At 64.6% G+C, this 57,671-nt stretch carries 43 protein-coding genes and 2 pseudogenes (1 of these 45 running past the window's edge); 23 read left to right on the plus strand and 22 right to left on the minus strand.

Annotated features, from left to right (window positions below; genetic code table 11):
- The first annotated feature begins 422 nt into the window (after positions 1-422).
- A complete protein-coding gene (locus ACLBWH_RS17985; RefSeq protein ID WP_447800229.1) occupies positions 423-767 on the plus strand; it encodes a hypothetical protein in 345 nt (114 codons plus the stop codon).
- 581 nt (positions 768-1,348) lie between these two features.
- Here the strand turns inward: ACLBWH_RS17985 and ACLBWH_RS17990 are convergent.
- A pseudogene (locus tag ACLBWH_RS17990) lies at positions 1,349-1,666 on the minus strand (integrase core domain-containing protein); the annotation flags it as partial.
- A gap of 154 nt (positions 1,667-1,820) precedes the next feature.
- Here ACLBWH_RS17990 and ACLBWH_RS17995 point away from each other — a divergent pair.
- From ACLBWH_RS17995 to ACLBWH_RS18035, 9 genes and pseudogenes are all read left to right on the plus strand, one after another.
- Positions 1,821-3,117, plus strand: a pseudogene (locus ACLBWH_RS17995) (IS110 family transposase).
- Positions 3,118-3,284: 167 nt separating this feature from the next.
- Positions 3,285-4,379, plus strand: coding sequence for an SMP-30/gluconolactonase/LRE family protein (locus ACLBWH_RS18000; RefSeq protein ID WP_447800230.1), 1,095 nt, complete (start codon positions 3,285-3,287; stop codon positions 4,377-4,379).
- Positions 4,380-4,791: 412 nt separating this feature from the next.
- A complete protein-coding gene (locus ACLBWH_RS18005; protein WP_447800231.1) occupies positions 4,792-5,586 on the plus strand; it encodes a class I SAM-dependent methyltransferase in 795 nt (264 codons plus the stop codon).
- Between the two features lie 269 nt (positions 5,587-5,855).
- Positions 5,856-6,269, plus strand: a complete 414-nt coding sequence (locus ACLBWH_RS18010) for a hypothetical protein (protein WP_447800233.1) — start codon at positions 5,856-5,858, stop codon at positions 6,267-6,269.
- 10 nt (positions 6,270-6,279) lie between these two features.
- On the plus strand, positions 6,280-6,750 hold the full coding sequence (locus ACLBWH_RS18015; protein ID WP_447800234.1) for a VOC family protein: 471 nt from the start codon (positions 6,280-6,282) through the stop codon (positions 6,748-6,750).
- 275 nt (positions 6,751-7,025) lie between these two features.
- Positions 7,026-8,045 carry a glycoside hydrolase family 43 protein gene (locus ACLBWH_RS18020; protein ID WP_447800235.1) on the plus strand — a complete coding sequence of 340 codons (1,020 nt, stop codon included), beginning with the start codon at positions 7,026-7,028 and terminating at the stop codon, positions 8,043-8,045.
- A gap of 331 nt (positions 8,046-8,376) precedes the next feature.
- The gene (locus tag ACLBWH_RS18025; RefSeq protein WP_447800236.1) at positions 8,377-9,471 is read left to right on the plus strand and encodes an SGNH/GDSL hydrolase family protein; all 1,095 of its coding nucleotides are present in this window, start codon (positions 8,377-8,379) and stop codon (positions 9,469-9,471) included.
- Between the two features lie 341 nt (positions 9,472-9,812).
- The gene (locus ACLBWH_RS18030; protein ID WP_447800238.1) at positions 9,813-10,193 is read left to right on the plus strand and encodes a VOC family protein; all 381 of its coding nucleotides are present in this window, start codon (positions 9,813-9,815) and stop codon (positions 10,191-10,193) included.
- Positions 10,194-10,460: 267 nt separating this feature from the next.
- Positions 10,461-11,078, plus strand: a complete 618-nt coding sequence (locus tag ACLBWH_RS18035) for a tyrosine-type recombinase/integrase (RefSeq protein ID WP_447800240.1) — start codon at positions 10,461-10,463, stop codon at positions 11,076-11,078.
- A 348-nt stretch (positions 11,079-11,426) separates the two neighbouring features.
- Here ACLBWH_RS18035 and ACLBWH_RS18040 read toward each other — a convergent pair whose 3' ends face one another.
- The 6 genes from ACLBWH_RS18040 to ACLBWH_RS18065 all read right to left on the minus strand — a co-directional run bounded on the left by ACLBWH_RS18040 (position 11,427) and on the right by ACLBWH_RS18065 (position 20,405).
- The gene (locus ACLBWH_RS18040; RefSeq protein ID WP_447800242.1) at positions 11,427-14,225 is read right to left on the minus strand and encodes a TonB-dependent receptor domain-containing protein; all 2,799 of its coding nucleotides are present in this window, start codon (positions 14,223-14,225) and stop codon (positions 11,427-11,429) included.
- Positions 14,226-14,442: 217 nt separating this feature from the next.
- Positions 14,443-16,437 carry an alpha/beta hydrolase domain-containing protein gene (locus ACLBWH_RS18045; protein WP_447800243.1) on the minus strand — a complete coding sequence of 665 codons (1,995 nt, stop codon included), beginning with the start codon at positions 16,435-16,437 and terminating at the stop codon, positions 14,443-14,445.
- An 11-nt stretch (positions 16,438-16,448) separates the two neighbouring features.
- On the minus strand, positions 16,449-16,757 hold the full coding sequence (locus ACLBWH_RS18050; protein ID WP_447800245.1) for an AtuA-related protein: 309 nt from the start codon (positions 16,755-16,757) through the stop codon (positions 16,449-16,451).
- Between the two features lies 1 nt (position 16,758).
- The gene (locus tag ACLBWH_RS18055; protein WP_447800246.1) at positions 16,759-18,102 is read right to left on the minus strand and encodes an acyclic terpene utilization AtuA family protein; all 1,344 of its coding nucleotides are present in this window, start codon (positions 18,100-18,102) and stop codon (positions 16,759-16,761) included.
- On the minus strand, positions 18,099-19,406 hold the full coding sequence (locus ACLBWH_RS18060) for a CitMHS family transporter (protein WP_447800248.1): 1,308 nt from the start codon (positions 19,404-19,406) through the stop codon (positions 18,099-18,101). Before ACLBWH_RS18060 ends, ACLBWH_RS18055 begins: the two co-directional genes overlap by 4 nt.
- An 87-nt stretch (positions 19,407-19,493) precedes the next feature.
- A complete protein-coding gene (locus ACLBWH_RS18065; protein WP_447800249.1) occupies positions 19,494-20,405 on the minus strand; it encodes a LysR family transcriptional regulator in 912 nt (303 codons plus the stop codon).
- 110 nt (positions 20,406-20,515) lie between these two features.
- On the opposite strand from ACLBWH_RS18065, the gene ACLBWH_RS18070 reads away from it, so the two are divergent.
- From ACLBWH_RS18070 to ACLBWH_RS18100, 7 genes are all read left to right on the plus strand, one after another.
- Positions 20,516-22,699, plus strand: coding sequence for a glycoside hydrolase family 3 C-terminal domain-containing protein (locus tag ACLBWH_RS18070; protein ID WP_447800250.1), 2,184 nt, complete (start codon positions 20,516-20,518; stop codon positions 22,697-22,699).
- Positions 22,700-23,197: 498 nt separating this feature from the next.
- A complete protein-coding gene (locus ACLBWH_RS18075; RefSeq protein ID WP_447800252.1) occupies positions 23,198-24,223 on the plus strand; it encodes a glycoside hydrolase family 25 protein in 1,026 nt (341 codons plus the stop codon).
- The gene (locus tag ACLBWH_RS18080; protein ID WP_447800253.1) at positions 24,220-26,220 is read left to right on the plus strand and encodes a GH25 family lysozyme; all 2,001 of its coding nucleotides are present in this window, start codon (positions 24,220-24,222) and stop codon (positions 26,218-26,220) included. The genes ACLBWH_RS18075 and ACLBWH_RS18080 overlap by 4 nt, the downstream gene beginning before the upstream one ends.
- Positions 26,221-27,304: 1,084 nt before the next feature.
- Entirely contained in the window at positions 27,305-28,174 is an 870-nt protein-coding gene (locus tag ACLBWH_RS18085; RefSeq protein WP_447800255.1) for an alpha/beta hydrolase family esterase, read from the plus strand.
- A gap of 257 nt (positions 28,175-28,431) precedes the next feature.
- Positions 28,432-29,379, plus strand: coding sequence for a DMT family transporter (locus tag ACLBWH_RS18090; RefSeq protein ID WP_447800256.1), 948 nt, complete (start codon positions 28,432-28,434; stop codon positions 29,377-29,379).
- A gap of 143 nt (positions 29,380-29,522) precedes the next feature.
- A complete protein-coding gene (locus ACLBWH_RS18095; RefSeq protein WP_447800258.1) occupies positions 29,523-29,945 on the plus strand; it encodes a nuclear transport factor 2 family protein in 423 nt (140 codons plus the stop codon).
- A 143-nt stretch (positions 29,946-30,088) separates the two neighbouring features.
- On the plus strand, positions 30,089-33,010 hold the full coding sequence (locus ACLBWH_RS18100) for a TIM-barrel domain-containing protein (protein WP_447800260.1): 2,922 nt from the start codon (positions 30,089-30,091) through the stop codon (positions 33,008-33,010).
- 109 nt (positions 33,011-33,119) lie between these two features.
- Here ACLBWH_RS18100 and ACLBWH_RS18105 read toward each other — a convergent pair whose 3' ends face one another.
- The 7 genes from ACLBWH_RS18105 to ACLBWH_RS18135 all read right to left on the minus strand — a co-directional run bounded on the left by ACLBWH_RS18105 (position 33,120) and on the right by ACLBWH_RS18135 (position 42,221).
- A complete protein-coding gene (locus tag ACLBWH_RS18105; protein ID WP_447800262.1) occupies positions 33,120-33,302 on the minus strand; it encodes a hypothetical protein in 183 nt (60 codons plus the stop codon).
- An 899-nt stretch (positions 33,303-34,201) separates the two neighbouring features.
- Positions 34,202-34,891: a glycosyltransferase gene (locus ACLBWH_RS18110; protein WP_447800263.1), complete on the minus strand. Its 690-nt coding sequence runs from the start codon at positions 34,889-34,891 to the stop codon at positions 34,202-34,204.
- Complete coding sequence (locus tag ACLBWH_RS18115) at positions 34,888-35,547, minus strand: phosphatase PAP2 family protein (protein ID WP_447800265.1); 660 nt, start codon at positions 35,545-35,547, stop codon at positions 34,888-34,890. Before ACLBWH_RS18115 ends, ACLBWH_RS18110 begins: the two co-directional genes overlap by 4 nt.
- A gap of 47 nt (positions 35,548-35,594) precedes the next feature.
- The gene (locus ACLBWH_RS18120; protein ID WP_322849721.1) at positions 35,595-36,611 is read right to left on the minus strand and encodes a YncE family protein; all 1,017 of its coding nucleotides are present in this window, start codon (positions 36,609-36,611) and stop codon (positions 35,595-35,597) included.
- Entirely contained in the window at positions 36,608-39,682 is a 3,075-nt protein-coding gene (locus tag ACLBWH_RS18125; RefSeq protein WP_447800267.1) for an efflux RND transporter permease subunit, read from the minus strand. The genes ACLBWH_RS18120 and ACLBWH_RS18125 overlap by 4 nt, the downstream gene beginning before the upstream one ends.
- Complete coding sequence (locus tag ACLBWH_RS18130; protein ID WP_447800269.1) at positions 39,682-40,692, minus strand: efflux RND transporter periplasmic adaptor subunit; 1,011 nt, start codon at positions 40,690-40,692, stop codon at positions 39,682-39,684. Before ACLBWH_RS18130 ends, ACLBWH_RS18125 begins: the two co-directional genes overlap by 1 nt.
- Positions 40,693-40,721: 29 nt before the next feature.
- A complete protein-coding gene (locus ACLBWH_RS18135) occupies positions 40,722-42,221 on the minus strand; it encodes a TolC family protein (protein WP_447800271.1) in 1,500 nt (499 codons plus the stop codon).
- A 25-nt stretch (positions 42,222-42,246) separates the two neighbouring features.
- On the opposite strand from ACLBWH_RS18135, the gene ACLBWH_RS18140 reads away from it, so the two are divergent.
- Both ACLBWH_RS18140 and ACLBWH_RS18145 read left to right on the plus strand, forming a co-directional pair.
- Positions 42,247-42,921, plus strand: a complete 675-nt coding sequence (locus ACLBWH_RS18140) for a response regulator transcription factor (RefSeq protein ID WP_322849787.1) — start codon at positions 42,247-42,249, stop codon at positions 42,919-42,921.
- Positions 42,918-44,246 carry an ATP-binding protein gene (locus ACLBWH_RS18145; protein ID WP_447800273.1) on the plus strand — a complete coding sequence of 443 codons (1,329 nt, stop codon included), beginning with the start codon at positions 42,918-42,920 and terminating at the stop codon, positions 44,244-44,246. The genes ACLBWH_RS18140 and ACLBWH_RS18145 overlap by 4 nt, the downstream gene beginning before the upstream one ends.
- Positions 44,247-44,339: 93 nt before the next feature.
- On the opposite strand, the gene ACLBWH_RS18150 is transcribed toward ACLBWH_RS18145, so the two are convergent.
- Positions 44,340-46,649: a TonB-dependent receptor gene (locus ACLBWH_RS18150; protein WP_447800274.1), complete on the minus strand. Its 2,310-nt coding sequence runs from the start codon at positions 46,647-46,649 to the stop codon at positions 44,340-44,342.
- Positions 46,650-46,769: 120 nt separating this feature from the next.
- Positions 46,770-47,132 (minus strand): low affinity iron permease family protein, encoded by a 363-nt coding sequence (locus ACLBWH_RS18155; RefSeq protein ID WP_447800275.1) that lies wholly within the window; start codon positions 47,130-47,132, stop codon positions 46,770-46,772.
- 560 nt (positions 47,133-47,692) lie between these two features.
- On the opposite strand from ACLBWH_RS18155, the gene ACLBWH_RS18160 reads away from it, so the two are divergent.
- Positions 47,693-47,881, plus strand: a complete 189-nt coding sequence (locus ACLBWH_RS18160) for a hypothetical protein (RefSeq protein ID WP_447800276.1) — start codon at positions 47,693-47,695, stop codon at positions 47,879-47,881.
- Between the two features lie 78 nt (positions 47,882-47,959).
- Here the strand turns inward: ACLBWH_RS18160 and ACLBWH_RS18165 are convergent, their stop codons facing one another.
- Positions 47,960-48,643 (minus strand): Crp/Fnr family transcriptional regulator, encoded by a 684-nt coding sequence (locus ACLBWH_RS18165; RefSeq protein ID WP_447800278.1) that lies wholly within the window; start codon positions 48,641-48,643, stop codon positions 47,960-47,962.
- A gap of 82 nt (positions 48,644-48,725) precedes the next feature.
- Between ACLBWH_RS18165 and ACLBWH_RS18170 the strand changes: the two genes are divergently transcribed.
- Entirely contained in the window at positions 48,726-49,214 is a 489-nt protein-coding gene (locus ACLBWH_RS18170; RefSeq protein WP_447800279.1) for an Mpo1 family 2-hydroxy fatty acid dioxygenase, read from the plus strand.
- Here the strand turns inward: ACLBWH_RS18170 and ACLBWH_RS18175 are convergent.
- The 5 genes from ACLBWH_RS18175 to ACLBWH_RS18195 form a co-directional block, all read right to left on the minus strand.
- Positions 49,211-49,813 (minus strand): TetR/AcrR family transcriptional regulator, encoded by a 603-nt coding sequence (locus tag ACLBWH_RS18175; RefSeq protein ID WP_322849729.1) that lies wholly within the window; start codon positions 49,811-49,813, stop codon positions 49,211-49,213. The genes ACLBWH_RS18170 and ACLBWH_RS18175 overlap by 4 nt on opposite strands.
- A gap of 86 nt (positions 49,814-49,899) precedes the next feature.
- Entirely contained in the window at positions 49,900-51,171 is a 1,272-nt protein-coding gene (locus ACLBWH_RS18180) for a D-arabinono-1,4-lactone oxidase (protein WP_447800280.1), read from the minus strand.
- Positions 51,168-52,331: an MFS transporter gene (locus ACLBWH_RS18185; protein WP_447800282.1), complete on the minus strand. Its 1,164-nt coding sequence runs from the start codon at positions 52,329-52,331 to the stop codon at positions 51,168-51,170. The genes ACLBWH_RS18180 and ACLBWH_RS18185 overlap by 4 nt, the downstream gene beginning before the upstream one ends.
- Entirely contained in the window at positions 52,331-54,577 is a 2,247-nt protein-coding gene (locus tag ACLBWH_RS18190; RefSeq protein WP_447800284.1) for a TonB-dependent receptor, read from the minus strand. The genes ACLBWH_RS18185 and ACLBWH_RS18190 overlap by 1 nt, the downstream gene beginning before the upstream one ends.
- Before the next feature lie 42 nt (positions 54,578-54,619).
- Entirely contained in the window at positions 54,620-55,855 is a 1,236-nt protein-coding gene (locus ACLBWH_RS18195; RefSeq protein ID WP_447800286.1) for an alanine racemase, read from the minus strand.
- Between the two features lie 168 nt (positions 55,856-56,023).
- On the opposite strand from ACLBWH_RS18195, the gene ACLBWH_RS18200 reads away from it, so the two are divergent.
- Both ACLBWH_RS18200 and ACLBWH_RS18205 read left to right on the plus strand, forming a co-directional pair.
- Complete coding sequence (locus ACLBWH_RS18200) at positions 56,024-57,448, plus strand: coniferyl aldehyde dehydrogenase (protein ID WP_322849734.1); 1,425 nt, start codon at positions 56,024-56,026, stop codon at positions 57,446-57,448.
- Positions 57,445-57,671 carry the 5' end (the start) of an SDR family NAD(P)-dependent oxidoreductase gene (locus ACLBWH_RS18205; protein WP_322849735.1) on the plus strand. 547 nt of this gene lie beyond the right edge of the window, so the window shows 227 of its 774 coding nt (coding positions 1-227); its start codon is at positions 57,445-57,447; its stop codon lies off the right edge, out of view. The genes ACLBWH_RS18200 and ACLBWH_RS18205 overlap by 4 nt, the downstream gene beginning before the upstream one ends.

Genomic DNA, 57,671 nt, shown 5'->3' on the forward strand with positions numbered 1-57,671 from the left:
CCACCCCCATTCAGGGCTCAAAATGCGTTCGCCGCGCGAGCATCGCGCACTGGTTTCTGCAACCGCTTAAATCCATCCGGTAAAACGGGGGGCAGATCAGGAACGCACGTGGTTGTTATGAATATGACCGATGCAAATCTACTGCGAGACGCGTTTGGTTCTATGGTACTTACCCATGACGTGCTACGTAATCGCTGGGCATCCCATGCCACCTAAGCATAGTCCGCGCCTTATAAGCGACGTTACAACTTTAGTTTGTGATTAGTAGGTCGCCATTTTGAGCTCATGACCCTAAGCGGCATTGAACCGATTCAAGCGCTTAGGTATTTTACTAATGAAAACCATACTATTGCTTTTTGTAAAGCTACACAGAAACACTTTTGGAATTTTTTTCGAACGTGAATGCTGTCCAAGTAAGTGGTATGGAACGCACCGCATTGAACGCCTTGAGCTTAATGCGGCTGAGAGACAGTTGCTCCCGCGCCGAGGAGACGCACGCTATGGACCTCAATTACATGCTAAAGCGCGAGCAGTACGAGTTGCATTTGGCAACGACGTCTCAATCAATGTCTGCTCGAACGGCCCATCGCGCTTTTGCAAAGGCATACGGCCTGGCGATCGCGGCGAGCGGATTTCCCCACTCGATCAACAAGCCCGGCGGTGCGTATCATTTCGTGAACGAGGCCCGCATTGTTGAACATAGGCCACTTCAGGATTGGGAAAACGAAGGCGGCAGCTTAAGCAATCCCAAGCATAAGCCGAATTGATGCTTGGCATCTACAACAAGTGGCTAAGGATAAGACTATGACTGGAATACCCCTGATGGGGAGGGCACATCTCGACAAAGCGTACGAAGAGGGACGGCTTGCGGGGAGCGAAATGATTGTGGAGGAGCAAGACTGCCCCTTTCGCGGTCACACTGGTCCGACGTTGAGACACGCTTGGCTGCGGGTTTTTCAAGCGACGCGGGCTCCTATAGCGGCGTAAGTAGTCGCCAGATGTCCGGTAGCTTATCGCTGCTGCATCACGTTTAGCTGTTCGACATCTCGTACGCGTTTGACGTTTTAACCGAGCATGTTTCGGTACCCGATGCCAACTATATCGAAGCCTGACACAACCGAGACCAATAGTAAAAAGTGTCGACCCGTTTGCGACAGCCGGACGGTCCTTGAATCTCTGTTAGGCCAGACTTTAGTCCATATCTGCCCATCCCATCACGCCGGATATCGGACAGCGGCCATCCAGCTAGGTACTGTTGTTGGGATTAGGAGTACGGACAATGAGTAGGGAACGGATCACCAGATCGCTCCTCTGGCTGGTCGTGACGTGCTCCCCAAAGCTCTGCCGGTCATAACTGGAGTCCGGGGTTGGAATGGTGCCCCTCGGGGCGGTGTTGCACAACCCGCCTGGCAGCATCGGCGAGCGTCAGCCCGCCAACACCGCTATGCGGTCGCACGTGGTTGTTGTCGTCGCGCCAGAGCCGCAGCACCGAGCGGGCGTGACCGAGCGACACGAACAGCGTCTCGTTGAGGCACTCGTCACGCAGGCGCCCGTTGAAGCTCTCAATGTAGCCGTTCTGCTGCGGTTTGCCGGGTGCGATGTAGTGCCACTCGACAGGCCGCTCCTGCGTCCATCTGAGGATCGCCAGACTAATCAGCTCGGTTCCGTAGCACACTGGGAAGTGCTGGTTCGGGAGCCGCTATGGCCGCGATGAGGACAAGGCCGCGAAGCGGCCGCAGGCTTCATCACGGCCAGCCATGGCCGGTCAGCAGGTATCTAAAGTGAGGTTGTCGAGACAACACTTTGGAGGCCGACCGACCATGACCAAGCTCACCCCTACGCCCGCCGGCGCCGTGCTGGTAGCCATCGACATGTCCAAGAACCGGCAGGAGGTCCTTATCGAGCGACCGTAACGCGGCCGGCGCCGGCGGATGACGGTCATGGCGACGAAGGAGGACTATGACGGCTTTGCCGAGCAACTCGCGGCCATCGGCCGCCCCATCGTCGTCGGGTTCGAGGCGACGGGCAATTACCATCGCACGTTGGCACATCGGCTGCTGACGGCGGGGTTCGAGCTGCGCCTCATATCGTCGGTCGCGCTCGCCCGAACGCGCGAGGCGCTGCACAACGGCTGGGACAAGAACGACCCCAAGGACGCGCAGGTCATCCTGCACATGCTGCGGATCGGCGCGACGCAGCGCTACGTCGACCCGCTCGCCGCGGGCATCAATGACCTGCAGGAACTCTCGAAGACCCACGAGACGATCTCCAGAATGAAGACGCAGACCTGGCACCGGATCCTGACCCACTACCTGCCGATGTACTTCCCCGAGATCGCCCGCTTCGCAGGCAACAGCCGTTCCGACTGGTTCCTCGCGCTCATCGAGCGTTTTCCGACACCTGCCAGTATCACGGCGCTGGACCGCGAGGCGTTCTCGGCCGCGGCCTGGCCGCTCATTGGCCGCAAGGTCTCCAAGGCACGCCTCATCAACGACATCTACGAGACGGCGTCCGCCTCGACGGCACTGCCGGTGCCAGAGGACTCAGCCGCCATCACCATGTTCCGCATGGTCATCGCGCAGGGCCGCAGCCTCATCCACCAGCGCGACGAGATCGAGCGGCTGGCCCATGCGCGGCTCGCCGATGACGTCGACTACCAGCTGCTGCGCAACATTCCGGGCATCGGTCCGATCAACGCGCTGACCATCCTGGCCGAGGCCGGCGATCTGCGTCGCTTCAACCATCATCGCCAGTTCCTGAAGTTCTGCGGTCTCGATCTCGCAACGTGTCAGTCAGGCACGTTCCGTGGCCGCACCAAGCTGTCCAAGTACGGCAACGCGCGCCTGCGCCGCACCTTCTGGATGGCTGCCCAGGTCGCCGCGCGTCAGCGCGACAACAGCTTCCGCGACAAGCTCGGACGGTACACCGCCGGGCACGCGGACGATGCCGACCGTCGCCGCAAGGCGATGACGGCGCTCACCGCCAAGATGGCGCGCGTGGCTCACGCCGTCGTCAAGACGGGGACAGAGTACCGGCCGTTCCTCGAACGGTCGGATGCCAGGTGGAAGGACCCCTCTCTGCAAGTGCCGTGAGGGCGCTCGTCGAGCGACCCTGTAGATAATGTTCGGGCCTTCCACCTGGGTGCGTATCTCGTTTTAAGGATGGTAAGGACCACGGCCGCCCCGGCGCCGCTGGATCCTGTGTTTGCTATGGCAGGGAGCGATCCCATTGACGGTGGAAGCCATCTGGCTCAGATTGCATGCCGCGCCGATGGTTGTCGGCGCATGGATATCTGCTGGCTGAAACCCGCCGCTGCTTCCCGACATAGGACGTTGTCGCTGACAATCATCAGCGGCAGCACGGCCCCTTGCGGCACGTTCTCGCGCGCCAGCAAATATCCATTCGAGAATGCGATCAAGGATTACACGCGCCGGCAGGAGGTGCGCGAGCGCGAGTTCGCCAAGCTGGACGTGCCCGCCACAGCGACAGTCGCGGCCACCGGAACGGGAGTCGCGGTGACGGCGGGCATCCGGAAACTGGCGGACGGCTTCTATTCGATCGCGGGCGGCGCGGTCGATGCCAGCGGCAAGCTCTACTTCATCGACCGCTTTCACCACCGCATCCATGGCTGGTCGCAGGAGGAGGGATTGTCGCTGCTGACGGATACGCCGCTCGACCCGGTGAATCTGGCGGTCGGCCGCTCCGGCAACGTGATGGTGCTCTCGTCGGCAGGGACGGACGCCAGCGTGTACAGCATCGATCCCGCGCATCCCGAGCAGATCCGCACGATCACCGCCACCCCGGCGCGCAGACACAGCGACGCGGCGACGCTGCTGCCGGTCAACATCTATGCCAATGGCGAGTTCGCTGATCGGCTCGATCCCAAGACCTATGCCTTCCCGCCCCTGTCCGCATTCTTCGTGGACAAGATGGCCGACGCCAAGTCGCAGGAATATGTCTCGCCCGACGGGTCGCTGGTGCTGCCGGCGTTTCGCGTCTGGAACCAGAGCACGGCGGACAATCTCGCCTGGCGCTGGCCGGACTCGCTCGACGCTTATGGATTGGTGGCCGCGAGACAGGGTGAGCGGGTGGTCCTGACGAATTCATCGGAAAACCGGACGTACAGCGGACTGGTCGGCATCGGCGGACAATTGACCGACCTGAAAGTGGTAGCCGACCGTGGCGGCGAGAGCGTCGCGCGGGATAACGCCGGGAACCTCTACGTCGCAAACGGGCAGGTGTTCGTATACGGCGCAGACGGAGAGCAGGAGCGCCGGATCGACACCCCCGAACGGCCGTTGCAGTTGTTGATCGGGGGCAAGGGCAAGCGCACGCTGTTCATTCTTACACATCACGCGCTCTATGCCATGTCGCTTTGATCATAACGGCCTGATCAACTGATGCGTTCAGGTTGGAGATCATTGATGTAAATATCGTGATTCGTTTGAGCCTCCAAAATGAGATGGTGGATGAGCGACCTCGACTAGCCGACGGGTGATAGACACTGCGCAGTCTCGACTTCAACGGCCGAAAAAGCGTAGATCGCGGTCCCGCAGCTTACGGCGGCGTGGATCCAGAGTCGGCCGTTCGCGGCACCTTTTGAACTTCTCAAACCCTGCCATTCATCTATGACAATCGGGGGCGTCCCAATACCGCTGCGCCATGACGACCATCACGTCGCCCGACCGAATGCGAAATATCTCAAGGGCGACCAGAAGGTGACCCAGATAGCAGACTTCTGTTCCGAGCCGTGACCGAGTAGCACTACCCCTTCTTCGCGAAAGGCACTTCATGCGTCCTAACTCCGCCCTGCTCGCTTTGGTGCTCGTCGCCGGCTCTGTTGCTGCCGCTCAACCGGCATTGACGCCAGTCCTGAAAGCAGCAGTGAAGGCGTCGACGCGCTCTCCTGCCAACATCGCTCGTGATCGCTATCGCCACCCCGTCGAAACGTTGAGCTTCTTCGGCGTTAAGCCAACGGACACTGTAGTCGAGATCTGGCCGAGCGGCGGGTGGTACACCGAAATCCTCGCTCCCTATCTGTCCGCGCACGGGACGCTATATGCGGCCGGGCCGGACGACAAAGGGCTTGCTGCCGTAAAGAGTAAGCAGTCTGCCTTGCCGGCTGCGTACCGCTCCGTAAGGTTTGCGACCTTTCCAGCCGGGCCGGGCGCGACTGAGGTACCAGCCGGCACCGCCGACGTCGTCCTGACCTTTCGCAATGTACATAACTGGCGCTTCGGTGCGACCGACCAGACGCAGACCGCATTCGACCAGATGTTCGCCATGCTCAAACCCGGCGGCACCCTGGGCGTTGTCGAGCACCATCTGCCCGAGGTGTCCGGGACAATCGAGGAAGCGCGCAGCGGTTATATGAAGCGGTCGTCAGTGATTGGCTACGCAACCAAAGCCGGCTTCAAGCTTGCCAGCGAGAGCCCGATCAACGCTAATGCCAGGGACACGCACGATTACCCCAAGGGGGTTTGGACACTGCCACCGGGCTTTGCGGACGGTGATCACGATCGGACGCGTTACGCGGCCATTGGCGAGAGCGACAGGATGACCCTGAAGTTCATAAAGCCGAAGTGATCACTCAATCGGTCGCTTAGCGTTCCGGCGGAGAGAACCCAACTCCCGTCATTTGGCGAGGTTTACCGCCGCCCCTACTCCGGACGCTTGTTCAGGATCTGCTTCCACCTCGGGCCGGCCATCGTCAGGCGCGAAGCCGAGCGGATGGCGCTGCTCCGCGCAGGCGTGGTCCCGGTTATTTCAGGAGATCCAAGGATCGTGGCGGGCCAAGGCTTCACCACGGGTCGTATCCCGTTCGTCTCGGCCGAGCGGCCGCGGGCCCCAACGGCATGTTGCCCGGCCAGGGTTGCGACCGCACGCTGCTCGATCCGGCCAAGCGAGGAGCGAGTTTCTTCATCGACGATGCTGTTCACGAGCTTGGCACGGCATATCATGTCGCTGGCCGAGGTCTTGTCGTGATCGGCTCGTGCAGCCATCGCGGGATCATCAACACTGTACGGCAGGCGCAGACAGCCTCCGGCGTGGACCGTGTGCACGCGATCGTTGGCGGTTTCCACCTCGTGGCGCCGCAGACGGCCGCGCAGGCGCAAGAGACCGTTGCGCTGATGCAAGCGCTCGACCCCGATATCCTCATTCCCGGTCACTGCTCCGGCGAAACCTTCATCGCGGCAGCGCAAGCGGCGATGCCGGGGAAGGTGATCCGCTCGATTGTCGGCACCCGCTACCTGTTCGGCCGAACATGAGGAAAGATCGATGCGAGACGTCTTTGCCGCTGCCCTACTGCTTGCAACGCCTGGAGCACCCGTCCGCGCTCAGCCCGTGGCGCCGGCGCCGGCGCCGGCTCTATTGCTCGATCATGTTGGCATCCAGGTGGCGGACATCGAACGATCCGTGGCCTTTTACGCGCGGGTCCTTGGCCTACGCGAGGTTCCGGCACCGTTTCCGCGTGATGCAGCCCGCTGGTTCGCGCTCGGCGGCGGCCGGATGCTGCATATCGTCGCCCACGGCACGCCGGGCGCTCCACACAACCGTTGGGATCATTACGCACTGGCCTGTGCAGATCTCGACGCGATGGTCATGCGACTAGACGAACTCCACGTCGCGTGGAAGGACATGGACGGCCACCATACGATCCAGACCCGACCGGATCGCATACGCCAGATTTTTGTGCGTGATCCCGACGGCTACGTCATCGAGATCAACGACGCGCATCCCACCGTGTAAGATTGACCCACATCCCGACATTCACCGCGCCATTGCCGCTTCCACAAACCGGACGCTTGTTCAGTTGTGGACCCGCTTGACATTCGACGAGCCAATTGACCGGATCAGGCAAGAGGTGCCTCAGACTTGTCCCTCACCGCTTCTCTAACGGGAACTTCGTGAGCGCGCGGAGTCTGAGGATCCTCGATCAGGCAATACGATCTGCCGCTTCTGCCCGGGAGGATTGACGACGCTGGTTGCGGGAGTACTCCTGCTACCAAAATAGGGGGATGGAGGTGAAACAGTGGTTCGGTATGGTAGCGCTCACGCTTGGTTGTGCGTTGGCTGCGATCCCCGCCGTGGCGACCGACACCCCCGGCTCCAATCCGATCATCCGCGATACATTTATCGCCGATCCGGCACCCCTCGTTGTGGGCAACACGCTTTACCTCTACGTCGATCACGACGAGGCCAAGGACGGCGAGATGTTCAATATGAGCGAGTGGCTAGTCTACTCGACGACGGACATGAAGCATTGGACTCCTTACCCTTCGATCCTGAAGATCATTGATCTTAAGTGGGCAAAGAAGGATGCGTGGGCACCGCAGGCTATCGCCAAGAATGGGAAATTCTATCTGTACGTGCCCGCCGAGCATGACGACACCCACCCAGGCAAGGCGATCGGCGTTGCGGTATCAGAAAGGCCGACAGGCCCCTTCAAGGACGCGCGCGGATCAGCGCTGATCACCAACGAGATGACGCCCAAGGGCAAGCATAGCTGGGAAGACATCGATCCCACCGTGCTGACCGACACTGACGGCACAACTTGGATCGCTTGGGGCAACCGCGAATGCTACATCGCCAAACTGAAGCCGAACATGATCGAGCTCGATGGACCAATCCGGGAGATTACCCCGCCTTTCTACGTAGAAGGCCCGTGGTTGCACCGGCGTGGTAACCTCTATTACCTTACCTATGCCTCTATGGACCCAGCAGCGAAGCCGGGGGCCAAACCCGGGGACGAACACGTGTCCTACGCAACGGCGCCGGCAATCACCGGCCCGTGGACGTTCCGTGGCGAGCTGACCGGACCGGCGAAGAATAGCTTCACCATCCATCCCGGCATCGCCGAGTTCAAAGGCAACTGGTATCTGTTCCTGCACAATGCTGCGCTGACGATCGGCGCTCAGAAGGGCGCACTCGGACGTCGCGCGGTCACCGTAGAACATCTCTACTACAATCCTGATGGCACGATGAAACCGGTTGTCCAGACCGAAGCCGGGGTGTCTACCCCGCAGCTCAAGCGTCAGCGGTGAGATGTTGCGCCTCTTGCTCGCTGCACGTCGACCGTCCCGGGTTAGGTATGCAAATGGAAAGTCTAAGATGCCGCGATCTGGTTTGACCTTGCTTTGCGCCCTGGCCGCGATGTCGGTACCGGCCGCAGGCGCGCCACCGCGCCCTACGGCCGCGCGGGCCGCCTCGGATCGCACGTGGGTCGCGGCGTGGGGGTATGTCGTCTCGCCACCACCGCCCGGTCAGCAGCCCGCCCCTTTCACGCCTTCCACTGGAACGGTCGTTCCGCTTGGTCCTGCTTCGGCACCGGCCAGGCCGCCCACCCCGCCTCGGCTGATCGACAACCCGGGCCAAATGGCGGTCGACACCGGCACTGGCGATCTCGTTAACGCGACCATCCGGCAGGTGGTCCGCGTCTCCGCAGCAGGAAGCGCCGTTCGTCTACGGTTGTCGAACGAAGGCGGCGTAGACGCCCTTGCAATTGGAGCGATGCACGTCGGGCTTGCGGGGCCGGACGGATCGGTTCTGCCCGGGACCGATCACATCGTCACCTTCGCCGGTCTGCCTAGCACCAATATCCCGGCCGGGGCGCCATTGCTAAGCGATCCTATCACGCTCCCCGTAAAGGCACTCGATAAGCTCGCCGTCTCGCTCTACGCCCCGGGTCGGCTGCCGGTCCGTAACGTGCGAGCGCTGTGGCAGTATGTCGGGGGCCCGAGCGGCGACAGCGGCGCAATGCCGGTGCTGCCTCAGGTCCGCCTGGTGAACGCACCGGTCATCCTCACGCAAGTCGAGGTCGCACCGATTCAGCCGACGAGTGTAGTCGTCGCACTCGGCGACTCGATCACTGAAGGCTACGGCTCAACCAACAATGCCTTCCGCGGCTGGACCGATCGGCTAGCCGAGCGATTGGCGGCGCGGCAGGGCAAACAACGCTGGGCGGTGGTGAGTGCGGGGATCGGCGGCAATCGCCTGCTCGGCTACGGTGCAGGTCCGAATGCACTCGCACGGTTCGATCGCGACGTGCTGAGCGTGCCAGGTGTGAAGGCCGTCATCTTGCTTGAGGGCATCAACGATATTGGACGCAGCTTCAGCCCCCGCGGACCAAGCGATCCGGTAACGGCGGACGCCCTGATCGCGGCGGACAAGCAGATCATCGAGCGGGCGCACGAGCACGGCATCCGCGTAATCGGCGCTACGCTCACCCCGTACAAGAACGCTGGTTATGCCAGCGAGCAAGGCGAAGCGGTACGACAGGCGCTCAATGGCTGGATCCGAGGTTCGGGTGCCTTTGATGGCGTAATTGATTTTGCGTCTTCGGTCGCTGACAAGACCGATCCGTTAAAGATCGACTCTGCGTTCAACGACGGTGACAAGCTCCACCCGAACGATGCGGGCTATAAAGCCATGGCAGACGCGGTTGACCTGCTAGTTATTACCGGGATGTGAGCGGCTCGCCAGTATCAGAGTCTCTATCCTCTTACCGCCGTCCAAATATGGGGCGTTAAGTGCTTTCTCCCCAGCTAAGGTCGGCGGGGCCTCGGTCGCCACGACCCAGATGCGGCCATTCGCGCTGCTATTTGCGTTCCCAACTTCCGCCATTCGTTCATGTCGGCAAATGCCGGTTTCAGGCATGCAAATTCGGCAGCTGAATGGTGCGACCTAGTGGAGTCGCGGCGCGGCCATCCCTCTCTGTTGACATGTTCCGGCAGACAAAGGAGCAAAACGGCTCGGACACCGCTCCATAACCGGCACGCGCACCGCCGCCCCTGCCCGACAAGGAAGAGACGATGGCGGACTCCGCTGTGGCCGAGATCAGCTTCGGCCGTGTTGCGCCTGGCATCTGTGTCCGCGACATTCAGGCCGCGCAGCATTTTTACGCGCGCGTGCTGGGCTTCCGGAAGGTGTTTGAAAACGGTGATCCGGTCGGCTTCATGGTAATGAAAAAGGATCGCGCCGAAGTCCATTTGAGCCAAAAGCCAGACCACAAAGCCTCACCCGTCAATGTCATGCATATGTTCGTCAGCGACGTGGCGGCGCTCTATGCCATCTGTGAGGCTGAAGGCGTGCGGATCATAAAGGGTCTTGCCGACAAGGCTTACGGACAACGTGCCTTCGTTTTCGCTGACCCGGATGGCAATCGGATCGATGTAGGCGAACGACGCACCTGACCCTGCTCACCGCCTAAGGGCCGCCTCCGGGCGGCTCTTACGAGGATCACGAGACTGGTATTGGGCGGCAGCCGCTCGGCCGCTTTGAGGCGAATGAGACCCACATCCGGCCGCTCAGAGACTACGAGGCGCCGCCCGAAACCGGCCACTCGTTCAGCATCACCGACGGCCGATCAACCACATTTCCGAACCGTGGGTTTACCGCGCCTGGGTACGCTCGATTGGCCGGTCCGTCCCGATGGAGATGATCGATGGGGGCAGTCGTCGATGGACCCCGCCTTTCACGAACTTCGACCCTGGAACGAGGGCCGGCTTATCGGTGCGAAGCGGGCGCTGAAACAGCAACAGGTCTGGGCCATTCGCTTCTGGCTCGACCAGCATAGACGATTGCGCGACAGAGCGCTGTTCGACTTCGCCATCGACAGCAAGCTGCGCGGCTGTGATGTGGTCAAGGTGCAGATCGGCGATGTAGTTTCCGGCGGGCGCGTCCGTGACCGCGCCGTTGTGATCCAGCAGAAAACCAAACGTCCGGTCCAGTTCGAGCTGATGGATACGGCACGAAAGACGATGCGGGCATGGTTGGAGCGACGCGGCGGGACACTGAACGACTTCGTCTTTCCGAGCCGAAACGACTACATGGCTCACATGAGCACGCGGCAATATGCCCGCCTCGTGCACGAGTGGGTGGTCGGCATCGGCCTTCCGGCTCAGGATTACGGGACGCACTCGCTTCGGCGCACGAAAGCATCGATCATCTACAAGGCGACTGGCAATCTCCGCGCGGTTCAGATCCTTCCCGGCCATGCCAAGATCGACAGCACGGTCCGCTGCTTGGGCGTTGACGTGGAGGACGCTTTGGAACTGGCCGAACGCACCGAGGTCTGATCCGACCCATTTCCAGACATTCAAACCTCTGCCCCCGCCTACCAACTTTGGAAACGTTCACGCCTGATGAACTGCCTTTAGCGCTTGTTTTTCACCGCGGACGCCTTGAGGCAAGTGGGCTTGCAAGCATTGCCTTTAGTGATGCGGTCGCCTCAAAACAAACTGCTTGAGAAGTGCGCGCGGAGACAGGTGGATCATCCTTTTGTGCGTATAGACCCAGGCAAGATCGATGCAGCAACGGTTGGATACGCATGAGCCTAGCAAACCACCGCTTTGAACTACCTTATAGATGTTCTTGCTGCATCGACGGCTATCGAGCGGCGGACAGACACCAACTCATCATCAAGCTTAGAATTTAGCTCCGACACGAATGTAGGCCTGCCGGCCGTAAGGATCGCCAAGCGTCGACAGATATCCAGTGTACAAGGCTGCCGCAGGGGCTTTGTTGAACGCATTGATCATGCCAAGCGTAAGTTCATATTGCTTGTCAGAGCCAAAACGCAGCCCGTATTGTACGTCGAACACCGACCAAGCGCCGACCTTCGCGACCGTCGGCGCGCCGACGATCTGCTGATAGTCGTCGATCACGCTCGACACGTAGCGCCAGGTTCCTGAGATGAAATGGTCGCCGAGCGATACGTCTACGGCGGCAAGATTACGCCAGCGCGGCGCGGCCGCCGCAGTCAGCGGAGACGTCTGGTAGTTGTTGCGATGGCCGACCCCGTCATAGACGATCGTACCGGTATCGACATCATAGGTCGCGAGATAGCTCAAATTGTCGCGCAGCGTGATTTGCGCCGGGCCGATGTCGATCCGGTAATTGGCTGCCACGTCGATGCCGGACGTTCCCGTGCCGCTGGGCGCATTGTAGGACGAGATGACGACCGACTGCGCGACACCGTTCGCATCGCGAATGACGTTGGGGCCGTCCGGGGCGGCATTGATGACCGCCTGTGCGTTCTGCAACTGGATCTGGTTCTTGTACTTGTAATGCCAATAGTCGACCGACAAGCTGAGATGATCGATCGGCAGCAGCGTCGCACCGACGTTGAAGACATCGGCCTTCTGCGGTTGCAAGGCGGGATTGCCGTATTGCTGGACCGAGCGGAATGTCGTCGTGCCGTCGCGCGGATCAATGATATTGACAACGTTGTTGGAGATCAGCGTCGCCGCCGAATTGGCGATCGCCGGCGCCTGGAATGCCTTGCTCGCCGACCCTCGCAGCGACAGTTGCGGCAGCACTCGCCAGTTCACCGCAAGCTTGGGTGCGGTGGTCTTAAAATTCCCGTAGTCCTCGTAGCGCGCCGCAGCGTTGAGGTTGAGACCGTCGACGATCTCGTAATTCGCTTCGGCGAACACGCTCTTCACCTCGCGGTTGAACGCGGTGTTGCGATACGGCCCGAGGAAGCCGCCGAACCCGCTCAGCAGCAGGTCGGAATAGCTGCTCGATTGCTTTTCCTTGCGATATTGTGCGCCGACCGCGACGTCGAGCGAATGGCCGGCGATCTGCGCCAGCGAGCCGTTCACCACCGCCTCGCCGATCAGATACTCGATCTTGGTGAGGGTGGTGACGTTACTTTGCAGGTTGAAGATCAGCGACGGGTCCATCTTGGCAACGTCGGCGGTGAACGGGCTGAAATACAGGCAGTTGCCCACGCCGGGCTGGCTGCCGGCGCCTGGGCCGCTGTAGCGAATGTTGCAGTTCGGGCCGCCATAGCCGTTGAGCGCCGCCTGGAAGAGGTTCATGTCCGTGTCGCGGTCGGTCGAGGTGATATCCGCGCCCGAATAGGTGGCATTGGCGGTGTATTTCCAGCCGCCGCCAATATTGCCGCGCGCGCCGACGACGATCTGCCGCTGGTCGACCTTGTCCTGGATCAACCGATAGTCATAGCCGGGAAAGCCCTGCGACCCGATGGCGCGCCCGGTGAACGCCACGTCGACGCCGAATGGATTGTAGGGATTGCTCGCCGGCACGATCGGTGGCCGCGCGCCGACGCGGTTTTGAGCGTAGGACGGCACGCTGCGGCGGTTGGAATCTTGATGATAGAAACCGATCTCGGCGAACAGCGTCTGTCCGGGTGCAACCTCGAACGTCGTGTCATTGTGGGCGAGGTAGCTTTTCGCCTCCGGGCGGATCGGGTTCTGCGCCTGGAAGCTGAACTGGCACGAGCCCAGCCCGAAGCCCGGGCTGTTCGCCGACGGGACGTAGCGGCTCTGGCTCGCCGCCGAGCCGCAGTTGGGATCGACGACGGTCAGCGTTCCCGCAGTCGACCGGAAGCGGTCGTAAAGCGTCGAATAATTATTGCCGTTGATGACGACGTCGCCGCCCGCCGCGGTCCGGGGACGCGAGTAGAACGTGAACGCGCCGGGATTGGCACCGGCACCCGATGAGGGGTTGAAGAAGTTGGTAACCGCGCGCTGGCTGTTCTGCAGCCCGTCCTGGTAGCGATAGGCGACGGAGGTCACGGTGTGGAACCGGTCGTTGCCGACACCCCACATCGCCTGCACCGTCGTCGCCGGCGAGTCGGCGATATGAGTATATTGCGCGGAAAGCTTTAGGCCTTTGAAGCGCGTGTTGGTAATGACGTTGAACACGCCGGCCACGGCATCGGCACCATAGGTCGACGAGGCGCCGTCGAGCACCGTCTCCACCCTCTCGATCGCAATCTCGGGCGTCAGGCTGTTGAGGTTGACGAAGCCGTCAGCCGGCACGACGCGCCGGCCATTGAGCAGCACCAGCGTCGCGCCCGCGCCGAGGCCGCGCAGATTGGCGGATCGCGTATCCCGCGAATCCGCGCCGCCGCCCTTGGCGAGATCCTGGATGCCGCCGGCGCTGCCGACGTTCTGCGGAATGAAGCGGGTGATGTCGCCGAGGGAGGGGACGCCGGTTTTGGCAAGGCTTGCGGAATCGATCGTCAGGATCGGCGAGGCGCGATCCTCCTGCCGCACGTTGCGCAGATAGGAGCCGGTGACGACGATATCGGGGGCGGGCGGCTCATCCTGCGCGGCAGCGGGCTCAGCGGCCGGTGGAGGAGCGGTCGGCGCGACCTGCGCCGCCGCCGCGGTCGCCAGCATCGTCGCCAGCGTGCCGATCGAAAGGCCGCCGAGCAGACGGCGCGAACCTACGGATGCGAGTCGAATGGTCACCGGATTATCCCCTTCCTGGTCGCCGTCGTACCGGCGCCGTGAGGGATGATGCCGCCATGCGTCATGCTGGCGATCGTGTAGGGCCGGTCGCCTGACGACCGTCCTTGCATCCTCTCGACGACGCTCGACTGCGGCGTTCTTGTCGTGATTTGAATGAGCCGTTCAGTTCCAGAACGGAAATATAATCTTTCGATTGATCAATGCGTTTGGCTGATGGCTAACGCTGGAGCACGTCACTGGCGGTTGCCTGCCCGATCAGCTTGGCGGCGTCATCGGCGCGCAGCCAGCCATCCGCCTGCTGCCGCGCAACCGCCGCGCGTACCTTGGCGACGAACCCGGCGTGATCGCCGTATCGCTCCTTCAGCGAGAGCCGCGGATCGCCTGCGGCGAGCCGTTCCGCGCGTGTCCGCGCGAAAGGGATATAGCCCCCGAAGAAGCCGCAGCCACCGCCCCTGCCCCAACCGCTCGCCTGGACGTTCCAACCGAGATAGGTGCCGAGCGGCACCTGCAACTGAACGGACGGGATACCCGATGTCTCGTTGCCGTCGTCGTCGACGCGGGGGACGCGGGACGGAATCACGCCGCGGATGGTCGGTGGCTGGCGCGTGATCGTGCCGCTGACGTCGTGATAGGCGAAGCCCGCTCCCATATCGTAATCGAGGAAGGCGTTGAGCTTGCCGTCCGGCGAAGGCGCCCCCGGCCAGCGGGGGAAACCCATTGCGGCGGCGTTGGCCTCGACCAAGTCGCCCGACCGCAGCATTGGATAGCGGCTCGGCGGCGGTGCCTTGCCGCCGCGAACCCACTCGACCAGCATCGCCTGCGCCGCGCGCAGGCTGTCGTGCGAGGGATTGGGGTTGCCGGGCAATGCACAGGTCGGCGACTTCGGATCGCCGGCGAGCGGGAAGCCGCCGGTCCACGAACCGCCATGCGTCACCGACGGGAAATAGTAACGTCGCACCCCCGCAGGCAGTGGCAGGTCGGCCTTCGCATCGGTGCCGATCAGCCCGGGCGACATGCGCAGGCCCCAGAATTCGGCGGATCCGAACGTCTCAATGACCTTCGGGCAGGTGCCACTCGCAGTGCAGCGGTCCAGCAGGCTGCTCTTCCCGCGGCCGCGCGCGACATCGTCGTAGCGCCCCCACCAGAGCGTACCTTCGCTGCCCGGTTCGTAGAGGCCCGCCGCGCCGCCTGGCACCGCGAAGCGCAGGTTGAGCGGCACCTGTCGCGCCGCGATGTTCGGGTTGACGCCGTCGAAGACGCGCGCGCCGCCCTCGTCGGCGTTGAAGCCGAGATTGACGAAGCTTTTGAGGAAATTGCCCGACTGCGACGTTCCGCTCGCCACGGTCCAGCGTACCCGGCGTGCCGGATTGGCAGTGCCGGTGTCGTCGGGCTTGCCGCTGCGCAGATAGGCGACGAGGTCGCGCGTCGCGGCGAAACCGATGCCCAGAACCAGCGGGTTCTTGCCCTGATAGACCAGCGTATAGGCATAAGCGGGATCGAAGCCGCCGCGGACGCACAGTTTCGCCGGGTCGGGCTTGCCCGGGAACGGCGCCGTGGCGCAATCCGCGAACGCCCAGTCGCCGGGTGCGATATCCGCTTGCGGGGCGGCATCCGAAGGCTGACGGAAAAGCCGGGCCTTGGTCGTGTCGAGCGTCACCGGCAATGGGCGTGCCGTCGGCTTGCCGATGCTGCCGGTGATCGGCAGCGACCGCGCACCAGCGGGCATGTCGGTGAAGCGCGCCAGCACCGGCCCGCTTAGCACGCCGCCGCCGGGCGCATTCGCGACCGGTACGGTTGCCGACTGGACGTCGACGCCCGGCGTCAGGTCGCCCTGCCAGCCGCTGATGACGCGGACATGGCCGTCGGGATCGGCACCGATCGGCCAGCCGCCGCGGTTCGGCACATCGTAGAACAGGACTCCGCTCGCTTTCGTGGGATCAATCGGCCGGGCGATCGCAAAGGTCGCCGAATAGCCGACCCGTCCGCGCGCGTCGCGGGCTGCACCTTCAATATCGGTAATGATGCGGTTGTGCGGATCGGCCGGATTGAGCGTGCCGAAGAAGCGCCCGCGGACGATCTCATAGGGGGTCGCCGCGGTCGGCGGCGCCGGCGTCACGCTGTCGATTTGGATGCGCTCCAGCCGCGCGATCGCAGGGGTCGCTACCATCGCCGCAAGCGCCGAGCCGGTGAGGAGGAGACGGGCGGTACGCATGATCGGACCTTTCATTCACGGTCGATAACCAGATCGAGCAATTGCGCGCCAAGCGTCTTGCCATGCGCGTCGAGCGACAGTGACCGGGTGACGCCGCCGCGCAACGCGCCCTCGAGCACGAAATTGAGCGCACCCAGCGCGGGCAGTTCATACCGGCGGATGCTGCGCACCGGCAGGTCGGCGAAATGCGCGGAGACCCGGTCGATCGTCACTTGCCGGGCGAGCAGCGCGAAATCCGCCTCGTCATAAGCGATGACCGCGATCTGCGAGATGTCGCCTTTGTCGCCGGTGCGGATATGCGCCACGTCGCGCAGGATCATGTCAGGCGACCTCATAATGGACGGCGGGGGCAATGTGCGACCGGTCGATCAGCGTCGAAGCCACCGCCAGCACCTCGCGCACGGACGTGACGACGCCGCCACCGCCGAATGGCCCGTTGGTGTAGAGCGCCTCGACCTCGGCGCCGATCCGCTCGGCGGCCACGCGGCTCGCGGCACGACCGGCGACACGCGCTCGCACCTCGCGCGGTTCGGCGCCGGCGCCCCGACCGGTGCGATCGATCGCATCCATGCCGATCAGTTCGCAACGCAGGTCGGCGACCGGGACGCCGGTGATACGCAGTCGCTCACGGACGATGTCGAGCGCCAGACGGCCACGCGCCACCGCACCTGGGCCGGCGTAGGAGATCTGGCCCTCGCCGGAAAAGCCGTCGCGATAGCCGATCGAGACTTTGAACGTATCGGGCTGCGCTCCGCCGCCGCCGCCGCTGACCGCGACGCGATCGGGTCCCGTCTGCTTGAAGCGGACCGTGCGAAAATCGGCGGTGACGTCCGCTTGCAGATAGGCACCGGGATCGAGGATCTCGTAGAGCAATTGTTCCTTGCACGTCGCCACCGTCAGGCTGCCACCCGAGCCGGCGACCTTGCCGAGCAGCGCCGAGCCGTCTTCGGCGACATCGGCGAAAGGAAAACCGAGCCGGGCGAGGTCCGGCACGTCCTTGACGCCGGGATCGGCGAAATAGCCGCCGGTGACCTGCCCCGCGCATTCGAGCAGATGGCCGACGACCGTGCCGCGCCCGAGCCGCTGCCAATCGTCCATGCCCCAGCCGAAGCTGTGGATTATTGGTCCGAGGAACAAGGCGGGATCGCCGACCCGGCCGGTGACGACCACGTCGGCGCCACCATCGAGGGCGGCGACGATCCCAGCGGCGCCGAGGTACGCGTTGGCGGAGACGATCGTATCCCCCAAGTCGCGACTGGTGCCCGGTCGGTCGATCAGCGGAAAGTCGCCGCCGCGCACGATGTCGAGGACGTCGTCGCCGCTCACCGCGGCGACCCGCAGTCCCGCGAGGCCGAGGTCGCGGGCGATGCGCGCCACCAGTTGGGCGGCGCTCGCCGGATTGGCCGCGCCCATGTTGGTGACGATCCGGACGCCGCGCGCGTGCGCGGCAGGCAGCACCATGCGCATCCGCTCTTCGAGCAGCGGGTCGAACCCCGCGTCCGGGTCGCTGATCCGCACCGCCTGGGCGAGGGCGATCGTCCGCTCGGCGAGGCATTCGAACGCGAGGAAGTCGAGGTCGCCATGCTCGACGAGTTCGAGCGCGGGCTCGATGCGATCGCCGGAGAAGCCGGCGCCGGCGCCGATGCGGATCGTCCGACCGCTCATATCGTAAATATCCCGAACAGAAGCGCGACGAGCGTCATCACCACCGAGGCAGCGAACAGCCAGGGGATCGAGAAGCGCTGGTGCGCGCCGAGGTCGACGCCGCTGAGCCCGGCGACGAGGAAGGTCGCGGGGGTCAGCGGACTGACCGGAAAGCCGGTCGTCATCTGGCCTAGCAGCGCCGCCTGCCCGACCTGTACCGCCGGCACGCCGAAATGGCCCGCGACCTCTGCGATCACCGGCAGCACACCGAAATAGAAACTATCGGGATCGAACAGCAGGCTCAACGGCATGGCGATCAGCCCAAGCAGCACCGGGATGCGCGGCCCGATCGCATCGGGAACGTGCGCGACGGAGGCGTCGGCCAGCGCCTTGATCATCCCCGACCCGGTCATAATGCCGGTGAAGGCGCCGGCGGCGAACAGGATGCCCGCCATCATCAGCGCGGCGCGGGCATGCGCGTCGATTCGCTCGCGCTGTTGCGTCGCGGACGGGTAATTGATGATGAGCGCCAGTGCGGTGCCGGCCATGAAGACGACGACGGGCTCGATCAGTCCCGTCACCATCGTCGCCACCACGACCAGGGTAATCGCGACGTTGACCGGGAGCAGCGCGGGCCGGCACAACGCCTGCGCGACGTTATCCTCGACGGTGAGCGGCATCGCTGCGTCCGACGTTTCCGGCATCGACCGCACCAGTGCGAGCCGGCGCTCCTCGCGAATACCAAGCCACCACGACACGACGAAGACGAAGGCGAGGCCGACGAGTTGGACGCCGATCATCGGCGTGAAGATCGCCGCGACGGGGAGTTTCAGCGCGGCGCCCGCGCGCAGGGTCGGTCCGGTCCACGGCAGAAAGTTCACCCCCGCCGCCATCGACGCGGTGCAGGCGAGGACGCGGCGGTCCATACCCAACCGGTCGTAGAGCGGCCGCAGCGCCGGGATGGTGACGAGGAAGCAGACGGCGCCCGATCCGTCGAGATGGATGACCAGTGCGAGCAGCGCGGTGCCGAGCGTGATCCGCGACGGCCGCTCGCCGACCAGCCGCAGCACCGCGCCGACCAGCGGCGCGAGCAGTCCCGCATCGGTCATGATCCCAAAGAAAAGGATCGCGAAGACGAACATGCCCGCTACCGGCGCGATCTTGCCGAGGCCGCCGAGGATATAGTCCGGAATGCCGGGCGCCAAACCCGCAGCGGTTGCGCCGGCGATCGGGATGAGGATCAGCGCGGCGAGCGGCGACACCCGGTTCGACAGGATGGCGGCAAGCAGCGACCCGATCGTCGCGGCGGCTATCAGCGCCAGCATCCCCGCCCTCCCCTGTAGCGTGTTTTCTCTGCGACGATCATGCCGCCGAATGATCTATCCAGCAATTCGAGTTATCTGATCGGGCAATCAGTTTTCTATATCGACCATCGCCTGCCGGCGCACGGCGTCGAGGAACGCCTCGGCCGCCGGCGACAACGTCCGGTTCTCCAGCCGGGCGATGCCGATTGCCCGCGCCACACGGGGCGGTGCCATCGGTCGCCACGCGACGTCGCCGCCGACGCCCAGCATCGGCAGAGTCGACCGCGGCAACAGCGTGATGCCCAAGCCGGCGGAAACAAGGCCGCCGACCGTCGCGAGCTGCGCGCATTCGTACAATGGACGAACCAGCATATCGGTCTTGGCGAAGGCGCCATCGGTCAGCAGCCGGACGCTGCTGCGCGGCTCCATCGCGATGAACGGCTCGGTCGCGAACAGCATCCAGTCGGCCGGCGCGGCGATGGCCTCGGCATCCTCGCGCCGGCACACCAGCACGCATTCGTCATCCATGATCGGGTCGAAGCGGAACCCCTCGCCCGTGCCGGGGGGCGTGGTGACCGCGAAGTCGATCAGCCGGTCGAGCATCTGCTGATAGAGCGCGCCCGACAAATTGTCGCGCAGGATGATCTCGACCTGCGGATGCGTCCGATGGAAGCCGGCGATGATCGCCGGCAGGATATGCGCCGCCGCGGAGGGCAATGCGCCAACGATGACCCGCCCACGCTGTCCCGCGAAGGTCTGCTGCAACTCCTCGAAAGCCAAGTCAAAATCCCCGGCGAGCCGCTCGACGGTCGGCAGCAGCGCGGCACCCGCCGGGGTCAGTGCGACATTGCGCGAATTGCGGTCGAACAGGCGGACGCCGAGCTCCTCCTCGAGCAGCTTAATCGTCCGGCTCAGCGCCGGTTGCGACAGATTGGCCAGCCGCGCGGTCTCGCTGAAGCTGCGCGTGACGGCAACCTGCATGAACAGCCGCAAACTCGACAGGCTGGGGGTACGGCGCATGATCCTTCTCCTCCGCATCGATAGCCGCGACTGATCGATCGATGCAAACACTCGATTTTCATTATGCGACACCCGCCGATAGTGATGCGTGAAACAATCGGGAGAGGGTGATGACAGCTCGGACGGCCTATGCGCTGCTGACGATCGGGACGGCATTGACGATCGCGGGTCCGTCCGCCGCGCAGACGAGCGATCCCGATGCCCGCGCTGCTGCGGTCGAACAGCGCATGACCGACGCCGAGCGTACGACGATCACCCACGGCATCATGGCGATCCCCTATGGGGACACGCCAATTCCCGCGGACGTGCCGCTCGGCGCGGGCTATGTCACCGGCATCCCGCGGCTCGGCGTGCCCGCGCTGACCGAAACCGACGCGAGCCTCGGCGTTGCCTATGTCGGCGGGCTGCGCAAGGATGGCGCGACCGCCCTTCCCTCCGGTCTCGCGATGGGCGCGACCTGGGATCCCGCGTTGCTGCGGCGCGGCGGCGAAACGATCGCCGGGGAGGCGCATGCCAAGGGGTTCAACGTCCTGCTTGCCGGAGGCATCAATCTGGTCCGCGATCCCCGCGGTGGCCGCAACTTCGAATACCTTGGCGAGGATCCCCTCCACTCCGGGCTGCTCGGCGGCGCCGCGATCGCCGGCATCCAGTCACGCCACGTCCTTGCCACGGTCAAGCATTTCGCGATCAACGCGGTCGAGACGGGGCGGCAGTTCCACAATGCGATGATCGGCGATTCCGCCCTGCGGATGAGCGATCTGCTCGCGTTCGAGATCGCGATCGAACGTGGCGATCCCGGCGCGGTGATGTGCGCCTATAATCGCGTCAACGGTGCATCCGCCTGCGGCAACGACGCGCTGCTCAACGGCATCCTCAAGCGCGACTGGGCTTATAAGGGGTTCGTCATGTCGGACTGGGGCGCGGTCCACGGTCTCGATTTCGCGCTAAAGGGCCTCGACCAGCAATCGGGCGCGCAGCTCGACGACAAACTCTATTTCGGCGACGCGCTATCCGCCGCGGCCCGGCGAGATCCGCGATACAAGACGCGGCTCGCCGATATGAACCGCCGCATTCTGCGCTCGATGTTCGCGGTCGGGATCGACGCCGATCCGCCCGCGATCAAGGCGATCGATTTCGAGGCGAATTCACGGGTGGCGCAGCAGGTCGCCGAACAGGGCATCGTTCTGCTCCGCAACCGCGGCGTGCTGCCGCTGGCGGCCAAGGCGCAACGGATCGCGGTGATCGGCGGCTATGCCGACAGCGGCGTGCTCTCGGGCGGCGGCTCGTCGCAGGTGCAGGGCGTCGGCGGCCCAGCGGTGGCGATCCCGACGGTCGGCGGACCCTTCGCGGCGCTGCTCGCGCAATCCTATCAGCGTTCCGCGCCGCTCTCGGCGATCCGCGCGCGGGCGCCCAAGGCCGACGTGGTGTTCCGGAATGGCCGCTATATCGCCGATGCGGTGATCGCGGCGAAACAGGCCGATGTCGCGATCGTCTTCGCGACGCAGTGGATGACGGAGGGGCTCGACGCACCCGACCTGTCGCTGCCCGACGGGCAGGACGCGCTGATCGCTGCGGTCGCACAGGCCAATCCGAACACGATCGTCGTCCTTGAGACCGGCGGCCAGATCGTGATGCCGTGGCTCGACAAGACGGCGGCGGTGCTGGAAGCTTGGTATCCCGGCGCGCGTGGCGGCGAGGCGATCGCCGCTGTCCTGTTCGGCGACGTCAACCCGTCGGGGCGGCTGCCGGTGACGTTCCCCGCATCGGTCGACCAGCTTCCCCGTCCCAAGTTGCCGGGAAGCGATACCGTGCAGCCCGATTTCCTCGGCAAGGGAAAGCCGAACCAGACGTTGGACATCAACTATGACATTGAGGGTGCCGATGTCGGCTATCGCTGGTTCGCGAAACGCGGCGCAACGCCGCTGTTCCCGTTCGGCTTCGGCTTGAGCTATACGACGTTCGCATATGGCCCGCTGACGATCGCTCCTGGGGAGACACCTGTCGCGCGCTTCACTCTGACCAATACCGGCAAGCGCGATGGCGCCGAGGTCGGACAAGTCTATCTGGTCAGCACACCGCACGGCCCCACGACGCGTCTCGTTGGCTTCTCCAAAGTGCAGCTCAAGCCCGGCGAGCGCCGCGCCTTAGAAATCCCGATCGATCCGCGCATCCTCGGCAATTGGACGAACGGAAGATGGCATATGGCAGCGGGTACTTATCGCTTTGCTTTGGGCCAATCGGCAGCGCAGCTTGGAACGGCAACGAAGATTGTGATGTCCAACCGGAATTGGTGAGCAAAGCTAGTCCGCGGGCGAATGGTGCCGGAAAGACCCAATGCAAGCCATTCGCACGCCTAGTCCCGCTGCCCAAAACACGCCGCTCGTTTATGTGAGCGCACCGACCGCGTGGGCAAGCTCAGCCAGCCGTTCGGAACACCCAATTTTGGGCACGAACCTGCCGTTCCTCGCTCGACGAGTCTCCTCTAGGGCGGCCTCATACAGACGAAGAAACCGGCTTGAAGCGAGACGCCCATATCGAGTTCCTAGACGACTTTGCGCCCGCATCTTGGCACCCGGCGATGAAGTGGCGCCGTACGAGCGGACGGTCCGCAACACGCCGGCGAGAGCCGAATCATGTTCGGTACGATCCACCTCCGCGCCGGAGCGGACATTGAATAATGATCAAAGTATTCTGAATTTGGCATCGTTTCCACTTGCGGTCGACGCGCCCGAAGGATAGTCTTTCAGCAGTAATCCTAGCGTTGCGTTTGCCTTCTAAGAGGGAATGAAACGATGACGATTATTCGCCGCATGCACTGGACATCCTGCCTGATACTTTCCCTCGCTGCGACAGCCGCCGAGGCGCAATCGAACGCTACCGATGCCGCCTCGCTGGGCCTCACCGAGCTTACAGACGATATGTCGCGTCAACAGCTTTTCGCCGAGATACAGGCGATCGATCGGCAGGGCAGCCCGGCTGATGTCGCGCGTGCCAATGAAGCTGGCCAAACCTTTGCGCTGAACGGGCCGTTTCGCTTTCCCGGCGACACCACCTACGACTCGACGCTCAGCAAGCCGCGGACCTACTCGCTCTTCGGCATCGACATCAGCCACTATACGAGCCCCTCCTTTCCGATAGAACAGCTCGCCGTGCGCAACGTCCTCTTCCTTTATATGAAGGCGACGCAGGGCGCGACGGGTCTCGACGGCAAGTTCGCAGCCTTCTGGAAGCGGGCCGGCGCTTTGCCAAAAGGCAGTCAAATTCATCGTGGCGCCTACCATTTCCTGTCTGCCTGCCAGGGCGCAGATTGCACAATCAGCGCCGCCAAATGGGGCAAGCTCCAAGCCGACACCTTCGTGAAGGTGATCAAGGCCAATGGCGGGCTGCTCACCACGGATATGCCGCCGGTCGTCGATCTCGAATGGGACAAAGCGAGCCGCGATGGCCCGGATCGCTGGCAGAACCGCTCCGCCAAGGACATTTCCGTTGTGATCGACGCCTTCGTGACTGAAGTGAAGGCGCAACTCGGCCGGACGCCGATGATCTACACCGCTCGTTCCTGGTGGGATGGCCGGATGAAAGGCCTGCCGATGAGCGCGACGATGAAGTCAGCTGCTCTGTGGCTTGCCGATTATTCGAAATCCTCGCGTGCAACCGAACTGCCGCGCACGATCAGCGGTGCGCCTTGGGCGCTGTGGCAGTTCACCGATTCCGGCACCATGGCGACCGGGTACAATGCCGGCTTCGACGCGAATATTTGGAAAGGCGCGCGCGCGAATTTCTACTGGACGCTTGGCGTCCAGGAATTCGTCCGATGATGCCGCGGCGGCGGATCGGTATGTCCTCAACGCTTGGGGTAGCTGCAGCAATATTGACCGCAACGGCCGGGCACGCCCAGCCACCTGTGTCGCCTCAACCGGCAACCTACAGTGGAACTTGCCCCAATGGCGCGCCGGCACGTGAGGCGCGCTATTGCCGCTTCTTCGTTCATTATGCGAACGGCAGCGAACCGCTGCCTGTCATGGTCGGTGACTTTCTCGGTATCACGCAAGCCTCTCAGACCCGCTCAATCGGCCTCATCATCGCCATTGATGCCTATCCTCAGATGCCAGGTCACGATCTGTCTGCCGCGGCGGTGGACGCCCAACGCCTTCAAGACTTTTTGGTGAACAACCAGAGATTCGACGAGGTGATCGTATTGCGTAACGCCGACGCATCGCCCGCGAATATTGATTACTTCCTGCGCGATTATCTGACCAACCATGCCGATGACTATAAGGGATCCGATGGGCAAGGACGGGCTCGCCTCTTGGTCGCCTATACCGGACATGGCCGCGCTGAAACGAATGACGCGCAGGCTGCCTTCGTCTTAGAATCGGCCACCGACCCTAAGGGTTCGACTGGCATTTATCCGATGACCAGCTTCACGAACGCAGTGCAGCATCTCGCTCCGCATTATTTCCACGTTCTCACGCTAATCAACGCCTGCTTTGGGGCGAACATTTTCACGCTCGGCAATACCGGCGCGGCGGCGACGCCTACTGCGCCCGGCTCTTTCGTGATGACGGCTGGGTCTCCCCAGGATGAGGTCCAAGCGCTGATTCCCAAGCGCGGCAGCTTGTTCTTTGACCTGATCATCAATGGTGTGTCGCGCGGCGAAGCCGACCCGACCGCCAGCCAGTATATCGTCACCGATGGAACCAGCACTGCACAGCCCGACGTCACACTGACGCTAAGCCAACCGCTGCAGAGCTACCTCACCGCGGCTTTTTTCCGCATCAATGCGATCCAGAAGAAAGCCAATCCCCACTTCCTTGCGATCAGCGCGCCCTATCTCGGCCCAGTCCAGACTGGCATGGCTCAAGGTAGCTTCTTCTTCGTGTCGAACCGCCCCACAAAGACAGAGCTTACGAAACTATCGAGCAGCGTTTCGCCCTATCTGACGCCGATCGCTCCTGGTACCGTGAGCGAGACTGCCAGCATAGATTTAGTGCCCCTTGCCACCCCCATATCGCCGCGCCTGCTTGCTCCGCTATCCCCCAGCGACGCTGCGAAAAGTCTCCCGATCGGTCCGGTCAGCAGCATCAAGGGGCGCCCGGACATCAAGATATTCAAGCCGCCTGTGGTTTATCCCTTCAAGGGCTACGACTTGTCCGCGGCCGACGGTTCAATCGATTGGAGGGCCTTCGCCAAGAGCACGCTTCCCCAATTCATCTATGCTCGCGCGGTCGGCTGGGCGGGACCTGACAAGAGCTTTTCCGACCATTGGACTCATGCCAAGGCACTTGGGATTGATAGGGGTGCGTATCTCAAATTTGACTTCTGCCGGTCTACGGCAGATCAGCTCAACCGCCTTCGGGAAGTTGGCGGCGGCGACATCGATGCACTGCCGGTCGCGATCGAACTGGTTACTCCGACCGCTGACCAGCCTCAGGGGACCGTTCAACTCGCCTGCTACAAGACGATGGGCATCGCTGGCGCCCAGAATGCGATCCTAGACCTCGCCAAGGCAGTCGCGACTGCGACCCTCAAGGTCCCGCTCTTCAAAGGGAACAGTTACAATCTCTCGATCCTGACCGACGACAGAGCGCAACCCTACATGATCTGGCTTGACGCTTATGGTGCGCCCGAGACACTCGCTGAACGGCTCAAGCTGCGGGGCCGCAATCCTTGGACACTCTGGCAATATTCGCACGGGCTGTCTGTTGCTGGGGCTGGCGCGCGGACCACAGGCGAGGTGTTTTTCGGTACAGCAGCTCAATATGCGCGGTTCAGACGGGCGGACGTGAATGTAGCCCTTGCCGCAGTGGAATAGGTAGCGCGCATGCGAATGACCAGTTGCCGCCAAAGCGGTCATTTACGGCCCGATCGCAGGGTGGCTCCACATGATCGCAAGCCGCCGGAAGATTAGTGGCTGTAAGGACCCACATCCGGACATTCGTGACCAATTTCCGGCTCCCCAACATCAGCCGTTCGTTCATCTTCGCGCTCTGACCGCTTTTGGCGTCTAACTTGTGAATGTCGCGACCTAGTGGAAGCGGAAGGGCAGCTATTGGCCAATCGGACGCGATACGTCAGCCTTGCAAGCCCAAGGCAAACTCCGTTTTCCACCATCGCCTGTTTTCGGCTGTGTCAACGCACCGGTCAAACTTGCCAACGACCGATGGCTTAGACAGTATTGAAAATGCTCGAGGAATCCTCGCCAATCTGCTGAACGAGTCTTGCATTTCCTTGTAACTGACGCGTCCCTCCTCGTCATTAAGCCGCCATAGCAATTGAGCAGATCGTTCTGACCCCGAAGAATAGCCGGTCAGGCCGTGGCAGAGGCCGTTGCGCATCTTGAGTGCGTGTTGAAGTTCCTGAATAAGGTAATCGGCCATCTCTCCCCGGAATTGTCCGGTGTCGTTTGTATTAGGGATACTGCTGCGCCAAGAGCGGAGACACGCCGCTATGCCGTGTGTTGGCCTTGGGACTGTCCCGCAATGTCTGGCGACCTGCTCCCGCAACTCCCGCTCGATGTCAGCCCATAGGAATAGTAAAGACCCCAGACAGGCTTGCATATCGTGAACCGACACCGTCGTATTCTCAGGCATCGTTCAAACCTGCCCATCATTTGCTAAGAACCGGTTTCCGAACGCTCGGTTCCAGCATTAGAAGAAAGCTTAGGTTACGTCCAGAAAGGAGCATATATAGAAAGGCTGTTAAGGTGGCACCGAAGATCAGAAGCGGACATTCCCATCGAAAATCGTGCTTTGGACGACCGTGCGAGTGACCGGCCGAGGACGAGGACCCACAATCGGTTGTCCCGACGGCAACGCCTGCCGCCCAACCTTGGACACTCATTCATCGGTGTTGTAATTGCGTCTGAGACCAAAGAGCTGACTGCGGGGATCGGAAATATGTTGATTCTTCGTCTTCTGATTACCCTGAGCCTGTGTTTTGGTGCTGCAGTTGCTCATGCCGAGTGCCGCCTTGGTGACGTTGATGCCTTACCCGAACGAGCATTGGTCTACCTTCCCGCGGCACCCACAGCCGAGCCCATGCCGCTTGTGATCCTGCTGCACGGCAGCACGGGCACCGGGGCAGAGATGCTACGTGACAGCCATCTTGCTGACACGGCAGATCGGCATGGCTTTGTGGTGGTAGCGCCTGACGGCGGTATTGCAGCAGCTCGTGGCTTCGTTTGGAACATTCCCGGCGTCCCTACTGTCACGGGTACCTTGCCGCCGAAGGACGCACGCGACGATGTGGCTTATCTGACGGGCCTGGCTGACCGGCTTGTCGCAACCGGCTGCGTCGACCGTACACGCGTATACGTGACCGGCCTGTCGGGCGGAGGACGGATGGGGTCCTGGCTCGGCTGCGTCGCCGCTCGACGTTTCGCTGCGATTGCGCCAGTCGTCGGACTGCGTGCCGGACGCCCTCTCGCGTCCGATCGTACGCAACCCGATCCCGCAACGTGTCGCCCAGAAGTGCCGATGCCCCTTCTAGCTTTTGCCGGCGACGCAGATTCCACAAACCCAATCGCCGGAGGCGGCGCCTCCTACTGGCAATATTCCCAGACCATAGCCCTACAACGCTGGGCAGTGCTGAACGGCTGCTCTCAACCTTACTCTCGCAATCTGAGCGCTACGATCTACGAGCAAGGTTATGCACGCTGCCCAGACGGCGCGGCGGTTGCAGCGCGTGTAACTCGCGGTGGTCAGCACAGCTGGTCAGTCGTCGACAATGAGGCGATGTGGACGTTCCTGTCGCGCCATCGGCGCTAGACGGAACCTCGGCAGCTCGAACCCAGAAGACGCCGGTCCAGGCCTTATCAAGGTTACCCACGTGCGGACGTCCATTCATCTGGTGAAGCGAACCGGTCGCCCCTTGCAAGGCTCGATATGACGGCAGTCGGTGGCGACACGTTGTCGAATGTGGTGCGGATCAGCTCACGCGGGTAGGTAGGTCCCGCAGTTAGGGCCCCTCGCGCTGGCAACCGTTGCGTTTCGCTACCTCCGTTTCACCCGATCGGTTGTTGAAGATGAACTACAAACACCCGCCCTCGTGGCGTATCGCCGGTTTCGCTCTGTCGGCAGCGGGCGCCATGCTGTTCGCAATCAAGGGCGTGCTGATCAAGCTGATATATCGCTACGGGATCGATACGACGAGCCTGCTGGCGATGCGCATGGTGCTGGCCGTACCGGTGTTCGCACTCATCGGCGCGCATCGGTGGCAGCAGCTGGCGCGGGATGCCAGGCCCGACGCCCGCACCGTCGGCCTGGCCATGCTTGTGGGTGTCCTCGGCTATTATATCTCATCCTGGCTGGACTTTCAGGGGCTGCAGACACTGGATGCGCAAATCGAGCGATTGATCCTGTTCACGTATCCGTTTCTGGTCATCCTGTTCGGGCGATTGCTGCTGGGACATCCCCTTCGCGCACATGCCCTGTTTGGAGCCGCCCTCAGCTATATCGGCCTGTTCGTAATGTTCGCGGGCGAGCCGACGCGGTTGGGATCAGCAGCGCTGATCGGCGGAGCGTTCGTGGCGATTGCGGCGATGACGTTCGCCCTCTACCAGCTGTTCGCGCGCGAGCTGATCCTGCGCTGTGGGCCATCCTTGTTCACCGCGGTTGCAATGAGCGCGGCCGGAGTGATGGCGTTACTCGGCTTTTTCCTGACGCACCCCGCTTCGACGCTGGTGCCGCCGCGGGGTGCTTGGGGGTTGATCGTGGCACTGGCTGTGTTTGCAACCATCGTCCCCGCCTTCCTGATGTCGGCGGGTACGGCAAGGATCGGCGCTCAGGGCACCGCAATCGTGTCAACGATCAGCCCGGTGGTGGCGATCGGCGTTGCGATCATGGTGCTGGGTGAGCCATTCGGCTGGCCGGAGGCGGTCGGCACGATCTGCGTGTTGGGCGGCGTCGGCGTCTTCAGCGTGATCGAAAGCCGCCCCCGCTCGTATCAGGCGGCTGAAGAAGGGCCGGCCTGAACGCTCGTTTAGACGAGTTTCTGTTTGGTGGTTCCCGGCCGAAGGACCCACTTTCGGCGGCTCAGAGACTACGAGGCATCGCCCGAAACCGGCCGCTCGTTCAGCATCACCGACGGCCGATCAACCACATTTCCGGAACCGACATGACCAAGAACGCGCAAATCATCCGGAATGTTTATGCCGCGGCTGAGGGCGCCTCCCTTGATCCCGACCGGTTCGCCTCCCTGTTCCACGACGATGGCTATTTCCTTGACCAAGCCTCAGGGACGCGGTGGACCGGTGATGAGGTCCGTCAGCCCATTCAGGGCATTGCCAGCACCTTCCCCGACATGCACCGCGAGCTGCTATCCTTCTATTCAGTTGGGGACGCCGTGATCGTCGAGCTTCGGCTACAAGGCACCCACCGCGGCGATCTCATGACGCCGAAGGGTGTACTGCCTCCCACCGGCAAGACGTTCGACATACCGTGCTGCGACATCTTTCACCTTCGCGACCGCAGGGTGGTCTCATTCCATTGCTACAACGAGTTTCCCGCTTGGGTGAGCAGCTTGCCCACGAACTCATGACAGGCGCCAAGGCGCCACGGCGCCACGGCGGCCGGGTGCCGACGGCGATTGCGCAAACCGTCGGAGCCCGACACTATCGCGCACGGACGTTAGCGAACCCGACAGGGACGGCGTCCGGCGACGAGAAACGGGAGAGGGACAGCATGGGGTTGGCTTGGACGATGGCGGCGGGCGTCGCTCTGGCGAGCGCGCCAGCCGTGGCGCAGGGCGGGGCTGTGCCGACCGGGCTCGACCCGCTCGGCCAGATGCAGCCACTCGTGTCGCCAGATCCGGCGGCCTTCCACGTCGCGCGGCTGCGCAACGGCGTGCAGTTCCGGCTGAACGGCGTCACCAAGTCGGTGATCTTCTATGCGCCGGACGTGGTGCGGGTGACCGCCAATCTCGGCGCCTCCTATTGGACGCAGCGCAGCCTTGTCGTCGTCCGCACGCCAGAGGCGGTGCCGTTCACGCTGCGCGCCGACGCCGCCACGCTCGATCTGGTCGGCGCCAGAATGCGAGTCAGCATCGACAAGCGGACCGGCGCGCTGAGTTACTATGATGGCACGGGTCGACTGCTTACCCGCGAGCGGGCGGTGGCGCCGCAGGCGATCACGCGCCGTATCGTCTCGGACGCGCCGACCTACGAGGTCGAGAACCGGCTGACACTGAAGCCGGGCGAGGGGATCTACGGCTTCGGCTTCACCGGCGACGATGCGGTCAATCGCCGCAATGCCGACCTGCTGCTCGTCCAGACCAATGTCGGCATCATCATCCCGGTGATGGTCTCGACCGAGCGATACGGCATCCTGTGGGACAGCTATTCGCAGATGCGCTTCAAGGACGATGCCGGCGGCGCGCGGCTATGGGCGGAGAGCGCGCCTGGCGGTGTCGATTATTACGTCATGGCCGGCGATACGATGGACGGCGTGATCGGCGCCTATCGCTGGCTGACCGGCGACGCGCCGATGTTCCCCAAACAGGCGTTCGGCCTGTTCATGAGCAAGGAGCGTTATCGCACCCAGGATCAGTTGATCGACGTCGCGCGCACGTTCCGCCGAGAGCGCTTCCCGCTCGATTACATCGTACAGGACTGGCAATATTGGGGCAGCGACAAAGACGGCAGCTGGTCGGGGATGACGTGGGACCCCAAGCGCTTCCCCGATCCGGTCGGGATGGCGCGGACGATCCACGATCTCAACCTGAAGCTGATGGTGTCGATCTGGCCCTCGGTCGGCGACGATACCGCGCTGGCGCACGATCTCGACCGTTATGACCTGCGCTTCAAGCCCGAGCATTGGATCTCTAAACATGCGCGGATCTACGACGCGTATAGCGCCAGGGGCCGCGAGATCTATTTCAGCCACATCAAATCGGGGCTGCTCGACAAGGGCGTCGACGCCTTGTGGATGGACGGGACCGAGGTCGAGGTGAGTTCGGCGATGTGGAACCCGGTCGATAACGTCCGCGATACCAAGGCGCTGGGCCGCAACGCGATGGGCGACTTCACCCGGTATCTCAGCCCCTATTCGCTGCTCACCACCGAGGGCACCTATCGCGGCCAGCGCGCAACCAGCGACAAGCGCGTCTTCACGCTGACCCGATCGGCGTGGGCGGGGGCGCAGCGCACCGCGGCGGCGTCGTGGTCGGGGGATATCTATGCGAGCTGGAAGACCTTCGCGCAGCAGATCGCCGGCGGTGTCAACGTCACGATCACCGGCAATCCCTATTGGACGCAGGACACCGGCGGCTTCTTCGTCAGCGACTTTCCCGGCGGCGAGAAGAACCCGGCTTGGCGCGAGCTGTTCGCGCGCTGGTTCCAATATGCCGCGTTCAACCCGATCATGCGCGTCCACGGCACCGACGTCGAGCGCGAGCCCTATCGCTTCAAGACGCTCGATCCGGCAGTCTACAAGACGTTGCTCGACACGGTCCAGCTCCGCTACCGGCTGCTGCCCTATATCTACAGCCTCAGCGCGCAGGTGACTGCGGATCGCTACACGCTGATGCGCGCGCTGCCGATGGATTTCCCCGACGATCCCGCGGTGCGCAGCATCGACGACAGCTTCATGTTCGGATCGTCGCTGCTGGTCCATCCGGTGACGCGGGCGATGTATAATATCCTGCCCTCGGCGCCGACGACGGTGCCGGCGGATGCGCTGCGCACGGCGGACGGCAAGCCGGGGCTCGCGGTGCAATATTTCTCGGGTGAGAATTTCGAGACGCCGCGCGGGCGGGCGATCGACGCCAGGGTCGACCACAATTGGCCTGATCCGCCGCTCGCCGAATTGCCGCCGGGGCTTACCGGGCTCGACCATTTCTCGGCACGCTGGGAAGGCGAGCTGATCGCGCCCGAGGACGGCGAATATGAGATCGGGCTGGCGGGCAACGACGGCATGCGCCTGTTCCTCGGCGGTGCGCCGGCGATTGACGCCTGGACGCGCAGCGCCAGCCGCACGCGCGTCGTCCGCCGGACGCTGCGCCGGGGCGAGCGGCTTGGCGTGCGGCTTGATTATTTCCATCCCGAAGGCGGCCGCAACTTCCGCTTTGTCTGGCGCACGCCGAGCGACTTGCGACGCGACGCGGCGGCGCTCAGCGCGCCGCGCGACCTGACGATGCGCACCTATCTGCCCAAGGGCGCGGACTGGTACGATATGTGGAGCGAGCAGCGTTATGCCGGCGGTGCGACTGCGGTGCGCGCGGCGCCGCTCGACGTGGTGCCGGTCTACGTTCGCGCCGGCGCGATCGTGCCGATGGGGCCGGTGCTGCAATATGCCACCGAGCGGCCGGACGCGCCCTATGAGGTGCGCGTCTATGCCGGGGCCGACGGCCGCTTCACGCTCTACGAGGACGACAACGAGACCTATGCCTATGAAAAGGGGCAGTCGGCGCGCTACGATCTGCGCTGGAACGACGCCAGCCACACGCTGGCGATCGGCGCGCGGCAAGGCAGCTTTCCGGGGCTGGTCCGGCGGCGGCGGCTCGATGTCGTCGTCATCGGATCGGGTGCCGGGGGGGCGACCCATAGCCGCCGGAGCATCGACTATGACGGCCGGGCCGTCAGCCTGACCTTCGCCGGAGCGCGATGACGGACGGGCCGGCGCGGGCGATTCGCACCGCCGCCCCGCCGCCTAAACGTGAACGTTCGCGCGTAAAAGGACGTCAATGATTGCCGCAATTCGTGCTTTCAAGTATCACTCAGCGAGCGGCGGCCATGCCCGCCTTGACCCACAAGTGGACGTTCAGGCCGCCCTGCTCGCTTCCCAACTTCGGTCGTTCGTTCATGTCGACTGATCCGCTCAGTGGCCGATGCGCCGCGATGTCGCCGACGTCGCTGCCGAAGACCGCGACACGCACCCAGACGCTTGCAGGGTTCGCCATCGCTGCGACAGGCGGACCAAGCAGGCGGCGCCCCGTGATCGCTGCGTCGGCCGCGGCCCTTGTGTGGCAAGCGCTGTTGCTGTCTCATCACGCGCACGGACGCTGCCGACTCCAGCGTGAACATAGCCGATGCCCAAGTCATTGCGATCGCCGCCAGCCGCACCAGGGCTCGCGTTCGTGCGACCCAGCCGTCCGCTGCGGCCTTTGCCGTGCCGATCTGGGCGAGGTTGCTAGTCGATCCGGTCGGCACCCCGCAGCACCAACCGGCGGCACGACGATCTCGCCGCTCGTGCCACGGACCTGCGAAGTCATACCGTCACCGACCCCTACGATGCGGATACCAGCCGCTACACCGCTTCAGGGGTCAGTGTCAGCCGCAGCAGATCGCCCTCATGCGCAACCGTCTCAGCCTTGGCAGGCGGTTCAGGTGAAGAGGCAGGTTCGGTCCTGCAGCCTTGCAGCAGAGGCGCGGACAACAGCAATGCGGGCGGCAGGGACAATCGGATCAGCCGGACCGCCTATCCCGACCTCATTGGGGCGAGCTTGGCGAAACTATACGATGCCCCAATGTGGAAGATTACTGGATCGGCTGCGCACCAAGTAGCGCTGGTCACTAGCGTTTGCGCAGCAATCCACATCTTGCCGACTAACCCTGATAGCAGGTTGGGGATGCAGCAGGATCATCACAAGCGCGGCGCACGCGAAATGACGCCATCGACGAGACGGCGATCTATGAGTCCTTTGGGAGGGGATGAATAGCAAACCGAGCGCAGACATCGCAATCATGACAATTCCAATGGTTATATATACCATTATGCCTATCGGAAGTCTTGTAGAGTTTCCTAATTGCTTTTTCGAGCTACGCCCATTAAGTAAAATGCTTAGATATTTTTTCACATTTAATTACTTTTGCTTTTGCAAGCTAATAATTTGATGCGGGCTATAGCCAAACTTAATTGAGCAATATCACGAATGTTCACTAAGGTAACATTCTTGTAATTTCTAAACAAATTTCTCGCTTTCTCATTCTCATTGGCGGCGATAATAGTCACGTCTCGCGCCAGCGCGGAAAGGATCAACGGTGACAAGAATCGAGGATCGTGCGAGACGGAAATAACGACATCGACGCCCAGAAGGTCGATCGCCAAAGCTCTGTTCGGCTCGTGGAACGTTACGACAGCATCAATCCCAAGCGCCTCCGCCCAGCGCTCAAGGCGCCACCGGTGTCGGCCATAACCCCTCAGGGTCAGGCGGTCGCCAAGCCTGCCAGCCAGAGCGAACGCCCGGATGGCAGCCGTATAGCCCTTTCGATCGTTCAGCCGGCCCACGACTAAAAAGACCATGGGAGCGTTGCGCGACAGTGGAATAGTTCCGTTCGCGCTTTCGCTCGTCGATATTGAGAGTTCGTCAGCAGAGTCTTGCTTCTGCCCCTCGTCAATTGCGACGAGAGCGTCCTGCGACACTGAGGTAGAGGGAAGCTTGCCCGGTCTTGCGCTGGCAACCGAAGCTGGGCTTGGGAACGTAAGCTGGATCACGCGCGGGTGCACTGCGTGTTTCACACCGGCTATAAGCCGAGAAAGCCAGTTCATCCGACGTGCTCGCTTATGGAATTTGCCGACTGTCCAAGCCCGGACCGACCCGGGTCGACGCGAGCGAAAATCTTTGCGGCCAAGACCGTCCAACCTAGCCCAAAAGCCCAGCCAGCGGCGACGTCGGTCGGCCAATGCACGCCAAGGACGATGCGCGACGCGCCAATTGCCAGCACTAGGATCAAAGCCCCGACGACCGGAATCCGTTTACGAGGCCGTGTCACCTGAGTCGCCGCCACAGCTAGCGCTAGAGTACCGTAGACGTACGCCGAATTCATGGCGTGTCCGCTGGGGAAGCTTGCGGACTGGACTTCGACGAGGTGATTGACCAGTGTCGGTCGAGGGCGATCAACCACGAACTTGATCGCGCTGGTCATCATACCGCCGGTGGCAGTGGCACCAGCGATGTAAACCGCTTGTGGCCATCGGTGTTTAGCCAGGAGATAGCTCAAAGCCGCAATGGTGACGATCCAAAGGGTGAGGTCGTTTCCTAAAATCGTCAGCCTGCGGGCGAGTGTGACGACGGATCCGTAGTCCCCCGTGCGCTCTCGGACCCAACGTAGAATGACTGGATCCAGCCCCGTGACACTGCCACGGAGAAGAAGCGCTAACGCCATGAGCAAGGCACATCCAACAAGCGCCGCCACTGCTGCCACGGTGATAAGCCTTAAGGGCTCGGCGTCTCGGTTCTCTCGGTGCGGCATCATCCCACGGGCCGAACGACCAGCACCCTGAACGTGCCCGGCTTGGCGACCGGGCGTCCGCCGGCCGTGACGGGGGGATCGAACGAGGCGGTGGGCAAGTAGATCGCCCCGGCGTCTGCATCGAGCGCGCCGGTGCGTGCACCGATCGCCGTCTTCACGCTGCCGACCTGTCCAACGTGCAAACCGTCCAGCGAGAGGATGTCGAGCACGCCGTCCTTGCCGCAGGGGACGAACGCAAGGCGGCGTTTGGCGTCGAGGATAACCGCGTCCGGGCCGGCCCCGATTCCGACCAGCTCGGTCAGGCTGCGTCGTTTGGCGCTGACGATGGCCGCCTTCCCGTTCGCGCAGGCGGCAATCAGGCGATCCGTTTTCGCATCATAGGCGAGCCCGGTAGGCGCTTCGCAGCCCGGCAGGGCAATCGGCCTGGCGGTCGTTCCGCTGGCGACGTCGACGACGTCCATCTCGTTGGCGTCCTCGTTGTTCACGAACAGGATGCCACCGGGCGTCAACGCGGCATATTCGAGCGCCGGCTTGACCGTCACCGTCCGCACCGTCTTCAGCGTCGTGACATCGATGATCGACACGGTTCCGGCCTGGGCGTTCATGACGAACGCCGTCCGGCCGTCATCGGACAGGATTGCCGCATCGGGCTTCTTGCCCACTGCGATGCGACCAATTTCGCGACCGTAGTCGGCTGTGAGAAAGCGGACCGACGCGTCGTCGCCGCTCGTCACCAGCAGGCGATGACCGGCCAGCGGCACCACCGCGTGGCCGTGCGCGATCGATCCGATCGATCCGATCGCAGCCTCACGGTCCGTGTCGATGACCGTGACGGATCCCGATCGTGCGACGTAGAGGCGATGAGCCGCCGGATCGACACGCGCGTAATCCCAGCCTCCTGCATCAGGGCCGGGGATCGAGGCCGTGACACGGTAGACGGGTCCAGGTTCAGCAGCCCCCACCGGAGCGAACATGGCGAGAGCGAGTGGGGCGGCGATCGTCAGAAACTTCGTCATCGAACGGTCCTTCGCTGAATAATGGTGAGCGCATCGGCGTCGCACGGCAGCGTCAGGCGCACGAGCGAAGGCATGGCGAGCAGCACGAGCGGATATTGGAGCAGCAAACCGGCGATGATCGCGATCGCCAGCGGTTGCTGGATGCCGGAGCCCTGACCGATCGCCAGCGCCAGCGGCAGCAATGTCAGGATCGCCGCCAGCGTGGTCATCGTGATCGGGCGGAGGCGATTGCGGCTCGCCTCGCGGGTCGCCGCGGCGGGCGGCATGACGCGGCACAGCTCCTCGAACTCGGAGACGTAGAAGATCGCCATTTCGGTGCCGATGCCGATGATCATCGTCATCCCCATCAGCGCGGTGATGTTGAGGTCGACGCCAGCGAGCCACAGGGCGGTGAAGACCGCGGTGGTCGACAGGAGCGAGCAGCCGATGATGATGACCGGCAGCCAGAACCGACGGTAGAGGACGAGAAGCAGCACCAGTTCGGCAATGAGGGCTGCGCCGAACACCTTGATGAGACCGGCGAACGCGATCTGCTGCTGCTGGTAGAGGCCGCCCAACTCGTAGCGAACGCCGGGTGCCAGCACGCCGGGTTGGTCGAGTGCTCTTGTGACGTCACCGACGGCAGCCCCGATCCCACGACCCTGGATACGCCCGGTCACGGCGACCATCGGCTCCAGATTTTCGCGGGCGATCTGCGGCTGTCCGACCACCGCCACGATGGCGGCGACGCGCGACAGCGGAACGACATGGCCATCGGCGGCGCGGATAGGCAGCTGCGCGAGCCCGGTCTGGCTGAGCGTCATCGCCTGGGGGAGCCGGACGCGCACGTCGATCGCCTTGTCGGGACGGGCGAGAGTGGTGGCGACCGTGCCGCTCAGGGCGGTGGACAGCTGTGCCTCGACGTCGGCGGGGGCGACGCCTTCCAAACCGGCGCGGACCGGATCGACGTGGACGTCGAGGGCGTCGCCGGCCAGCTGGACGCCGTCCTTCACTTCGACCACGCCGTCGATCTTCTCGATCAAGGCGGCGACCTTCTTCGCCTGCGCATCGAGCACGGTCGGGTCGGATGCATAGAGCTTGATCTCGATCGGCTGCGGGACGGCGGTCAGATCGCCGATCAGATCCTCGATGAGCTGAGCGACCTCGACCTGGACGCCGGGCACCTTGACCCCAATCTCGTCGGCGACGTCAGCCGCCACTTCCTCGGTAGGCCGGCTGTGCTTCGGCTTCAGCCGGACGAAATAGTCGCCGTGATAGCTCTGCCCCAGATCACCGCCGAGACCTGTGCCGAGTCGCCGCGAGAAGGTCAGCACCTCCGGATTTCTCTGGAGCAGACGGTCAATCTGGCCAACCTGACGCCCGCTCTCGTCCAGCGAAGTGCCGGGCGAGGTATAATAGTCCATGACGAAGCCGCCTTCGTCGACCTTCGGCATGAAGCCCGTCGGCACTTTGGAATAGCCGATATAGCCGATCACCAGCAGCGGCACGAGGATGACGAGCAGCAGCCAGGGTCGGGCCGACAGGCGGTCGAGGACCTTGTCGTGAATCGCGGCGAGCCGCCCCTCGCCGGCGACGCCGGGGTCTCGCCATTTGCCGAAGTTCACCAGCCAGCGCACGAGGACCGGCACGACGAAGGCGGTCATCGCCCACGAAATGGCGAGCGCGGCCGCCATGGTCACCGACAGCGCCTTGGAAAAGGCACCGGTCACCCCGGTCAAAAATGAAAGCGGCACGAAGACGATCAGCGTCGCGAGGCTCGATCCCGTCAGCGGTGCCATGAACTCTCGCGCGGCCGGGATAACTGCCGCATTGCCCGCAACTTTCCCATCCGGCTTCACCTCGCCGGCGCGACGGGCGATGTGCTCGACCATGACGATGACGTCGTCGATCAGCAGCCCGACCGCGGCCGCGATCCCCCCCAGCGTCATGATGTTGAAGCTCATGCCCAGGATGCTCAACACCAGCACCGTTGCCGCCAGCGTCGCCGGCACGACGATGATGGCCACCAGCGTCACGCGCCAGCTGCGCAGGAACAGGAGGAGCACCAGCGCGGCGAGCACGAGGCCGATCAGAACCGCATCGCGGACGCTGGCGACCGACTGGGTCACCAACTCGCTCTGGTCGTACCAGTTCACCAGCCTGACCCCGACAGGCAGCCTCACGCCCGCCAGCTTGGCCTGCACTTCCCGTGCGATCTGCACCGCATTGCCGTCGGGCTGTTCGTAGATGTTGAACAACACCGCCGGCTTTCCGTCCTCGACGATCCGCTGCCAGACGGGAACGGCACCGTCCTGCACCGTCGCGACATCCCGCACCCGAACGACCCCCGCCGGGGCCGCCTTGACGACGATGTCGCCGACTTGCGCGGCACTGGCGACGCTGCGATCGACGATGACGAGCGAGAGGCGGCCACGATCCTGAACCTGCCCCACCGCGCCCAGCACATTGCCGTTGCGGATGGCGGTCGCGAGATCGGCCATCGCGAGTCCGTAACTTGCGAGCCGTTGCGGATCGGCGAGCACCTCGACCTCGGCGGTGTCGCCACCCTGCACACCGACCTTGGCTAGGCCGGTGACGGAGGACAGCAACGGTGTGATCTGAAGCCGCGCAAAATCCTGGAGTTGCGCAGGATCGGCAGTGTCGGAAACGAGCGCATAGGAGATGATCGGGAAAACCGTCGGGTCCATCCGTCGGACATCGTACTGCGTGCCGGCAGGCAGCGACGGCAGGATACGGCCGACCGCGGTGTCGACCAGCAGCGTGCTCGCGATCATGTCGCGGCCCCAACCGAAGTCGATCGAGATCTGTGCGGTGCCGCGTGCCGTTTCGGAGCGGACGTTGTTGACCCCAGGGATGGCGCGAATTGCCTCTTCAACCGGGCGGGTGATGGTCAGCGCAGTCTGATCTGCCGGACGGCTGCCGGAGTCGAGGTCGACCACGACGCGCGGGAACGACACCTGGGGGAACAGGCCGATCGGCAGCGACAGCGCCGCCACGATCCCTGCGAGCGCGAGTGCCAGGCCGATCAGGACGAACGCGCGCGACTGGGTGCGCAGGAGGCGCTCGAGCATCAGCGTCTCCGGACGGCGTCGCCGTCCGCGACCTGATAGGCGCCGGCAACGATCAGCGGGAGGCGCAGCGCCAGCGGGCCATCGACCACATCGCCAGCGTCCGACGACAGTCTGACGGTAACCGGCACCGCCTTGGCCTTGCCGGCCTGCACCTGGAATATCCGCGGGCCACCTCCGGCGGTGACCACGGCCGCGTGCGGTACGACCCATCCGACGATCTGGCCGATACGGATGTCGACCTGCATCGGCTCGCCCGGCAGAAGCGCTCCCGCCGGGAAGGACAGGTCGACGTCGACCATCTTGGTCACGGCATTCAGCGCGCCGTCGACCCGAACGACACGGCCATCGAGCGTGCCGCCTCCCGACAGACGCTTCAGCGAGGCCCCCTGCCCGACGGCGACCGCTCCACGCTGCGACGGGTCGATCCCAACCGTAACGACGATCCCGCCCGATCGCGCGACCGTCAGGATCGTGGCGCCTGCGGCGGTGCGATCACCCTGGCCGACGGCAACTGCGGTGACGACGCCTGCAAAGGGCGCCACGATAGTGTGGACCGGAGCGCCGGCCCCCTCGGCCCGCAGCGCAGCGAGAGATGTCCGCGCGTCCGAAAGTGCCTTGTCGGCCTGCACCAGCTGATCGATCGTCGCGAGCTGCTGGGTGAGCAGCTGCGCCGTGCTGGCGCGGGCCTTCTGCGCGGCGGCCAAGGCGCTCACCGCCTGCGCATAGGCGCTGCGTGATGTCGGCGCTGTGACAAAGGTCGCCAGCGACTGACCGGCCTTCACCGTGCTCCCCGGGGCAACGAAAAGGCGAGTGACCTGACCCGGTTGCGCCTCGTTGAAGGTGCGCGTCCCGATCTCGGACGGGGCCACTGAGCCATAGGCAGCGATGACCGCGGGCAACGCCCCCTGCCGGGGTGCGACGGTGCTGACGAGGACGCTGGGCGTCGGCGTTGCGCTCGCATCCGGCGTGGTGGACGTCCCGCTGCACGCCGCGACCGGCAGCAAGAGCAAGGCGGCCGATATCCTTGACTGGGTTGGCCTCACCGATCAGTTCCAGATTGTTCGGCGGAACCGTCGATCGTCGGCAACCCGTCGCCGACCAGCGTCTGGATGGCGACCTGACGATCGAACAGTGCGAGTTCCAGGGTCATGATCTCCTCTTCCTTGGCGAAGCGGTCGGAGACGAGGTCGACATAGCCCCGCTCGTCGATGTTGGAGGCGCCGAACGCCGCCTGCGCCCGGGCCGCCGCGGTCCGGGCGGCGGGCAGATCGCGGCGGGCGATCGCCAATTGCGCCGCGAGTTGCTCGTACTCGCGCAGCAGCGCGCCGACCGTGCCGGTCGCGGTCGCGAGCCGCGCCGCGTAATCGGCATGAAGCTGCGCCCGTGTGGCGCGTGCGATCGCAACGTTGCCCTGGTTGCGATCGAAGACTGGAATGCCGACCTGCACGCTCGGCCCGCCGTTGATGACCCTGGAACTGTCGCTGGAAACGGAGCCGCCAAGGATCAGGTCGGGGAACTGTGACAGGATCGCCACGCGCAACTGTTCGTCCGCGGCGGTATAGCCGAGGCGAAGCGCGAGGAGGTCGGGCCGGCGATCAGGCAGCGTCGAAAGCGCCGCACGGATGGCGGCGGGGTCGAACGACGGCAGGTCGGGGGCAGCAACGAGCGGAACGACCGCCTCGGGTGTCAGGCCCAGCAGCGCGTTCAGCTGGTGGCGTTGCGACAGCAATGTCTGGTCGAACGTGTTGAGCGACGTGCGCGCCGCCTGAAGCGCAAGGCGGTCCGGGGCGACAGTGACGAGCGTTACCGTCCGGGTGGCGAGCGCGCGCTCGAGCTTGCCGTTCCGGTCGGCCAGCAAGTCAAAGGCTGCGACATAGGTCGGTCGACCGCGCGTGCCGATGATGATGTCGGTTGCGATCTGGCGTGCCTGCCCGGCGATTTGCCATTCCTGCCAGACGAGATCGGCCGCGATCTGCCGCGTACTGGCCGTCGCGGCGCGGCGACGAGCGCGATAGGTGACGAGGCTCTTGATGTCCTGGGCCAGCCCCAGATTCCAAGCAGGTACGGCGCCAGCTCCCGAGAGCAAGGGCAGGAACGCGCCCGATAGCGAGGGATTGGCGAGCACCGCCGCCTGCGTCGCCTGCCCCGCCGCGACGCCCCGCTTCAGCCGGGCCGCCCGCAGGTCCGGGTTGTTGGCGAGCGCCAGCGTCACGACCTGCTCGACCTTCAGCGGCGTCGACGGGGCTGGTCCGTCGAGCGCGGCAACCGTCGGGGCCAGCGGCGCCGTCGTCGCCAGCGGCAGCGTCGAATAATGCGCGCACCCGGCGAGCGTCGTCGCGAACAGGAGAGCGATCGATCGTCTCACGCGGGGTTCCTCATGATCGTTCCGCTCCGCAGGGCCGCGCCCTGCTGCCCGGCCGTCGTCCCCTATCCCGGCGAGCCACGCTCCCAAAATTGTATAACCCCAACGTCGCGCCCGCTTGTGCGAAGGGGCGTGCGCCGTGCGACAAAACAGGCCAATCATGTCGGCGATGGCCATGGCCGAGGCGGCGCTGGGAACGACGATGCATATCCTGATCGCGGAAGACGACGATCCCACCGCCCGGCTGGTGGAGCATGGCCTGCTGGAGCGCGGCCATTCGATCGTGCGTGTCGCCGATGGTCCCGAGGCACTGAGTCGCGCCTCGACGGATCCATTCGACGTGGTGATCCTGGACCGGATGCTGCCCGAAATCGACGGCATCCAGATCCTGCGCGGGCTGCGCTCGGCTGGCGTGAAAACACCCGTCCTGCTGCTCACGGCGCTGGGCAGCATCGCCGACCGCGTCACCGGCCTGGAAGCGGGTGCCGACGATTACCTCGTCAAGCCTTTCGCCTTCGCCGAACTCGCCGCGCGCCTTGACGCGCTCTACCGACGACCAGCGATGACCGAGGGGCCGACCCGGTTTGTTGTCGGTGACGTCACGCTCGACTTGCTACGACGGGAGGCGCGCCGCGGCGAGCGCGACATCCGCCTCCAGCCGCGCGAATTCGCGATCCTCGAACAGCTGATGCGCCACGCCGGACAAGTGGTGACGCGGACGATGTTTCTGGAGAGCGTCTGGAATTTTCACTTCGACCCGCAGACGAACATCGTCGAGAGCCATCTCAGCCGCATGCGAGCGAAGCTCAACGAGGGGTTCGACTACGACCCGATCGAGACGCTGCGCGGCATCGGTTATCGCATGAGAACACAATGACGGACCTCTGGCGCAGCGCGGCCTATCGCATCGCGTTCACCTACTCCGCCGCCTTCGCGCTGGCGATCGCGGTGCTGGGCGCGTCTGTCTATCTGGCCGCGGACGCGGCGTTCCGTCACCAGCTGGACACCGGCATCGCCGAGGAGATGACGGACCTTGCCCGGACCTATCGCACGGGCGGACTCGACGGCGTTCGCGCCGCGATCGACACCCGCCGATCGGGCGCCAGCAACGCCTATCATTACGCGCTGTTCGATGCGGCGGGGCGGCGCGTCGCCGGCGCGCTGGACACCGTGCGCCCCCCGCCCGGCTGGTCCGACATCCGCTTCATCGATCCCGCCGAGGGCGAGGATGCCGGCCGTGCGCTTGCCCGGCCGATCGGCGGCGCGACGCTGGTCGTCGCGATCGATCCGGAATCGCTCGAACGGCTGGATGCGGTCATTCTCCTGCTGTTCGCCGGGGCCTTCGTCATCGTCCTGCTGCTCGGCACCGTCGGCGCGTTGATCCTTGGCCGATACCTGCGGTTGAAGCTCGCGCGGATCGGCGACACCGCGCTGGCTATCGTCGCGGGCGACCTGTCACAGCGCATCCCGATCGGCCGCCGTGGCGACGAATTCGACATCGTCGCCACGTCGGTGAACGCAATGCTAGACCGGATCGCGCAATTGCTCGACAATCTGCAACAGGTGTCGAGCGACCTCGCGCACGACCTGCGCACGCCGCTGTCACGGCTGCGCGGGTCGCTGGAGGCGGCGCTGGACGGCCCGTCCGATCGCACGACGCTCAAAGCCGCATTGCGCCAGAGCGACGACATACTGGCGCTGTTCGCGGCAATCCTGCGCATATCCGAGGTCGAGGGCGGCGGGATCGGTCGCAGCATGGAGATGCTCGACGTTGTCGAACTCGCCAGCGACCTGTGCGAAACCTACGCCCCGGCGGTGGCCGATGGCGGTCGTACGCTCACTTGCAATACGATCGGAGGGGCGCTGGTGCGCGGCGACCGGGAACTGCTCGCGCAGGGGCTCATCAACCTGCTCGACAATGCGCAGGTGCACACGCCCCTTGGGACGGGCATCACCCTTACCGTGACGCGGCAGGAGGGCACCGTCCTGCTGAGCGTCGAGGACGATGGTCCCGGTGTACCTGCGACGGATCGCATACGGATCGTCCGCCGCTTCGTCCGGCTGGAGGAAAGCCGCAGCCGTCCCGGCAATGGGCTGGGGCTCAATCTCGTCGCCGCGATCGCCGCCTTGCATCGGGGGCGGCTCGTCATCGAGGACAATCGTCCCGGCCTTCGCGCGATGCTCGTCCTCCCGGCTCCCTAATGGACTCCGGCCGCGCCCAGTTCGGCGCGGGCCTTGGCGGCAGCGGAGCGACCTTGGCCGGCGCGTTCGCCAGCATGAGGGCGAGCAGGAACATCAGAACGTCACCGTGACGTCGCCGGTCACCGCGCGACCGGTCTGATAGAAATACTGGTCGAACGGCGCGGTCTTGCCGGTGCTGATGTTGGTGACCCTGCGCGAATCGAACAGGTTGTTGATCTCGGCGCCGATCCGCACCGGGCCGACATCGTAGCGCGCGGATAGGATCGCGACATTGTAGCCGCGGCTTTGATAGGTCGGATTGTCATAGGCGTTGCCGACCGCGACCAACCCCGCCGGATTGACGAAGAACTGCCGGCCCACCCATTTGTCGATCAGCGAGAAGCGGACCGGTCCGGACTTCACCAGCACACCGCCGGCCGCAGTCCATTCAGGCGCCTTGGCGACCTGCTGTCTTTTGACGCCGTCATTGTCCGTCTTCGCGTAGTTGCGCGATCCGTTCGCGAACACCGCGACGCCATGCGGCAACGCATAAGTGATCTGGCCCTCGACCCCCTTATACTCGACCGCGCCCTGGTTGAAGAACACCGTCCCCTCCCCCGGCACGGTCGATACGACAGAGGTAAATTTGTTCGTGAAGTCGATCTTATAAACGTCGGCGTCGAGGCTGAGGTTGGCGCCGTGATAGACCGCGCCCGCCTGATAGTTGGTCGAGCGTTCCGGCGCGACGGTTGATAGCCTTGGGTTGGCGACGTAGAGCACGCTCAACGGCGGCGCGAGGAAACCGCGCGCGTATTGCGCATAGACCGACACCTTCGGGGTCACCGCATAGTTGATCGTCGCGAACGGCAGGTCGGCGGTGTAGGTGTTGCTCAACCGCTGGGCGTAGCGGGTCGTCTGGTTGTAGGCGGCGTCGATTCGGCGGTTGAAGTCGACATGCTTGTAGCCGGGCGTGATCGTCAGGCCGGGCAACGGGCGCAGCTCCAGCTCGGCGAATTCCTCGGTGTGGTTGGTATTGCTGTTCTGGTCGAACTTGACGTTCTGCGGGGTCGCTGCGCCCCCCACCGGATTGGTCACCGCCTTCTCGACGTAGTTCGGCGTGCCATCAAGCAGATTGACGTCGCGCTGCTGGCGATACGTGTTGGACCATTCGATCCACGCACCGACGGTCAACGCGCCGAATCCGAAGTCGAGGCGCGTCTTGGCGATATCGCCGAACATCCGGTATTTGTTCGTCTTGGTGTAACCCGGTACGCCGTACGAGGTCACCGCTTTCGTCGTGCCGCCCGCCGGCGACACCGTAACGACGTTCGCTGCGGCGATCTGCGCCGCCGTGGCGGTCGCGAACAGCGTGACGTCGTTACCGCTCAGCGTCTCGTTGTCGTAGCTGTAGGTGTAGGCTCGATTTTCGAACGTGGATCCCGGCGCGATCTCCGCCTCGAACTTGATCAGCTCGAAATCCGTCGTCTTGTGCGTGTGGTTGTACCTGTAATAGGTCTGCGACGTCGGATCGTTGTTCAGGCTGAAATGTTTGCCGTATTGCGCGATCTGGCTCAGCGTTGCGCCATCGTTGTCGGGCTGGTTGAAATCGTTCTCGTTATACGTTGCCAATATTGTCAGCTTGGCGGCCGGCCCGATCGGGATCATCGCTTTGCCGAACACGTTGTTCGACGTGAACGGGCTATAGGTTCGGGCACCATCTGATTTCACGTGCTGTCCGCTCACCACGATCTCGGTCCCGCCGAGCGCGTCGATCGCACCCGACTGCGCCAGCCCGCGCAGCAGATAGGTATTCCAGGTGCCGTAGCTGCCCTTCCATTCCAGACCGGGCCGTTCGCGTGTCGCGCGGCTGAACAGGTTCATGTTGCCGCCGAACGTCGCCTGGCCAAGCTGGCTGGCATTGCCTGGTCCGCGATCGACGATCAGTGTTTCGATCGTGTTCGACGGGAAGAAGGTATTGGAATGGTGCGTCGGGTCGTTTGTGTCGCCGAACGGCACACCGTCATAGGTGATGTTGTATTCGCCATCCTGGAACCCGCGGATCTGCGCCTTTGATTCCGATAGGCCGGCGCCATTCGCGTTTCCGGTGATCGACACGCTGGGCGAGATCGCGGCGATCTGGTTGAAGTCTGCCGTCGCCGGCAGCGAATCCTCGATGAAACTGCGCGAGATGACGGACTGCGGCTGCGTCGTCTGCAACGAGGCGGTGACGGGCGCGATACGGTTCGCCTTGGTTGCGGTGACGACGATGTCGGCGCCCTCGGCGATGCCGGCAGGCTGCGTCTGCGGATCGGCCGGACCAGCGCGAGGCGCGTCCTTCGCGAAACCCGCGCTCGTCAGCGAAAAGGCAAGCGCCAAGGCGCTCGCGCCGATGCGCAGGGTGCGCGTCGTCGTCACATCGGTCATGTTTGATTTCCCCACCCTTGTCAGATGAGGTGGGGCTAGTTTTACTCCATGACACTTTGTTTGCCGTTCCGTGGCAGTTGATCGCATTGGGAATTTGTAATCGCCGGCGGATACGGCGCGTCACGCGATGCCGCCGCGCTCCTCCAGTTCCTCTTCGGCCGCCTCGCCGTTGCGGCGCAGTGCCTCCAACTCCTCCGCCGATTTGGTCTCTATGCCCGCGACCGCATTGCGCGCGCCCTGCATCGCATAGACAAGCTCGTCCATCTTCAGGTGCAACGCCTGCTCGCTACGCCGCTGCCCGTTCAGAACCATCTGCGTCAGCGTGATCGACGCCACCGACAGGATCAGCGTCAGCGTGTTCTCTCCCGCCTCACCGGCGCGCAGAAACCAGCCGGCGCAGAACAACGCGACGCCCATGATCGCGAGCGGCGCACCGGCCAGGTCGGCCGTCCGTCCGGCGATCCGGCTCCCGATTTCGTTCATCCGCTTTAGCATGCCGCCTCACCTTCCGTATTCGAATCCCACCTGCTCCTGGCTCGCGGGCTTCGCCAACGCGGCCTCACGTGACCGGCGCCCCAAAGCACCAGGTTGTTACACTCCCGCCCACACCCGGTCGATCGGGGGTGAAGTCGCGGCCGGCCAGCGGGACGAACATCGCCCCGCCCAGCGAACAGCAGTCGAAATGCCCGTCAGCAGCCTGGATGTAGACCTTGAGGGGCTCGGTCGCGGTCGACGGCCCGATGGACATCACAAGTCGCCCGCCGATAAGCAGCTGACGCCCAGATAGGCATAGCGCCGCGCCTGTCGGGGCAGGAAAGCTTCGCGCGGCAAACGCACCTCCGCGGCGACCGCTGCGATGAGTACCGGATCGTCGCGGAGCCCGGGCAGAGCCTGCGCCGCAGCCCGTATTGACACGATCATTCGGCCGCGCTCTGCCGCGCCGTTGGCCTTTGTACAGCCTGTGCACAGCACAGGTATCAACAGCAATAGGAAAGGCTTGTCCGCAAAGACGGGAGCTTTCACCGATCTGGCCGGCCGGCCATATGATCAGCTCCGCCGGCGGTCCCGACCCGCCGATCGGATCTAGACATCGACGTTTTCCTTCATCGGCTTGTTGGGACCGTGAATCCGGCGTTGTTGACGAGCAGGTTGACGGCTTCGTGGTGATCGGAAATGCGGCCGGCGAATGCCGCGACCGAAGCGAGGCTGGCGAGGTCAAGTTGCTCGACTGAATTACATCTGCAGGTCGGCAAGCATTAAGCCTTGCAAACAGCATACCTCTCACCTGGGTACCAAGGGAGATCGATCACTTATTCGCAGATTTGTCGTAACGCCGGAAGATTTACGATATCTATTCGTCCATGATTGACGGCGATCACGCCATTCTGTTCGAGGTTTTTAAGAATGCGGTTGACCGTCTGACGGGAAAGCGAAAGCATCGCCGCGAGCTGCTCCTGCGACAGCCTTAGCGTGGTACGGCGCGCACCCGTGCCCCCATAGCCATCGACCATCATAAACAACCGGGTCGCCACCTGTTGCGGCGCGCTGAGCAGCGATGCGGCCTCGGCCGCTCGAAAACTGAGACGGAGTTTCTCCGTTGTCAGCCACGCCAGCTCGCGCCAATGATCGGGCCGCTGGTCTAGACCGGCAAACAGCGGTCCGCGGGGAACGCAAAGCAAGATCGTTTCGCGCACCGCGATTGCGTCATGGGTGCGCGCCATGCCGTCGATCAGCGCGATCTCGCCGAACCACATGCCCGGCTGCACATGGATCAACGTCGCGGCGTGACCGGCCGCATCGACCACACCGATCTCGACCGCACCGTCGAGCACCGCGTAAAGCCCGTCGGCGGCGTCGCCGCGCCAGAAGACCGGCGCCCCCGCCGCAAACCGCATCTCCCGCCCGTCCGCGAGCAACGCCGCACGGAAGGAAGGCGACAGTCGGTTGAACCACGCCCCCTCGGCGAAGATGGCCAACATGGCGTCGCGGGTCACCGCGTGCTTCCGATGTCGCCCATGCGACAGTCGCAACCGCACGCATCAACTATCGTCATGCGACGACCAGAGGAGAAACACGATGACCGACCTCGTGAGGCATTTGTCCGTTTATGCCGGCTATCATCGCGACGAACGCAATATCGCAACGCATATGCTCGGCATACCGCTGATCGTGCTGGCGATCGCGATCCTCGCCTCTCGGCCGGCGATCGCAGTGGGCGGGGGTATGTCGCTGACACCGGCGATGCTGCTGTCGGCGATGGTCGCGGTCTTCTATCTGAGGCTCGACCTGCGCTTCGGGCTCGTCATGACCATATTGCTCGCGCTGAGCTGCTGGGTAGGTGTGGCGGTCGCCGGCCTGTCCACCGGGGCGTGGCTGGGGATCGGGATCGGCACCTTCGTGGTAGGCTGGGCGTTTCAGTTCGTCGGCCATTATTTCGAAGGCCGAAAACCGGCGTTCGTCGACGATCTGTCCGGCCTGATCATCGGGCCGTTGTTCGTGGTGGCAGAAATCGCCTTTCTCCTTGGGCTGCGGCTGGAGGTGAAGCGAAGCATGACACCGCGCTAACCCGCCTCGCGATTGGCTTCGAGGACCGCGACGACCATCGTCTTGAATTGCGCGACGATCCGTTCGGTCATCGGCGGATCGACCGCGAGGGCCAGCCGCACCGCATGGCCGGCGAGTTCGGTGATGAGCAGCGCCGCCGACAGGATCCGATCGCGATCAGACGACGATAGCAGGATCATCATCGGCGCGACCATGAAGTCGGCGGTGGCATGCGTATCGATCACGTCGAGTCGGCGCAGCTCCAGATCGGCCTGCGCCCCGGCCCACACCGCGATCGTCTCGGGATGGCTGCGATAATGGTTCACATACGCGTCGATGATCCGGTCGACGGCCTGTACGATCGTCGGCCGGCCGCCATGATCGGCGAGGAGCGTCTCCACCTCGGCGCGCAGCAGTTCGCCGACCTTTTCGAGATTGCGCAATACCAGCGCGCGCAGGATCGCGGGCTTCGACGGGAAATATTGATAGAGCGAGCCGATGGAAATCCCGGCGCGGCGCGCCACCTCGCGCATCGCGAGATCCTCGGGGTTCTCGGTGACGAGCAGCTCCTGCGCGGCGACGAGGATCGCCTCGCGGCGGCGGAGACTGCGCTCCTGCATCGGAAGTCGGCGTGGTTGGACCATGACGGGACCGCTGTGGCTTGCCACGCCGCCGAAGGCAAACGGCCGTTTGTCGCCGCGCCCTGTCACCCCCTAATGGCAAACAGCCGGTCAAAGAAGGCGTTGACGAACTTGCCCTCCGGATCGACGTAGCGGCGCACCGCCAGGAAGTCGGCGAGCCGCGGGTATAGCGCGTGCGCGCTTGCCGAATCGATTGTGTGGCGTTTCGCCCAGTGCGGCCGCCCGCCTGCGCCGCGCAGGATCGACTCGATCGCGGCAAACTCATCGCGCCACGGCATGCCGGCATATTGATGGACCGAAATCGACAGGCACGGGCCGGCGTGGAACGGGCTCAGCCAGATGTCGTCGCCCGCGACGGTGCGGACCTCGAACGGAAAGGCGAGCGGCAGCCGCGCCTTTCGGACATAGCGGAGCGCCTCGCGCAACGTCGCCAGCCCGTCGGCACGCGGCACCTCATATTCCATCTCTTCGAAACGCACGGTGCGTTCCTGCGCGAATATCCGGTAGGCGGGGCCGACGCGGCGCTTTGGACCGCCGATCGCGTGCATCATACCACGTTGCAGCATGGGGATCAGCCCCGGCCGGCGCCGCGAGATGTTGCAGGCGATTCGGAAGGCGCCCTCGTTGACGTCGTTGGCGTGACGATAGGGCCCCTCGGGCTCGACCGGATGCAGCCGCTTGAGGATGACGTGGTCCGCATACGGAAAAACCCAGAATTCCATATGGCGCGACGCCGCCGCCAGCTCGTCGAACCGGTCGAGCGCCAGGGCAAGCGGCCAGCGCTCGACCCGCTCCTCGAGGTGATAGGCCGGCAGTACCGCGATCCGCATCGCCACGGCGACGCCGAGCAGGCCGAGGCCGAGCCGTTGCGCCTGGAACAATTCGGGTTCGGTTTGCGCGTCGCAGGTGACGAGCGTGCCGTCGGCGCGCATCAGCCGGACGCCGGTGACCTGCGTGGCGATGCTGCCGAGCGTCTCGCCGGTGCCGTGGGTGCCGGTGGCGGCGGCGCCGCCGAGCGCCTGCGGATTGACGTCGCCCTGATTGTACAGCGACAGCCCCTGCGCCCACAAAGCGTCGGTCAGCCGTGCGAGGCTCCAGCCGGCCGGCGCCCAGACCGAGCGGCGGTCGGCGGCGACCTCGATATCGCCTTCGAGATCGGCGAGCGACAGCAAGGTCCCCTCGGTCTGGCATAGCGGCATGAACGAATGTCCCGCGCCAACCGGACGCAGCCGTCGCGCGCCGGCGACGATCGTCGCCAGTTCATCGAGACCGCGCGGGCGCGCGACCGCGGCGGGGTGCGCGACGACGCTGCCCGACCAGTTGCTCCATTCGGTCATGATCGATCTTTCGGTTGGGCGGCGAAGGCGATCCCGCCCAGTCGCCGGAGAAGGGGAAGCAGCAGCACGATACCACCGGCGACGGTCAGCATCCCGGTGCCGAGGCGCAGGCAGCCGCGCACGTCGACATCGCCGACGGTCAACGAGGCGAGCGTCGGCCCGGTCGCGCAGCCGAGCAGCAGCGCCGCCGACCCGAGCAAGGCGGCGCGATGGCTGGGATCGACGTCGATCAGCAGCCGCGTGAAATACGGGCTGGCGAAGGCCCAGAGCAGCCCGAAGAGGATCGCGGTGGCGAGGAAGAGCGTGGCGCCGGGCAACGTCGCGAACATCGCCGCGGCGACGATCAGCACCAGCGTCGAGCCGAGCAGGACGACGCGGCATGGCCAATGCGGCACGCTCGCGGCACCCAGCGCGCCGCCGACCACCTGCCCCGCCAGTGCGAGCACCACCGCCAGCCCGGCGGTAGCGGGCGACAGCCCGGCCTGATGCGCGAGCGGTTCGAGATAGATCCAGATGGCGAGAATGCCGGCAAAGAAGCAGAAGGCGGCGACCAGCGCCAGCCAGCCATAGACGTCGGGCAATGCGGTTCCCCGTCCGGCGGCGAACGGCGACAGCCGGGCGGGCGTCCACAGCGCGACGAGCGCGACCGGCGCGCCGAGCGCCGCGAGCGCGAGAAATCCCGCCGCCGCGCCAAGCCTTTGCGCGACCAGCCCGCCGATCAGCGCGGCGCAGGCGAGCTGCGCCACCGTCTGGATGGTGAGATAGAAGCCCGCCTGCCGCGCCGGCTGTGCCGACCGGATGATCATCGCGGTGACGAGGCCGATCAGCACGCCGCTCGGCAAGCCGGCGAGTGCGCGCATCAGGATGACGCCGATGCCGGTGGCGCGGCCGGTCACGGCGTCGAGCATCATGATCGCCACCACGCTGCTCGGCGCCATCAGCCGCGGCGACACGTGTTCGACCAGCAGACCGGCGGCGCCCGCGGCAAGTCCCATCGTCACCAGTTCGGCGGTCGCGGCCAGCCCGAGCTGCGCCACGGTGAGATGGCCCTCGGTGACGAGCGTACCGAGCAGCAGCGGCGCGAGCCCCGCCATCAGGATGCCATAGACCCCGGCGACGAAGGCGGCGACATAGGCCGCGCGGGTCGTGGGGGCCGCCATCAGTAGTGCGCCCGCAGCGACAAGCCCCAGGTCCGCGGCCGCCCGACGACGATCGCGTCGAAACCGAGCGCGGGCAGCGGCGTGATGTCGGAGATGACCGGCACGTCGAATAGGTTGCGGACCCACAATGCCGCCTCGTAAAGATCCCCGGCGAACTGCCAGCCGATCCGCCCGTCGACGAAGGCGCGCGCGCGGTCGCCAAGCCGGGCGGCGTTCGACGTGTCGAAGAACACGCGGCTGCGATAGGACAGGTCGGCGCGCGCAACGAGCGCACCGCTGCCGATCGGCTTACGATAGTCGGCGCTCGCCTGTGCGCTGACCCTGGGCGCCGATGGCAGGCGATTGCCCGAATAGTCGGCGCCCTGCGAGATGAAGTTGCGATAGGTGGCGTCGAGCAGCGAGGTCGAGGCGGCGAGGTTGAGCCCGTCGATCGGTCGCGCGGTCAGTTCGATCTCGGCACCGTAGATCCGCGCCGCCGAGGCGTTGGTGAAGAGCTGTGTCGTGATGAGCCCCTGCACCACCGAGGTATAGACCTGCAGATCGCGGTAATCGTAATAGAAGGCCGAGAGGTTGAGGCCGAGCCGGCGGTCGAGCCATTGCGTCTTGGCACCCACCTCATAAGCATCCACCGTCTCGTCCTTATAGGGGCCGATCAGCGACGGATCCTGCGCGAAGCCGCTGAAAAAGCCGCCGCTCTTGGTGCCGCGATTGTAGCTCGCGTAGACGTTGGCAGCATCCGAAAACCGGTATTGCAGGCCCGCGCGGCCCGACCACGCGCCGAAGGTCTTGGCATCGGCGAAGGTGAACAGGGTGATGCTGCCGCCGGCGGCGCTGGCGCGATAGGTGAAGTCCTTGCGATCGGCGGAATACCGCAGGCCGCCGGTCAGCGTCAGCCGCGGCGTCAGGTCGTAATCGAGCTGGCCGAAGGCGGCATAGCTGTCGGTCGCCTGTCGCGATGGCCAGGCGAAGTCACCGATTCCCGCGGTGAGATCGACTCCGCTCGGATTGTCGGCGGTCGGCGAACGCAGGCCGGGCAATACGTCGAGCGATGAGGCGTTGCGGATCAGATCGTGCGCATAATAGAGACCGGCGACGTAGCGCAGGCGGCCGTGGCCGTTCGACTGGAGGCGCAATTCCTGACTGACCGTGTCCTGCCGGGTGATGTAGGCGGCGGCGACGACCGGCACCGGGCTGGCGTCGGTATCCTCCTGATCGTTGCGGGTGGCATGCTGGAATCCGGTCACTGCGATCAGGCTGACCGTGCCGAGATCGACCGACAGCGTGTTGCCGACGCCATAGAGGCTGACCCGGTCGCGTCCCTCGAACCGATAGGCGCCCTCGTAGAGGTTGCGGCTGGTATTGGCGTAGCCGAGGATGTTGGTGCATTGCCCCGAGGTATAGAAAGCCGGCGCGCACAGGCTGTCCGCTCCTGTCGCCGCCGCGGTCTGCGGGATCAGCGAGCGGGAATAGGCCTGAAGCGAGCCGCCGGTCGAGCGGCTGGCGTTGACGGTGAGATCGTCGGTGATCGTGCTCGACGGCGTGACGTGCGCGCTGCTGCGCACGGCCCAGCGATCGACGTTGTTGCCGCGATCGCCGGTGAGCGTGTTGCGCATATAGCCGTCGTCGCGCTGGTAGAGGCCGGCGACACGCACCGCGAGCAGGTCGGGTACGACCGGCGCGCTCATCCCGCCCTGCAACGTCACCGCATCGAAGCGGCCGTAATCGAGCGACAGGTCGCCCTCGGGCGTATCGCCCGGCTTGCGCGTGGTGACGTTGATCGCGCCGCCGGTGGTGTTGCGGCCGTACAGCGTCCCCTGCGGTCCGCGCAGCACCTCGACCTGCCCGAGATCGAAGAAGGCGTCGCGCTGCGCCAGCGTCGAGGCGACGTAGACGCCGTTCACGTAGATGCCCACCGCGCTGGCGGTCGCCGGGTTGAAGTCGTTGAGGCCGACGCCGCGGATGAAGATGCGTGGGTTGGCGCCATTGTCCGCCGAGCGGATCTGGAGGCCGGGGACGCGGCCAGACAGATCGAGCACGTCGGCGATGCGGCGTTCGCGCAGGTCGTCGCCGGTGATCGCGGTGACGGCGATCGGCACGTCCTGCAACCGTTCGGAGCGGCGCTGCGCGGTGACGACGATCTCGCCGTCGGCCGGTGCCGCGGGCTGATCGGCGGTCTGCGCCCGCGCCCCGGTCGATCCGGCCAGCGCGATGGCGAGCATTCCATATCGGTTTCCGTGCCGTGTCATCGTCATCCCCTTTGCCGTTGGCGCAAATCCTGTCTTTGCAGGTCAGAAGAAGCAGCGGCCGTCGCCGCGATAGGTCGCGACGCGGTCGACGATCGCGCCGCCACGCAGGAGCAGCAGCGTCTCGAAGCGCTCGCAGAGCTCGCCTGCCTTGGCATGGCGGAAGAAAACGGGGGCGCCGATCGGCAGTGCGCCGGCGGCGGCGATCCGCACCGGCGTCTGCACCTCGCCGCCGCCCTCGTTGGCGAGCAGCGTCGCGCCTTCCGGTAGCCACGGCTTGGGCAGCCGGTCGGGCCCGATCGGGCCGGAGGCCGGATAGCCGCCACCCGCGCAGGTCACCATCCCGGCCGTCGGACGGCGCGTGACGGGCAGCGCGAAGCCCGCGGCGGGCTCGCCGAGGTGGACCGCGTAATGATCGAACAGCCCCGGCAGGTAGAAGCCCGATCCCGCCGCGAGTTCGGTGACGCTGGAGTCGCGCGCGGTGCTCTCGAAGCTGCCGGTGCCGCCGCCGTTGACGAAGCGCAGCCGGTGTCCGGCTGCTACCAGCGCGGCGACGATCGCGCCGCGCCGCCGCCGGACGTCGCGGATCGAACGGGCCTTGAGCGTGCGGATGATACGGTTGCGCACCGCCTGGCCGGGCACCGCGTCGTTGAGACCGGCGATCTGGCCCTCATAGCCCATCACCCCGTCAAGCCGCAGATAGGGCCGCCGCGCGATTTCCGCGGCGAGCGCCAGCGCCGCCGCCGGGGTCGCCACCGGCGAGCGATAAACGCCGAAATGCACGCCGGGGAATGCGGTCGACGCATCCATGTCGATCGCCACCGGCAGCGAGGTCGCGGCCGCGGCCGCGCAGGCATCGATGATGTCGAGCTGGTCGACATGATCGACCATCAGCGTGATCGACGCGCCACCGCGTACCGCCGCCGCGACCAGCGCGATCTCGCTCGGCTCGACGGTTGGGTAGGCGACAACGAGATCGTCGAACCCCAGCCCCGCCAGCCACGCCGCTTCGGCGGGCGAGAAGCAGAGCAGGCCCTGCAGATAGGGAAAGCTGGCGATCAGATATCGCAGGATCGCCACCGAGCGGATCGATTTGGTGACGAGCCGGACCGGCAGTCCCGCCGCACGCGCGCCGAGCCGCTCGCCGTTGCGGTCGAGCGCGTCGAGATCGACGAAGGCGGCGGGCAGCCGCTCGCCCGCGAGCGCATCGGCATAAAGGCGGTAGGCATTGGCTGCGGACGCACCGGTCCGTGCCGACGCGACGCTCGCGCGATCGACCATGTCGCTCCTCTCCATCGTATCGACCTCTTCACCGAGTCGATACGATCACCCTATCATTCTTTATGAACTATGCTACATTTATATGTGAGCATCGATCTTGTTATAGCCTGTCTGGCTGCCATAGGGTCGCAAGGTGTCGCCCGGCGACGCATGATGGAGAGGATGGACATGACCCCCGACTTGCAGGCGTTGCACGCCGCCTTCGACCGCCAGTATCGCGCGTCGCGCGAGGAACCCGCCGCCGACCTTGCGACGCGGCGGGCGCTGCTGGATTCGCTGCACGGCCTGCTGGTCGACGAGCGTCCGGCGCTCGCGCAGGCGATCTCGGACGATTTCGGCGGCCGTTCGCGGAGCGAGACCGACATATTGGAGATCGTCCCGCTCATTACCGCGATCCGCCACGCCCGCGGCCATCTGAAACACTGGATGCGCGACGAACCGCGGCGCGTCGATTTGAGCCTGAAGCCGGGCAGTGCCTGGGTGCGGTACGAACCGCTCGGGGTGATCGGCGTGATCGCGCCGTGGAACTATCCCCTGTTCCTGACGCTCGGGCCGGCGCTCGATGCACTCGCCGCGGGCAATCGCGTGCTGATCAAGCCATCCGAATCCTCACCCGCCTTCGCGGCGCTGCTAGCCCGGCTGGTGGCGGAGCGGTTCGACGCCGACCGGCTGACCATCGTGACCGGCGGGGTCGAGATGGCGCAAGCCTTGTCGGGCTTGCCGCTCGATCACCTCGTCTTCACCGGATCGACCAATGTCGGGCGCCATATCCTGCGCGCTGCCGCCGAGCATCTGACACCGGTGACGCTCGAACTCGGCGGCAAATCGCCGGCAATCGTCGCCCCCGATTACGCGATCGAGCGCGCCGCCCGATCGATCGCCTTCGGCCGCTATCTCAACGCCGGCCAGACCTGCGTCGCACCCGATTATGCGTTGGTACCGGCCGCTTCGGCGCGGCACTTCGCCGAGGGCGTGCTGGCGGCGGCAGTACGCCGCTATCCGTCGATCGCCGACAACACCGATTACAGCAACGTCATCGATGCGCGCCACCACCGGCGACTGACCGATGCGATTGAGGAAGCCCGTCGCTGTGGTGCCGAGATACTGACCCACCCTGCCCCGGCATCCACCAGCCATCGCATCGCGCCCACGGTGGTGCTCGGCGCACCCGACGATTGCACATTGATGCGCGAGGAAATCTTCGGCCCCGTGCTGCCGGTGAAGCCCTATGCCACGCTCGACGCGGCGCTGGCCTTCGTCCGTGCGCGCCCGCGCCCGCTCGCGCTCTATTGCTTTGCCGATGGCTCGGCGACGCAGCGTGCGATCCTCGACGGCGCGACTTCGGGAGGGGTCACGATCAACGGGACGCTGCTCCATGTCGGCCAGCACACCCTGCCCTTCGGCGGGATCGGCGCGAGCGGCATGGGCGCGTATCACGGCCGCGACGGCTTCCGCCGGTTCAGCCATGCGCGCGGCGTCCACAAGGCTGGCCCGATCAACATGTTCGAACGGCTCGGGCCGCCCTGGGGTGCCACCGCGCGACTGACGATGCGCCTGCTCGCCGGGCTGAAACCGATCGGCGACGCGCGATGATCTTCACGGACAAGGTCGTGCTCATCGTCGGCGCGTCGAGCGGGATGGGTCGCGGCGTCGCGCTGCATCTGGCCACCGAAGGCGCAACGATCGTCGCGACCGCGCGCCGCGAGGCGAAATTGCAGAGCCTCGCCGCCGAGATCCTCTTGCAAGGCGCGCGATGCGCGATCCATCCCGCCGACGCCCGCGACGCGGCGGCGGCCGCGGTGGTCGTCGCCGCGAC

The organism is Sphingomonas sp. M6A6_1c (genome assembly GCF_053345135.1).

Excerpts from the sequence above, each read along its gene's own strand:
- ACLBWH_RS17985 (WP_447800229.1), top strand. The coding sequence starts at position 423 with ATGGAACGCACCGCATTGAACGCCTTGAGCTTAATGCGGCTGAGAGAC.
- ACLBWH_RS18000 (WP_447800230.1), top strand. The coding sequence starts at position 3,285 with ATGGATATCTGCTGGCTGAAACCCGCCGCTGCTTCCCGACATAGGACG.
- ACLBWH_RS18005 (WP_447800231.1), top strand. The coding sequence starts at position 4,792 with ATGCGTCCTAACTCCGCCCTGCTCGCTTTGGTGCTCGTCGCCGGCTCT.
- ACLBWH_RS18010 (WP_447800233.1), top strand. The coding sequence starts at position 5,856 with ATGTTGCCCGGCCAGGGTTGCGACCGCACGCTGCTCGATCCGGCCAAG.
- ACLBWH_RS18015 (WP_447800234.1), top strand. The coding sequence starts at position 6,280 with ATGCGAGACGTCTTTGCCGCTGCCCTACTGCTTGCAACGCCTGGAGCA.
- ACLBWH_RS18025 (WP_447800236.1), top strand. The coding sequence starts at position 8,377 with ATGGCGGTCGACACCGGCACTGGCGATCTCGTTAACGCGACCATCCGG.
- ACLBWH_RS18030 (WP_447800238.1), top strand. The coding sequence starts at position 9,813 with ATGGCGGACTCCGCTGTGGCCGAGATCAGCTTCGGCCGTGTTGCGCCT.
- ACLBWH_RS18035 (WP_447800240.1), top strand. The coding sequence starts at position 10,461 with ATGGACCCCGCCTTTCACGAACTTCGACCCTGGAACGAGGGCCGGCTT.
- ACLBWH_RS18045 (WP_447800243.1), bottom strand. The coding sequence starts at position 16,437 with ATGCGTACCGCCCGTCTCCTCCTCACCGGCTCGGCGCTTGCGGCGATG.
- ACLBWH_RS18050 (WP_447800245.1), bottom strand. The coding sequence starts at position 16,757 with ATGATCCTGCGCGACGTGGCGCATATCCGCACCGGCGACAAAGGCGAC.
- ACLBWH_RS18055 (WP_447800246.1), bottom strand. The coding sequence starts at position 18,102 with ATGAGCGGTCGGACGATCCGCATCGGCGCCGGCGCCGGCTTCTCCGGC.
- ACLBWH_RS18060 (WP_447800248.1), bottom strand. The coding sequence starts at position 19,406 with ATGCTGGCGCTGATAGCCGCCGCGACGATCGGGTCGCTGCTTGCCGCC.
- ACLBWH_RS18065 (WP_447800249.1), bottom strand. The coding sequence starts at position 20,405 with ATGCGCCGTACCCCCAGCCTGTCGAGTTTGCGGCTGTTCATGCAGGTT.
- ACLBWH_RS18070 (WP_447800250.1), top strand. The coding sequence starts at position 20,516 with ATGACAGCTCGGACGGCCTATGCGCTGCTGACGATCGGGACGGCATTG.
- ACLBWH_RS18075 (WP_447800252.1), top strand. The coding sequence starts at position 23,198 with ATGACGATTATTCGCCGCATGCACTGGACATCCTGCCTGATACTTTCC.
- ACLBWH_RS18080 (WP_447800253.1), top strand. The coding sequence starts at position 24,220 with ATGATGCCGCGGCGGCGGATCGGTATGTCCTCAACGCTTGGGGTAGCT.
- ACLBWH_RS18085 (WP_447800255.1), top strand. The coding sequence starts at position 27,305 with ATGTTGATTCTTCGTCTTCTGATTACCCTGAGCCTGTGTTTTGGTGCT.
- ACLBWH_RS18090 (WP_447800256.1), top strand. The coding sequence starts at position 28,432 with ATGAACTACAAACACCCGCCCTCGTGGCGTATCGCCGGTTTCGCTCTG.
- ACLBWH_RS18095 (WP_447800258.1), top strand. The coding sequence starts at position 29,523 with ATGACCAAGAACGCGCAAATCATCCGGAATGTTTATGCCGCGGCTGAG.
- ACLBWH_RS18100 (WP_447800260.1), top strand. The coding sequence starts at position 30,089 with ATGGGGTTGGCTTGGACGATGGCGGCGGGCGTCGCTCTGGCGAGCGCG.
- ACLBWH_RS18105 (WP_447800262.1), bottom strand. The coding sequence starts at position 33,302 with ATGGCGAACCCTGCAAGCGTCTGGGTGCGTGTCGCGGTCTTCGGCAGC.
- ACLBWH_RS18110 (WP_447800263.1), bottom strand. The coding sequence starts at position 34,891 with ATGAACTGGCTTTCTCGGCTTATAGCCGGTGTGAAACACGCAGTGCAC.
- ACLBWH_RS18120 (WP_322849721.1), bottom strand. The coding sequence starts at position 36,611 with ATGACGAAGTTTCTGACGATCGCCGCCCCACTCGCTCTCGCCATGTTC.
- ACLBWH_RS18125 (WP_447800267.1), bottom strand. The coding sequence starts at position 39,682 with ATGCTCGAGCGCCTCCTGCGCACCCAGTCGCGCGCGTTCGTCCTGATC.
- ACLBWH_RS18135 (WP_447800271.1), bottom strand. The coding sequence starts at position 42,221 with ATGGCCATCGCCGACATGATTGGCCTGTTTTGTCGCACGGCGCACGCC.
- ACLBWH_RS18140 (WP_322849787.1), top strand. The coding sequence starts at position 42,247 with ATGCATATCCTGATCGCGGAAGACGACGATCCCACCGCCCGGCTGGTG.
- ACLBWH_RS18145 (WP_447800273.1), top strand. The coding sequence starts at position 42,918 with ATGACGGACCTCTGGCGCAGCGCGGCCTATCGCATCGCGTTCACCTAC.
- ACLBWH_RS18150 (WP_447800274.1), bottom strand. The coding sequence starts at position 46,649 with ATGACCGATGTGACGACGACGCGCACCCTGCGCATCGGCGCGAGCGCC.
- ACLBWH_RS18155 (WP_447800275.1), bottom strand. The coding sequence starts at position 47,132 with ATGAACGAAATCGGGAGCCGGATCGCCGGACGGACGGCCGACCTGGCC.
- ACLBWH_RS18160 (WP_447800276.1), top strand. The coding sequence starts at position 47,693 with ATGATCAGCTCCGCCGGCGGTCCCGACCCGCCGATCGGATCTAGACAT.
- ACLBWH_RS18170 (WP_447800279.1), top strand. The coding sequence starts at position 48,726 with ATGACCGACCTCGTGAGGCATTTGTCCGTTTATGCCGGCTATCATCGC.
- ACLBWH_RS18175 (WP_322849729.1), bottom strand. The coding sequence starts at position 49,813 with ATGCAGGAGCGCAGTCTCCGCCGCCGCGAGGCGATCCTCGTCGCCGCG.
- ACLBWH_RS18180 (WP_447800280.1), bottom strand. The coding sequence starts at position 51,171 with ATGACCGAATGGAGCAACTGGTCGGGCAGCGTCGTCGCGCACCCCGCC.
- ACLBWH_RS18185 (WP_447800282.1), bottom strand. The coding sequence starts at position 52,331 with ATGGCGGCCCCCACGACCCGCGCGGCCTATGTCGCCGCCTTCGTCGCC.
- ACLBWH_RS18190 (WP_447800284.1), bottom strand. The coding sequence starts at position 54,577 with ATGACACGGCACGGAAACCGATATGGAATGCTCGCCATCGCGCTGGCC.
- ACLBWH_RS18195 (WP_447800286.1), bottom strand. The coding sequence starts at position 55,855 with ATGGTCGATCGCGCGAGCGTCGCGTCGGCACGGACCGGTGCGTCCGCA.
- ACLBWH_RS18200 (WP_322849734.1), top strand. The coding sequence starts at position 56,024 with ATGACCCCCGACTTGCAGGCGTTGCACGCCGCCTTCGACCGCCAGTAT.